This window comes from Croceifilum oryzae, from assembly GCF_030814315.1.
Taxonomy (GTDB): domain Bacteria; phylum Bacillota; class Bacilli; order Thermoactinomycetales; family Thermoactinomycetaceae; genus Baia; species Baia oryzae.
The window spans coordinates 1-57,671 of record NZ_JAUSUV010000012.1 but is presented as its reverse complement, the minus strand read 5'-3'; the positions used below and the strand labels follow the sequence as shown (position 1 = coordinate 57,671).

Here is a 57,671-nt window from a genome sequence, read left to right as displayed (position 1 = left end):
AAGAAGCGGTTCAAGATTTACAGAAGGTAGTACGATCTGTTCAACAAGTAGAATCGCATGTGAGACAACTACAGTACACGGTGGATGGTGTAGATCATAGTGTGGAAATCCGATTTGATGCCCAAACAGAGAAGGCGGAGAGCCAAGTCGAAGAATTGTCTCGAAAAGTAAGAGAAGCGTCCAGAGACCATTTCGTTTCTATTCATGCCAATGTGAGAAAAGCCATATCAGAAGTAAACAGACTGGGGCATAGCATTCGAGAAGTGGGAAGACGAGGCAGAGAAGTAGGAGAGGGAATGGTGGATTTTGCAGATAACACTACGCAAGGTCTTACCGCTCCTATCGGTCTCATCTCTGCATTGGCTTTCAAGGCTTCTGCAGACAGCTCTCATATGATGGCCATTCTAACAGCGAAATTAGGAGGTGTTCGAGGTCAGATCGAGCAGGTGGCTCCTATCGCAAAGCGAGTGTTCCGAGATGGACTCGGCAAAGACGTGGAAGAAGTGGCGATTGTAGCAGGTCATGCAAAGGCAAAGTTCCAGAAACTGAACGAGACACGATTGCAAGACGCTGTCTATCAAGCTCTTGCACTATCGAAGGCACTCGGAATCGATGCCGTTCAATCCATCGATCAAGCGAAGGAGATCATGGATAAGTTTAAGATCACAAGTAATCAAGCCTTTGATTTGATCGCCGCAGGATATACCACAGCAGACCTGAGTGGAAAGAACCTGAATAGTCGATTGCGTGAAACAAAAGGCAGAGCGGAAGAAGTAGCAAAAGCGATTCAAAATTCGCCCTGGGTACAACTTGCCTCAGACTGGCGGAAGCTACAGGAAGCCCTAGAGCCATTAGGCCATGTGTTGGTGAATCTATCTCAAAAGTATCTACCTGCTGTGATTGAGAAGGTTCAATCCTTCTCCGAGTGGTTTAGTAAATTGAGCGATAAACAACAGCTCTTCCTGATAGGTGCTATGGGAATACTAGCCGTTTTGCCGTTAGTTGTCATGGTGTTTGGTTCCTTAGTGATGGTTGTGTCAGCAGTAGCGGAAGTGTTTGCGTTTTTTGCTTCTACAGCAGGTCTTGTTGTATTGGGAGTCGGAGCAATCGCCGCAGGGCTTGTCTGGATGTACAACCGGTTCGAGTGGTTTAAGCAAGCTATTGACGGTATATGGTCAGCTACAGTAGAGATGTTCTCAACGTCAGCTTCCAAGTTTTCATCGTACTTCGAAACGATCCAAGCGAGTCTTGCACGTCTATGGCAAGCATCACAACCCATCATTAAACTGTTTGGCGAGACACTGGTTACAGCCTTAATAGCGATCCTGCCTGTCCTAAATGGGTTGTTTAGCGCACTCGGTCCACTAATCGATCTCATCATCAATGCACTATCAGCCGCCGCTAATATGATTTCAGGCTTGATCCTTCTACTTACGGGTGATTTTGATGGAGCTGTGACACATTTCGAAAATGCTCTACAAGATGTAGGAAGAGTGGTGGAAAACGTCTGCCTAGTCGTTGTCGAATTCTTCTCTGGAATGTGGGAGGGGACTGTAGCCATTCTTCAGCAGTTCGGAGTCGATCTAAATGTCTTCTTCGCCTCCATGGCGCAGGGGATGATGGATGCATGGAATGACTTCGGTGAAGGGTGGTCGACCTTTTGGAACTCCATTACACAAGGGGCTATGGACGCATGGAATGACTTCGGTGAATGGTGGTATAGCTTTTGGCTCTTCATTTCCGAGCCCATTATCCAGTTCTTTTCTAGCCTCTGGGAAGTGATCTCGCCGTATATTATGCCCGTTATAACGTTTATCCAACAGGCGTGGACAGCCTTAGTAACCTTCTTCTCGATTTTATTTGGAGAGACACTTCCAGTATTATTCCAAGTTGGATGGAATCTTATCTCATCCGTCATAAGCCCAATTGTTAGCACGATTGTGAACTGGATTCGGGCAAGCTGGTCTACATTAGTAGGCTTCCTAAACTCCATCTGGCTCTCTCTTGTGTCGGTCGCTTCGGCTGTTTGGTCAGGTGTTTCTTCTGCCATCCGTGTTGCCATATCTCCTATAGTGGGTTGGCTTTCGTCCATATGGAACAGTACTCGGTCTACAGCCTCAAGCGTGTGGAGTTCAACGAGTTCTCTTGCTTCTTCTATATGGTCGGGAACAGTATCAGGTATCCGATCCGTTGTTTCGCCCATAGTAGGTTGGCTCTCTTCCGCATGGAATAGCATCCGCTCGACCGCTTCAAGCGTGTGGGATGGAGTGAGGACAGCGATTATAAACCCGATCCAGAGTGCCTATGAGCGATTGAAATCGATCATAAGCAGTATTGTAAACGCCTTTGCGAGCATGAAGATATCGATTCCAAGACCAAGGATTCCTGACATTAAAGTTCATACCGCTCATGCCAACATTGGTGGAGTTTCTGTCCCGTATCCTGAATTTAAACTGGGCTGGTATGCAAAAGGTGGGCTGTTTGATGGAGCTAGTGTGATCGGGGTTGGTGAAGCAGGCCTAGAGGCAGTTGTTCCTCTTTCAGGACACCGAATGAAACCCTTTGCTGATACCATTGCAAAGCAAATGCCAGAGAGATCGACAGGACAAGGTGACATCATCATTAACATTGAGCAACTAGTCGTTCGAGAAGAAATAGATATCACAAAAATAGCCAAGGTACTCCGAGAAGAAATAGAACGACAAGAAACCATTCAAAATAGAGCAGGAGGGATGTCGTCATTTGGCTATTCGATTTAACAACCAAGACCTTCCACCATTTGTAGTAGTCAAAGACCTTCATCTCCCGATCTTGACAGGTGTGAAACAGACCACCTCCAAGGTGAAAGGACGGGCTGGTTCATGGGATTTTGGAAATGAGCTGGAGGATCGGGTAATCTCAGCAGACATTACCATCGAGGCAGATAGCCTTTCTGATTTGCTCCAGAAAGTGAGAGACTTCGGGGAGTGGCTCTATTACACAGAAGCAAAACCACTTCAACTAGTAGGCGATCCAGATGTCTATTATCTAGCCAAATTAACAGGAGATACCGATTTGAACCTATTGCTGAGTATCGGTCAATGTCGGATCTCCTTTATCTGTACAGACCCGTATGCCTATGGAAAAAAGAAAGAAGTCCTTTTCCAATCGGGACCTGTGGAGGTTGAGAATCAAGGTGGAGTGGATACCTCCCCGTTGATTGAAATGGAGTTCACAGCTCCTACAACCGAGTTTGCCATTATCAATAAAACACAAAGCCTATATTTCGGACAGCCTGTCCATATGGATTCCAGAGATGAAAATGTTCCTACACAAAGGCTCGTGATAGATGATGATGGGAGTTCTATCGCAAAATGGACGTCAGGAATTGCAATGGACGGTGGAATTGTAACAGGTAGCTTTTTGTCCGATGGAGAGCAAATCAAGGTTGCTGACTATGGGAAAGGTGAAGATTGGCATGGACCTGCAAAGATTAAGGTGTTTCCCCAGCCTCTTCAGGATTTTTCTGTAGAAGCCCGTGTGGGATTTACAGCACTCGTTATGGAGGGACATGAAGGACGTGTGGGAAGAATTGAAATTTACTTGCTGGATGTAAACAACAATCGGATCGGGAAGATGGCTCTCTGTAATTTTACGACCGCTATGAGCAAGCCTACCATGGAGGCGAGAGTTGGGACTCTAGATGATGGGCACTATTTTGTGAATCAGGACTTAGAGGGACTCTTCCTTTCACGCTTTTCAGGAAGAATCTCCATTTCCCGAATCGGTCAAATGTGGAATTTCAAGATCGCTAGAGGCGGCTTCATAACATCACAAGTATGGTCTAACCAGTATTTTGATGCCGAGTCCTTGTACCAGACTCAAGTAGCAGGAATCCAAATCCATGTTGGAGCCAGAGGAGAGAATGATCCGTACTCTTCTGCGTACTTTGACCTAGTTCGAGTGTTTGAAGAAAATGTAATCCAAGAAGAAACCCCAAATGTATTCGAAACAGGAGACCAGCTTTTAATTGATTGTGCAAGCGGAGGGATTCTAAAGAACGGCTTTCCTTTTTATAGCTCATTGAAGCCGTCAAGTCAGTTTCTTCGCTTAGAAAAAGGAAAGAATGTCATTACATGTTCCCCGTCTATTGTTCAAAACGGGAAAGTGAGGTTTCAAGAGAGGTGGCTCTAATCAACGACTACCTCTATGTGTTAGATCCATATTATCAAGCAGTCGGACTGTTGAGTAATCAGCTAGAGAACGCCTGTCCCTATTATGATGATGAGCATATCGAGAAGCTAAAGCATGGCTTTCTAACACTCGAATTCACTGTACCAGCAAAGCACCCTAAGTCCATTCTCCTACAGGAAAATGGGTTTATTTTATATCCGGACCTAGACGGAAAAATGGAACTGTTTCAGATCAAGGAGCTGATCGATACCAGCAAGGGTGATCTCTATTGTTTCTGTGAGAACGCAGCTGTTCCGGATCTACTTGCAAATATTGTGCGTCCTGTCGCTCTTCCGAGCCAGACGTTAGAGCAAGCAATGAACTACATCCTTCAAGGAACTGGATGGGAGCTAGGCACGATTGAGTACGTAGGTGTACAAGACTTTGTGTTTAAGGACTATCCGACCTCTCTAGCAGCGCTCCACAAAATTATGGATCAATATGAGGCAGAGATAGAGTTTCGTGCTGACTTTCAAGGGCTACGACTAACAAGAAAATATGTAAACGTCTATCGGAAAAGAGGACAAGCCACAGGGAGGATCTTCTCGTATGGTCGTGATCTGATTGATGTAAAGAGGACGAGGGATACCAAGGAGCTTATTACTGCTCTCATTGGACTTGGCAAAGGGGATAGTGGTGGCGATGGAAATATCCTCACATTTCAAGACTATACTCCTCCTACAAACTCAAAGTATGAAAAAGGTGAGGACTGGGTTGGGAGTGTCGAAGCCTTACAACGGTGGGGAAAAAACGGAAAGCATATCATGGGTGTGTACAAAGATGAATCGGCTACGAATCCAGCTGAACTCTATCAGAACACCGTAAAGGAACTGGAAAGAAGGAGTAGTCCAAAAGTAACCTATCAGATGAGTGTTCTCCTACTAGAAGGACTAGTGGGGCAACAATGCCGACTGGGGGATGAGATACTTGTTAAGGATTACAGCTTTACTCCAGAACTTGCGATCCGAGGCAGGATCACCGAGAAGAAGAGTAGTAAAACAAGTGTTGATCCACAACAGAATCAAGTGATCGTAGGGGATGTTTAATCCCTTCTACGCCGAGTCTCACAAAGAGTGGGATTTTTTTATTGTTCTACCACATGGGGGAGGTGATGAAATGGACAAAGAGAACGCTGGCATCTATATATCTGGCAAAGAGATGTATGAGTCAATACAGGCTATTGGAAGTACATCTCAACAAATTCTTACTCGCATAAGCGTTATGGAAGCTAAGTTGGAGGACTTTGGACAGACGGAAGAGCGAAGTCGTGTAGCGATTAAAAAGTCAGAGGAGGCTTATGACATAGCTTCCAAAATAGAAAGCCAGCAAGTATGGCTTTGGCGGATTGTGACAGGCTCGTTGGTTACAGGAGCTATTACAATACTGCTTTCGTTTATAAGAAAATCAATCTAATGGAGGATAAATATATGGATAACAATCGTTGGAAAAATAGTGGAATGTGGATCAGCCTAACAGGGTTGGTTTTTTTATTTTTGCAGACTATCGGGGTGTACATCAGTCCAGTAAATCAGGGGGCTATTACTACAGTTATCGATTCAATTGTTGGTTTGCTTGTGGTGCTTGGAATTCTAAGTAATCCCACCACTAAAAATCAAGGCTTTTTAGATGATGAGGGAGGTGCAAAGAATGACTAAATTAATCTGTCTGGACGCTGGCCACGGGGGTAAAGATTCAGGAGCTGTAGGTTATGGATTGAGAGAGGCGGATGTTGTATTAAAGCTGGCTGAGTTGGTGAATCAACACTTGGGGGCTTATTCATGTGTTACTACTATGACTCGAAACAAGAATACATCTGCAGGCTATCCGTCTGGTAGAGAAGGACTCCATAAGCGAATTGCCTACGCCAATGCAAAAAATGCAGACTTTTTCCTGTCTCTGCATTGTAATGCAGGAAAGGGATCTGGATTTGAGTCTTATGTAGCCCAACCTGCACCGACTCGTACCAAGCGAATACAAAAGATAATTAATGATAATGTGCTGGACTTCTTAAAGGGCTACGGAGTTAAGGCTCATGGGAATCCAGAGAAAGTTGATATTCAAGCGGCACGGGGTAGAATCGCTGTTGTTAGGGATACGAAGATGAGTGCAGTCCTTCTGGAATGTTTGTTTATCGATAATCCTACAGAGAATAAACTTTTGAAGGATAGCCAGTTTCTTGATGGGTTGGCTAAAGCGATTACCGCAGGTGTTGCATCATCTTTAGGGTTGGAAAAGAGATAGATTTGTAGAAGGGGGCGATGTTCACAAATTCTAGTGAACATCGCCCTTTTTTATTTATTCCAACGCAGTATAAAGTACCAATTTTGAGCAATATTTTTGATAACGTTCTTGAAATGTACTCTGTAATTATGTATGTACTCTAGCTGTAGATGAGTGGTACGGATAGTCCACATCTTTAGTAGTAGCGGTATGGAGCTGTGATAGAAGTGATTCTGCTTACCCCCATTAAACCAATAAATGGATAATATATGCACCTAAACTTGTTATATTTTAAGGTGGTTATTAAAAACGGTATATTATAAATCTTAAAAAATTTAATCTTTGCATTGACAGTTTTTCCTCTTGTATTATACTAGTCGTATATTTCGATTTAATCAGATGTTTCATTCAAACAAAAATAGTTTGATTTTTATAATTAATAAATCGAATGACCTTTGTTTAGGTGAAATCTTGATAAGCGAAATATAAATATATTGTTTAAGGGAGAGTACATCATGAAGAAAATAGTTTCTAGTTTAGTAGCCGTTTCTATGTTAGCAACAGCTGCGATACCAGTATTTGCTTCTGAATCTACACCTGTAAATCAAGCTCAGGTGAATAGTATGGGACAAATCTCTGAAGCTCTCAAGAGTAAAGTTGAACCGTATGTGAAGATTGAGAACAAGCAATTCAAACTAGTCAATGAAGATAAGCTCAGACAGAAAATTTCTAGCAATGATCTGGCGACTGTCAAGCAATCGATCAATCTAGCCAATGAAGGAATAAAGACAGTTCCTATGACAAGAGTAGAAGGTAATGCTATTGTCGCTCCAAGAGGTGGGATATCAGTTCTTTCGATAGAGGGGAAAACTGATTATGAGCTACACTGGTGGGGTTGGCAGGTTTGGCTTAGTCAATCGGTTGTCAGAGGAATAGCTGAGTTAGGCTGGGCAGGCGTTGGTGGTACTGCTGGTTTAATTTTTAAAAGTATCGGTGCTGCATTTGCGGCTGGTTTGATGGCAAAGGCTATCGAAAAATTTGGCGTAGGCAATCTTCCAGCACTTTACGTTGAAGGTACTTGGCTCAGTATTAAAGAGATGACTATTAAAAAACAAACCTAAATTCCTTTTTAGTAAGGATGATTTAATTGAAACGTAAATATGCTCTCCTAATTACAGTTGTATTGTGTATGTCATATCAGGCGTTATTCACGTTCAATGTGTTCAATATTTCAGATCCAGTACTCGAGTTCTGTATATCCCTTTTAGGCATAGGGGGAATCGTTGGTATTATGAATTATGTTGCAGGCAAGTATGAAAAAAAGTAGGAAATATCTTAATTATTAATAAGATATTGAGGTAAGAGGAGGGAGTAAGGTGTTTTAATCAACTTCTTACTCCCTCCTCTTACTGATTTTAGTACCATGCGGTCAGGATGGTTTTATTTGAAACGGAAACGGTATCTAGTCATTGGAGTCTTAGTAGCTATGTCGTTTGATGTAGTAATCGAATGGGAATTCGTTGTTTTCCCTCATCCTTGGATCAAACGCCTTGTTTCTTTGATAGGTTTGGTAGTGATCGTTGCCACAATAAATTACCTTTCGAATAAAAATAAGCAATAAAAGGAGTTTTTAATATGAACAGAAGAATGTTGGGAGCTCTATTAGGCTTTGGTGCGTTAGCGTTTGTATTTTCTTTTAGTGGTGGTGGGATCTTGAGCATTGCGGATACATTTGGCGTTAGTCTCGCGAAGGCCGGTACGATCTTATCGTACGTTGAGGTCGCTGCGACTTGGCCTACGGTAACCGCTATTATTGCTGGGATCGTAGGAGCAGGGTGGGGGGCAGCTGCAGTAGCGATTGTCGTTCAGATGGCCAAAAGACAGCTTGTTAAATACGGACGACATGCTGCTTTAGTTTATTAATTGTTACTAGGGAGGTTATCGGATTTATGTCCGGTGACCTCTTCCATTAATTAGATAAAGGAGATTGATTAAATGGAAAGTGCATATGCAATTAAAAAAGAGCCTTCTGAATTGAAATTGATAGATTTATTATTTAATCCAATCATCTTTTTTTCAAAAATAAAAGATAAACCCAGATTGTTCATGCCATTTTTCTTTGTGTCGTTTGCTTTTATCCTAATGTCTTTCATACTAACTCCTTATATGTTAGGTGCGTTTAAGGATCAACTGCCAAACGTAGACCTTCGATCGAATGATATGAAGAATTTTTTTTATATTACAACATTTTTGTTTGCATTGTTTCAGACAGTTATTTCACTATGTATAGGTGCTTTAATTACACATGGTATATCTATCTTGATGAATGGAACTGGGGAAATGAGGGCAGCGGCCTCTGTGTACTTCTATTCTCAAGTTCCCATGGCTGTAAAAGCACTTATTATAGTGATTGTAAGTTTGACTATGGGAGAAAGATTTCAGACGTTGTTTGAAGCTATTTTTGTGAAATATAAACTGTATGCAACAATGTGTGACCCGTTTTTCGTATGGAGTAGTTTTTTACTTTATATTGGAATTAGACAAGCCCATCGTATACCGTGGTGGAAATCTTTGATTATTGTGTTGATACTCGCTACTGGAAAGCTGATGTTTGTGTAGTGGAGGAGAGATGAGCTATGGTTACAAGTCACTATATCAAAATTTTCTTTTTAATATTTCTCACTGACTTAAGACGACTGTATAATCGTTTCTATTGGGTATTTTACAGATACTCTCATAACCATGAGCTTAACTTCATTACTAAGAGAAGGTTAAATGTGTGTTTAGTTGGTATAGTCGTTTCGATCATATCCATTATTACTTGCATGATTTATTTTCCTATGAAAGCATTTTTGACAGATGGGATATCACCTGATATTTTGAGTTGGATTCGTTATATACTTCTTATCCATATTTTACTGGGCTTTATCGGATGTATAAACAGATATGAGCGTGCGATTCAACCAGAGGATTATGAAATAATCATTGGTAGCCCAGTCCCTGCTTTTCTTTTTGTGGTAAATCGCTTTGTATTACAGAATCTACTGAGCGTACTAAGCTTGTTTTTGTTTCTATTTTTACCACTTTGTATTTCCGCAGCTTTTGCAAGTAAAGTGAGTTGGTGTTCCCTAATTGTTTTCCCCATAGTAGGCATGCTGTACATTTTATTTTATTCATCAATTTGTGGTGTGGTTGGCTATATAGGTTACTACATCATGCATCGTTGGAAATGGACCCAGATCAGTATTTTTTCTAACTCCGTATTCTTTACTATTTTTGGGTTCCTAGCAAGCTTTCCTCTGATGTCTTGGGTTCTGGATCGTACATCGCTGAGCGAAGCTAGAGTGGTTCTCCTAATCAGAGGAATTGCAGAAAGTAACTGGGTTCCTACTAACTTGTTTATAGAAGCGATTCGTACCTTTATCGCAGGCAAGCCTTTTTTTCTAATGGTGTTTGTTCTATGCATAGTGGTGTCGTTTATTACATTTCTTGTATTTTGTAGGCTAAATCGATTTATTTCCGTTAAGCCAATGCTTCAAATAAGAATGAAAAGGGAAAATAGATACCGTTATTTGCATAGCTTGTACCTTCGTTTGTTAAACTCTCTGCCAAACGAGTATCGATTTATACTCGATAAAGATATCAAAAGTTTAACTCGTATTAGTGAAATGTTTCGATATCGGATTATAAAAATCTTATATCTATTTTCTTTAACATCAGGATTATTCATCGGACTAGGGATGAATGGGGTCCAGAATTTTGTAAGTGATACAAGTTTACTTATCACTTTTGTCATTTTATCAAGTATATTAAGTTCTTTAATAGGCACTGGTTTACTAGGAGTCACTTCGATTGACTCGGAAAGCACGAATATCAACTTGTTCCTGCAAAGAGGTTTTGATCCCAAGAAGTTGATTATTTCTAAGGTTTTATTGCAAGTGATAGTTCTACTCTTTTCCAGTACCTTCTTTTTATTAGTCATTTCCCTAGCTCTTTCACTTCCAATGTATGCCATATCTATTGGCTTAAGTATAAATATGATTGTATCTATTGTTTATGGAGCTATTCAGGTCCAGGTAACAGCTGTTTACCCTAGATTTGATTGGGAACATTATTCAGAGATTGGTAGATCACCTCGTTCGGTTACGTTAGAAAATGTACTAACAGGTGTCTATTTTATTTTCATTTTGCAAGGAATTGGTGCGCTTATAACTCTACATTATTTTAACGATATCTCTGCTTTTATGATGTTCTCATGGTCCATAATATGGTGTCTATTAGTCGGAGTATTACTACTAGGTTATATGTATATTTTCCTTGAAAGAAAAGGGACGAGGCATTGGGAGGGATATCGATGAATTTACTTACTGTAAATCAAGTTGGTAAGTCGTATGAAGAGTATAGAGTATTAGATGGAATGTCACTCTCCATTAAAGAGGGAGAAATATATGGGTTGCTAGGGCCAAATGGGGCTGGAAAGTCAACTTTGCTCAAAATTATCTCAGGCTTATTAAGTTTTGACCAAGGAGAGGTTAAGATTGAGGAGACCTCCCTATTAGCTCAACCATTGGAGTACAAAAAATTAATAGGATATGTACCTGATCATCCATTCTTGTACAACTATTTAACAGCTAGAGAATATCTAGCTTTTATTTCAGGATTATGGGGAATTAACGAGAAAGGTTTGATCGAAGGAGTTTTGTCTACTGTCAGATTAGCAGAGAGAGGAGACACTCTCATTACTACTTATTCTCACGGGATGAAACAAAAGCTTTCTATAGCAGCTGCTCTATTAACAAAGCCACGTATTTTAATATTAGATGAACCGTTAACCGGCTTCGATCCGCCAAGCGCAAAATTCATGAAAGATTTTCTAAGGGAGTATGTGAAAGCAGGGAACTCAGTGCTTGTAACCACACATATCTTAGAAGTAGCCCAACATTTCTGTGATCGTGTAGGTATCATAGGAGAGGGGAAATTAGTTCAGGAACTCGACCAATTAGGGGCATTCGATAGCTTTGAGGATTTGGTTATTTCGGTAATGGAGGAGTCAGCATGAAAGCGTTTCTCCTTCGAAATCGTACAGTGATTATTATTTCCGGTATTCTTTACTTTGTTAGTTTTTTGATTGGTCTATTTTATCCGGGAGTAATACCTATATTGCAAGAGGATCATCGACCATTAGGATTCTTAAAATTAGTCCAATATAATATTAGTGCTATCTGCATGATTTCGTTGGGATTTTTCACACTAGGAATTGTTTCAAGTATTCTACTGACCGTAAATGGACTGATATTTGGTTTTGCAATATCGTCAGCTGTGACCAAAGGCATTTCTGTGTGGGATATATGTTTAGCATCCATTCCACACGGAATTTTTGAGATACCTTCCTTACTACTGGCTGGAGCTATTGGATTCAAAAGTGCGGAATGGATGATCACTAAAGTATTTACCTCCCCAAAAAGTAAAGTTGGTTCTGATTGTCTTGTATTATTCGGTGGAGCGATCTTTCTTATGTTAATTGCTGGTCTTATAGAAGGATTTATAACACCTAGACTATGAATCAGATGGAGTGTGGGGAGAGTTAACTATATGAGTAGAAAAAACATAAGGATCATGTATTCCATAATCTTAACTGTTGCATTACCGTTATTTGTGCTTGGTATTAATAGTCCTTATATTCATGAAACGTTTGGAAAGATAATAGTTGTTGTATCAGGAGTATTTTCATTTTCAGCGGTGTTGAAACTTTTCGAAAGTGATAGATAGAGCATGATTTTATCCAATAGGGTGCTGTTGAAAAGAACCTCTATTTTATATAGACGAAGAAAAGGGCTTCGGTTTTTTTACCGTTAGCCCTTTTAGTTAGTCGCGAAAACTAAGTCAAAATTAAAGCTCAAAAAGATGTTAAGACCCGTTCAAATCGATCATCGGTGATACTGTATTCTTACCTGAAGCGAAAGTACGTGTTACTGGCGTACTTGTTGTAGCTAAAGCAAAAACACCTACAACTATAATCAAAGACGAGGTTACGAAAACTCTAAGCGATTTCGTCATAGTGATCAATCCCCTTTTAAAATCGTAGAATTCTGTAATTTAAAAGCTTGGCCTGCGCAATATTGGAACTGCTCTAGATTGACAGGTTCCCAACATTTAGCCAGTTGAGTCCATGCTTGTATCTCAAGCTCGATGTAATGGTATCGATGGGCAATTACCTGTGCCTGTTCATAGTATTTAACAGCACTAGAATGATTACCTAAGCCGATTTCAATATCACCAGATAACAATAGTGCAACAAATAGATTAGGTGCATCATTTTGCGTGATAGATAGTTCTCTGGCTGTAGTAGCAAATGGTTCTGCTTTATCCCACATTTCTTCCTTTAGGTACAGGGTGCCGATACGTAGATTAACAGAGATTAGAGTTCTGGTTTCGATCATGCTATGTTCAAATTCAAGTGCTTTCTTAAAACGAACTTCTGCTTCGCTAAATTTACCAAGTGATGCGAGACAGTCACCTATCCAAAGCCAGAACTCCATAAACATACTAAATGACTCACTCATTCCAGCTAACTCAAGTCCCTTTTGGGCAAATCGCAAAGCTTCTTTTGAATCTCCATATTCCTTCGCATATTCTGCCTTTAACCAATAGTATTTTAGAATGGTAGTGGAGTCTTTTATAAGGTCTAGGAAGGTCTCCAGCTGGTTTAAAGCTAAAATACCTTCTGGATAGAGGTTCAGCTTGCTGCAAAGTATCGACTGATTTAATAGTAAGCTATGAAAATTATGTTGTCTATCACCTCCAGAAACAAAAGCAGAGATCCCTTTCTTTGTTAGGTCGAGTGCCTCGGCCAGCTCATTATTATGATGTTTGCTGTATGCAAGCTCTAGATAACATGCTGCTTCAATGTTATCTTCCTTATTGGTAGCATCAACTAACAAATCAATGGCATGGCGAAAAAACTTTTCTGCTTGATCCCATTGTTTCTTGCTCTTCATACACCTACCGTTGAAATAGTAATACTTAGGGGCAAGATAGTGAAAATCATATATTTCAATTTGCTCTAGTTCATGTAGAGCTTTCTCTGTCTGACCAAGTCTTAAAAACGCTTCCGTTGACTGTAATTGAAAGTCAATTAGGTAGATACTAGCTCTTTCTCGTTCTAAGATCGTTGGGATGTCTTCTGCTGACACACCAAGCTTATCAAAAAGGTGGACTGCTGTTTCCGATTTATGATTCCCTTTACTACGCTCTAAATTACTGATAGTGGATGTTGATGCCTGCAGATCTCCTAAATCAATTAATCGCAAACCCTTTTCGTTTCGTAATTTGCGGATTAGCATACCAATTTCTTTTAGATTAGATTGTATAAGCTTATCTAACTTAGGATCTATTCTATATATCTTCAAGACATGAGCTCCCTTCAAATTGAATTTTTAAAATACTATATAAATAATATAAAATATCACGCATAATAATTCAATAATTATGTATAAATAAAAATTTAATAATGAAGCCAACTTACAATCCCATAAACCAACGACTTTACATCATTAAATAGGTATATATTTGTCGCATTTTGTTGAAAACATGGACTCGTAGTTAACATTTTAATTTCTGAAAATAAAATATTTATGATATGAGCTGTAATCTACAATGTTTGATTAAGATTTTCCTCTAAATCGCGCTATATTTTTTGTCGAACGCTTGTCGCGCCAACTATTTATAGAACTATAGACGATTAATTATTCTTTTTAGTATTATCTAACTAGATTGAAACTTATGCTTTCGTGTATATCAATTATCCCAAGCAGACATTTGTATGGGGCACTCATTGATGCTGACATAAGTGATTTTCAAATTAATCAAAAATACATAATCCATAGGTTTGCTACAACTTAATAGGTATAAAAAATTGCATCTTATGATTGAATATCTACTCTAATCAAAAGGAAATGATGACATGGTGGAATTAGAAGTGACAGGTTCTAAGTTAGACATTGAATTATTTTTGTACGAGCTATATCGCAGCTCTAGTGTGAGGATATTAGAACAGAAGATAGGGATAAAGATTGAAGGGGACATAATTAAGCATTATGCAAAATGTACTATCCGTTATCTTCCAATGAGAAGAATGAATCTGCTTCAAATTATAGATATCTTTAGAGTGATTAAGGAAGAAAGCGAAGCTTATGAGTTTTGGAAGAGGCTAAGGGAAGCACATTTGTAAAGCAAGATGAAGAGAAGAAGGGGGGTGTTAGAGATGTAAGTATCAGAATCTAACTATCTAAGAAGTTCTGCATAGTTTTTTTGTGTACTTAAATTATGAGAAGTAAAGGAGCACAATTGTTATGAGAAAAATACTTTTATCAGCAATATTGGCAACATCAATAATAGGTGCAAGTTCACAAGCCCTAGCATCGGAATTCGAAGCTTCTAATGTTCAACAAAATAAACTTGGTGAAGTTGTTCAGTACAACTTAAAGATTGACAGATCGAAAGCCAAGATAATTGCATATGCATTTCGTAATGGAGGAAAATACCTAGATGGAGTGCTAGAAAAGTTATCATCAAAAGCAGGAAAAGTCGTCAGAAGTAACTCAGATGAAATAGCGGACTTCTTTGAAAAAGCAGATGTGCTAGGAGAAAAGGAAATTACTTCTTTCTTTATAAAACTCGGTCTTCCTTATGTAGATGCTTTGACTTTGGTTAAACTTATCGGGTCTGTAGCATAGCACGATACGTAAAGCCTTTACATGGCTGGAAGATAGTAGTACAGGTATGCCGTATAAATCAGCTCAACGTAGTATTAAAGAGATAAAGCATGCTATGACCACAATAACCACGGTTATTGTGGTCATAGTTTCGGGTATATAGTATAAAGGTGGAATGATCACACGAATCAGGGGGAGCTTATGTATCCAAGCTGGAGTGAGTTATCTCGTTTTGTACCAGTGGTTTTGCTATGGGGTGGTATCATGGACCCGCTCTTTATGGAATTTGTTGTAGGCAAGGATTATTTTAACTTATTTATGATCTTGCAGTGGGCTTGGGTAGTTGTTTTTGGTGTATGGAGTATCAAGCTATTGCAAAAACATCACAACGATAGGAAGTATGTTAGAGATGTTTTTGGCATGACTATCGTAGCCATCTGTTTTTATACTCTCATTTTAAGCTATGAAACTCACTTTTCTTTTCCATCCGTAATACCGTATCTAATTCCAGTTGTACTAGCTCTCATATTCGTTGCTCCTGTTAAATTGTTAAAATATATAGGTAAATCTAAGTAACCAGAAATGAAAAACAAGGGTGCTGTGAAAAAACAGTACCCTTGTTTTTTTAAGTAGTGGCCTGACCAATTTGACCACATTTTATGCTAATCTGCTCAATCGCTTGATACATAAGGTATATATGATGTTTTCTTGACCACATTTGTGGGACGTTTTATTGCTTGACCACATTTTTTTGCTAACATGTCCATTTGACCACACGTTTTAGCCCTATTTGACCACATTTTGACCACGTACTACTTATAAATAGAATGAACTAGATCGAACAGTAGGTACAATAACCCCTTGATTTACCAGATTAAAATAAACTGATTCATACTAGAATTACCTAGATGTAACTGTTACACTAAACTTTGTGTTATGTAATAATGAACTTGTTGCACTACTTGTTTACTTATAATAAACATGATTGAAGGTCATACCATGCAAATTGGCAAGAAAATCAAAAATCTACGATTGAAAAAGGGGCTGACTCAGGAGGAGTTAGGGGAGCGGACGGACTTGTCTAAGGGTTATATCTCCCAATTAGAGCGTGATTTGAGCTCGCCTTCGATTGAAACTTTTTTTGCGATCTTGGAAGTTTTAGGCTGTACACCGAAAGAATTTTTTGATGAGGATGGGCAAGAGCAGAAAGTCGTTTATACATCGGATGATTGGACAAACTTCATTGACGAAGAGAGAGGATATCAGATTCAATGGTTGGTCCCAGAATCCAATGAGAAGGAAATGGAGCCGATCTTACTTCGTCTTGCAGAGATAGGAGAGTTTAAAGAATTCGAGCCTTCTTTAGCGGAGACGTTTGCCTTTGTGATTAGAGGGCAGATCATGGTCCAAGTTGGTAAAAGGCAGTATATTGCCAAAGAGGGAGAGGCGATCTACTATACTGCATCAGACGAACATCAGATTATCAATCACCATAAAGGTGAATCGGAAGTTATTTTGGTTGCTACAGAGTCGTACTTGTAATAGGCAACCTATTTGGGGAGGTCACAATGGCTGATCAGACTATTATTCGTTTTGAAAATGTTACGAAGCAATATGATCAAGATCCTGCTGTATTAAATGATGTCAGTTTTTCCATTGAACGAGGGAGATTTTACACCCTACTAGGACCTTCTGGCTGTGGAAAGACAACCATTTTACGTTTGATTGCGGGGTTTACAGAACCAACTAAAGGTAAGATTTACTTTCATGGAAAAGTGATTAATGATGTGCCTGCAAATAAAAGGCAAGTGAATACGGTATTTCAGGACTATGCGTTATTTCCGCATCTAAATGTATTTGAAAATGTAGCTTTTGGTTTGCGTATTAAGGGATGTAAAAATGATGAGATCAATCGCAAAGTGCTAGAGGCTCTTCGATTTGTGAATTTGGTTGGGTACGAAAATCGTGAGATTAAAGAGATGTCAGGCGGACAGAGACAACGTGTGGCGATTGCACGTGCGATTGTGAATGAACCAGAGGTCATTTTGCTGGATGAACCCCTGTCAGCGTTGGATTTAAAATTACGTACGGAGATGCAATATGAGCTTCGAGAGTTACAACGCCGTCTCGGGATTACGTTTGTCTTTGTAACGCATGATCAAGAAGAGGCACTAGCGATGTCGGATGAGATTTTCGTTTTAAACGAAGGAAATATTCAACAAAGTGGAACGCCTACAGATATCTATGATGAGCCCATTAACCGCTTTGTCGCTGATTTTATTGGTGAGTCGAATATTGTGCCAGGCGTGATGAAGGAAGATTACCTAGTTCAATGTGCTGGCAAAAACTTCGATTGTGTAGATGGTGGATTTAATTCAAATGAGCAAGTGGAGATTGTGATTCGCCCTGAAGATTTACAAATCACTTCACCTGATCAAGGAAAGCTTCGCATTAAAGTTGATTCCCAGTTGTTCCGTGGGGTTCATTATGAAATCTGTGGCTATGACCAAGATGGAAATGAGTGGTTAGTTCATAGCACGAAGAAGGCGAAAGTTGGGGAAGAGATCGGTTTGTATTTTGATTCAGAAGCCATTCATGTAATGCGCTTAGGTGAGACTGAAGAAGAGTTTGATAAGCGTCTCGAAGCGTATAGTGAGGCAAATCATGCAGATTAGAACAAGAAACCTTTACCTCATTCCGTATCTCACGTGGATTTTATTGTTTGTGGTTGCCCCCATCTTGCTGATTGTATATTACTCTTTTTTTAATGTAGATGGACATTTTACGCTTGGGAATTATCAAAAATTCTTTACTCCTGTCTATTTAAAGATGACATTAAGCTCTTTTTGGTATGCGTTGTTGATTACGGGTATTTCGTTACTAATTGCTTATCCTACTGCTTATTGGCTAACAAAGACAAAACATAAACAACTGTGGCTACTTCTCATTATTTTGCCTTCGTGGATCAATCTATTGTTGAAGGCATACGCTTTTTTAGGGATTTTTGGAACATATGGTCCTACGAATAAATTACTAGAGAGCTTAGGAATTGGTACACAACAGATCTTATTTACGGATTTTAGTTTCTTATTTGTTTCAGTCTATATTTTTATTCCGTTTATGATTTTGCCGATTTACAATGCATTGGAAGAGATGAATCATAGCCTGTTGGATGCGGCAAATGACTTAGGAGCTTCACAGTGGACTACTTTTCGCCGAATCATTTTTCCGTTAACGCTAGATGGAGTGAAGTCAGGGTGCCAAGCTGTATTTATCCCTGCTCTCTCTTTGTTTATGATTACTCGATTGGTAGCGGGGAACAGAGTCATCACACTGGGCACAGCTATTGAGCAACATTTCCTCGTCACTCAAGATTGGGGAATGGGAGCGACGATTGCGGTGTTCCTGATTATTGCGATGGCTTTCATTATGATGTTGACGAGAAAACGGAAGTGAGGTGGCAAATATGAAGAAAAAGAATGGCTTGGGCCCTAAATTATACTTAGCAATTGTGTTTGTCATCCTCTATGCTCCGATTTTCTATCTAATGGTGTACTCCTTTAGCAGTGGAGAGAAGATGTACAACTTTGAAGGTTTTACTTTGAAACATTATAAAGAAGTCTTGCAAGACACAAGGCTTTTAATCATTGTTCTTAACACGCTCGTAATTGCGTTGCTATCAGCTGCTCTTTCGACAATACTTGGAATATGTGGTGCTTTAGCTATCTATTACGTACGGAATTTACGGACACAAAACGCTCTCCTTACCTTGAATAACGTATTAATTGTTAGTTCGGATGTGGTGATTGGGGCGTCATTCTTAATCCTCTTTACCATTGTAGGAGTGAAGTTAGGGTTTATATCGGTTCTGCTTTCTCATATTGCATTTAGCGTCCCGATCGTTGTGCTAATGGTTTTGCCAAAGTTAAATGAAATGAGTCCTACGTTGATTGATGCGGCTCGGGATTTAGGGGCGAGCCGCTGGGATATATTGAGCAAAGTGATATTGCCGTTTATTACGCCGGGGATTTTTGCTGGATTTTTCATGGCGTTAACCTATTCGTTGGATGATTTTGCGGTTACGTTCTTTGTTACCGGAAATGGTTTCTCCACCTTGTCTGTGGAGATCTATTCTAGAGCGAGACAAGGGATTTCACTCTCGATTAATGCGCTATCGACTCTTATTTTCTTTGCAACCATGATCATGGTGATTGGATACTATTTCATCGCGAAGCGTAACCAACGTGGTGCAGGAATGGGGGTTGGGAAATGAAGAGATTGACACGTGCTTTTTCTGTTATTTTCTTGATAGCCTTCGGTCTTATGTATTTAACCTACTATCTCAATCAAGCAGAGGGTTACGGTGGGAAGAATACGTTAACAGTTTACAATTGGGGCGATTATATCGATGAAGAGCTCCTTGAAAAATTTGAGGAAGAAACCGGGATTAAAGTAATTTATCAAACGTTTGATTCCAATGAAGCCATGATGACAAAGATCGAGCAAGGCGGTACTACATTTGATGTGGCGGTACCTTCTGAATATGCGATTGCCAAAATGAAAGAAGAAAATTTGCTATTGCCAATCGATCATAAGAAGCTCCCTAATTTGAAACACATCGACCCTCACTTTTTGGATCTTCCATTTGATCCGCAAAATAAATACTCGATTCCGTACTTTTGGGGAACGGTGGGCATTGTTTATAACAAAAAGATGCTAAAGGATAAAGAGATTAAGGGCTGGAATGATCTATGGAATCCAGACTTTAAGAATCAAATTTTACTAGCGGATGGTGCTAGGGAAGTGATGGGCTTCTCGTTGAATAGCCTTCGCTACTCACTAAATGATACGAACGAGTCACACCTGCAAGAGGCAAAAGCCAAGCTTGATAAGCTTACGCCTAACATTAAAGCCATTGTGGGTGATGAGATTAAGATGTTGCTTGTGAACGAAGAAGCAGCACTTGGTGTTGTTTGGTCAGGAGATGCTTCGGAGATTATGGGGGAAAATGAAGATCTCGAATACGTGGTGCCTGAAGAAGGCTCCAATCTCTGGTTCGATAATATGGTGATCCCTAAAACTGCTAAAAATGTAGAGGGTGCTCACAAGTTCATTAACTTCATGCTCGATCCTGAAAACGCAGCAAAGAATACAGAGTATGTCGGCTATTCGACCCCGAATGCCGAAGCTTTAAAGTTGCTTTCTGAAGAAATTTCACAAGATGTGCGCTTCTATCCTCCACCAGAATTAACAAAGAAGCTAGAGGTATATAAAAACCTTGGGAAGAAGATGTTGTCCCACTATAATGAGTTGTTCCTAGAATTTAAGATGCATCGAAAGTAGAAAAAACAATCCCCTCCCATGTGAGACGGGGATTGTTTTTTTATTTCCACGTTCTTTATTTACTTTGTTTCTTCCTTTTTTGCCCATCGAAGATGGCGAAGATCTCATCTGCCAGTTTTGTGTTATCGTTTAAGCCTGCAAACCGTTCTTTTCCAGGTCCGAAGGCATATACAGGAACTTCTTCCCCGGTATGTCCATCTGTCGTCCAGCCTGTGTAGGAGCGAGTATTGAAGATTTTTTCGATCGCTTGATCGATGTCATCAGCCTTTTTATTCTTGGAAGCTTTCTTAACAGATTGGATTTCAGAGGATGTTAGGTCAAGGTCGATATAAGTGGACAATGTTTCTTCTACCGACTTACCCGATGCGATTTGTGCGGCCATATAGTCCGGTGTTTTTTTGGCTGCACGTAGTGATTCAGGATGGAAGTTGTATTCGCCGTTGGCTCCTACCGAGAGTCCACCCGTAGAATGATCTGCTGTGGTCACGACTAAGGTATGCTTGTCTGTTTTGGCAAAATCAATCGCAGCTTGAAATGCTTTTTCGAAATCTTGCATTTCACTCATAGCGCCTACGATGTCATTATCATGACCAGCCCAGTCAATTTGACTTCCTTCTACCATGAGAAAAAAGCCTTTTTCGTTTTGATTAAGACGATCAATAGCAGATTTCGTCATTTCTTGGAGAGAAGGAGTATTGGTATTTCGGTCAATCTTTTTATCCAATCCCCCGGGAGCAAATAAACCAAGTACTTGTTTACTTTGATTTCTCGTTAGATCTTCTCGATTTGTTACATAGCTGTACCCATCTTTTTTGAACTTCTCTACCAAGTTTTGATCTTTACGTACAAAGTTGTTAAGACCTCCGCCTAGCAATACATCTACTTTATGTTTTCCTTGAATGAGTTCGTTGTAGTAATCATCCGCGATGGCATCCATATTTTTTCGACTGATATCATGAGCACCAAAGGCAGCCGGCGTTGCATGTGTAATCTCGGAAGTGGCTACGAGTCCAGTCGATTTTCCCTTCTCTTTGGCCTCCTCTAATACCGTTTTCACTTCCGATTGATCGTTATCTACTGCAATTGCGTTGTTATATGTTTTCACACCTGCTGACATGGCAGTTGCAGCCGAAGCAGAATCTGTAATATTTTCATGTTCGTCTTCTGGATATGTAGTTTGCATGCCGACTAAATATGGGTCAAAGGCAGTAGACTCTTTCACCTTTGTTTTCGGATCATCTTTGAAGTAGCGATAAGCAGTCATATACGAAGGACCCATACCATCGCCAATTAAGACGATTACATTTCGAATCTCGTCCCCGTCTTTTTTCTTTGCCTCAGCACCGGGCATTAATCCAATATAGGTTGTTGTTGCGATTGCTAAGATGGAAGCAATGGCGATTCCTTTAATTGCTTTCAAGTGAGATCCCCCTCTTATGTGAAACTTCATAAATATCATAAAAAAACACTGTTGACTTTAGTAGGGGAATATGTGAAGAGAACGTTATATCTTGTTTAATATTTGTCATATTTGTCATATTTGTTCTGAAAAACGTGATGAAGATTGTATATAAACAAAGAGTCAGAGGGGATTGATGAGTACAATCCTCTCTGACTCTTGATTGTTTTCAAAGGCCAACCAGTGACGCTGAAACACCAGTTTGAACCTAGAAAACCGGAAAAACATAGGCCGTATGGTTGGGATTAGTAAGAAGAAAAAGGTAAAATGGTTTTGTTTAAGAACAAATGTATACAATATCGTTATAAAAAAATCGAACGAGTAGAATGTACTACGATTTTCGGATAAATGCAATACTTAATTGAACATTAATAGTACCGATTAGGAGCAATGTATAATCTACTAGACAGCTGATAAACGCAAATAACCTAGTAAATAATAGAAAAAAGGGGAGAACCAATATGATTTTCGGAATCGGAACAGACATAGTCGAGATCGACAGAATCGCTAAAGTCCATTCAGATCGCTTTACGAAGCGAATTTTAAGCCATGCAGAACAAATCCATCTATCATCTCTTTCAAAACGAACGATTGAATACATAGCAGGTCGTTTTGCGGCGAAGGAAGCCATTTCGAAAGCTCTAGGCACAGGAATTGGATCACAACTAGGCTTTCATGATATCTCGATCGTAAAAGATGAACTAGGAGCCCCGAGGGTACAACTTGCGGAACATGTGATGGAATCTTTTTTTGGGGATCGCCATGCTAGGATTCTTCTTTCTATTTCCCATAGCCGGCGATATGCAGTCGCAACAGCCGTAATTGAATTGGATTGATTGGTATAACCATATTAGACGATTCATATAATGGTAGTGCGGTTAGGACAAAGATGACGAACTATCTGCCTTAATACTACAGAGATTGCGGATTCTGTCAGGAAATAGTATCAGACTAACCGACATATTTCCCGGGAAATCGGAGGGGGAAATGGGATATGCGTCAAAAATCATGGTTTCTCGCGTTCGCTCTAATACTGTCCCTTTTTTTGTCGGCTTGTGAAAAGTCTTCTGAAGATGTCGTTTCGGATCTTCGGAAGCAGCCCGAAAAGATTGATTCTTATACGGGGCATGGGAAATTAACTCTACAATCAGGGAAAAAGAATCAAGAAGTGGATGTGGAGGTTTGGTACAAAAGTCCGAATCTCTATCGGGTTCAATTGAAAAATGAGACAAGCGATGTTACACAGGTCCTACTCAAAAACGAAAAAGGTGTATACGTCTTAACGCCTCATTTAAAGAAGAGTTATCGCTTTCAGAGTGATTGGCCTGCTACAAGTGGACAGATATATCTTTACCAAACCATCTTATCGAGTATAGTGGAGGACAGTTCGAGAAAGGTGGAGACTGGCGAGAAGGGCTATCAATTCGAAGTGTCTACAACCAAGTATATGAACAAAACGTGGGTGAAGCAGAAGATTTGGCTTACTTCGGATTACAAACCAGAAAAAGTAGAAGTCTATGATGAGAAAGATCAGTCTGTCGTAAAGATGGTTTTCGATCGATTTGAATACGGCACAAAGTTTGATAAAGATGTTTTTGATTCGGAGCGGAATTTAACCCAAGCACCTGTACCATCAAAGGAGACTTTGGGTCGTATGCACTCTGAATTGAGCACCATTACACCAGGAGTCATTCCGCAGGGAACGACGTTAGCAGATGAACAAACAATTCAAGGTGCAAACGGGTCCATTGTGGTGCAAAGGTTCCAAGGGGCAAAACCATTTACGATCTCGCAACGAAAAGCGATGCCAGACCAACTTGAAAAAGCATCTTATGGAAAACCTGTGCAAGTTCAGAGCTCTCTAGGCATGCTGTTGGAATTTTCTACTCAAAAAAGCCTTACCTGGGTAGATTCTGAGAGACAAGTCGAATATGAGATGGTATCAAGTATGGATACATCAGAGATGATCGAAATAGCTACCTCTCTTACCAATCAAAGTCAGAAATAATCCTTTCCAATATGAGTGATCGGACAGCTTTCGTGTGATTTGGTATAATGGCAACATAACAAATCACTTGGAAGTGAGACTTCATGAACAACATACAAACAAAATCGATACAATCTTTTTATCGCGACACTTATATTGAAGTTAATCTAGATGCGATACATCATAACATTCAAGAGTATCGGCGCTGGATTGGAGATCAGGTAAATCTATTAGTAACAGTAAAAGCGAACGCGTACGGTCATGGGATGGTGCCGATTGCGAAAGCAGCAATGGAGGCGGGTGTAGACCGTCTCGGGGTTGCTTTTGTGGATGAAGGAATTCAACTACGACAAGCTGGAATTACGATACCAATCTTGGTCTTAGGATATACACCACCTCATGCAATCGAAGCAGCTATTCAGCATGATTTAACTATTACGGTCTATTCAAGCTATCTACTCGAGCAAGTCCAAGAGGAAGCAAAGAAGCAGAATAAAAAAGCAACTATTCATATTAAGATAGATACAGGGATGGGTAGATTAGGTATTCAGACATCGGAAGTTATCCCCTTCCTGCACCAAGCGATGCGGTATTCAAGCATTTATGTGGAAGGGCTTTATACACATTTCTCAACGGCTGACGAGGAAGAGCGTAGCTATTTTAATAAACAGATTGAGGGCTTTGAGCTAGTGAGAGAAGATGTGAAACAAGCTGGCTTTGAGATTCCGATCTATCATTCTTCCAACAGTGCAGCAACGATGGTAGAAAAAAATCAGCATCATCAAATGGTTCGTGTGGGCGTAGGCTTATATGGAATGTATCCATCTGATGAATTAAGTCATTCTGATTTAAAGTTAATCCCTGCTCTACGCCTTGTTACCAAAGTAGCCCATCTTAAGAAAGTCTCAGCCGATAAAGGTATTAGTTATGGGAAGACTTATACAACACAAGGAGACGAGTGGCTAGCTACATTACCAATTGGTTATGCAGATGGCTACTCGCGTTCTCTTTCGAACAAAGGCTTTGTACTATTAAATGGAGTACGTGTGCCTGTAGTGGGAACGGTTTGTATGGATCAGTTAGTCGTACGTGTAGATGAGGCAATGCCGGTGCATGTTGGAGATGAGGCTGTGGTATACGGGTCACAGGGTACAGAGGAAATCTGTGTGGATGAAGTGGCAAAATGGTTAGGCACGATCAACTATGAAGTGACTTGTATGCTTCAGAAGAGAATCCCGCGTATTTATACCTACCAAGGGAAAGTGATTGAGGTAGTGAACAGCCTTATGCAATAATTACCAGTATGTTTCAAAAAAGAGGTGTTTGTGGTACTTTTTAAGCATAAACCTTCTATAAGCGGCAGGAATTTTCTTGGATGAAGCGAATAAATTACTCTGTGTGTCAGGGAGTACTTTCTTATGCGACTTTGCATGCGTATTTAGAGAAAGTATAATTTTGCAATAGAATCAACATAATGATAGTATTGATAGGGAGAATCGCTAACGGTGATGATTGGTTGGGGGTGCGCAAGTTGTCTAGTACCAAGAGAATTATGATCAGCCTACCCAAAAATCTTCTACAAGAAGTAGATGGAATGGTCGAACGAGATAACTCCAATCGCAGTGAGTTTATTCGGCAAGCGATGAAGTTGTATCTTCAAGAGCGGAAAAAGCGACTTATTCGGGAGATGATGCAAAGGGGATACATGGAGATGGCGCGGATTAACTTAAACATCTCGCACGAAGCCTTTGAAGCAGAAGAAGAAGCTGAGGATACTTTGGATCGATTAGTTAGTGGGGTGTAGTCGGTTTGATAGTAAAACGTGGCGATGTCTACTTTGCTGATCTTTCCCCTGTGGTCGGATCTGAACAGGGAGGGGTTCGTCCTGTTTTGGTCATACAAAACGATATCGGTAACCGATTTAGCCCCACTGTGATTGTCGCCGCGATTACTGCACAAATCCAAAAGGCCAAACTACCTACCCATGTAGAAATTGATGCAAAGGTGTACGGATTTGATCGGGATTCCGTTATTTTGCTTGAGCAGATACGGACGATTGATAAACAGCGACTTACTGATAAGATTACTCATTTAGATGATGAGATGATGTATCGAGTAAATGAAGCTCTGCAAATTAGTTTAGGAGTTATTGATTTCTAGATTTTGATAGATTAGGCTGATTTTCCTTTGGGATGATGGCATGAGAACGGCATTGATCTTGCACGTTCTCTTTTTTTATGCCTATTTCTGGTGTATGATATTATAAACGAACCATTTCGATGAGGAGATCAGATCCAAGGGGATAAATTTATGAGAGAAAAATTACAAACAGATTTCGAACGGCTCCTTGCTTCGTATTTACATGATCCGAAAGAAGAAAATCTTTATGGAGTTCAACAACTAAATAAGTGGATCATGGATCAAAAGATCCCGCCTGATGAGGTGCTTAACCACTATATAGAAACATTGAAGAAGTTAATTCCAGATTTGCATTCAGATGTAAAGACATCTTTTGACCTGCTATTAGAAGTGATGGTTGGTTATGGTGTTCAATATCGAGTTGATAAAAATATTGCTACTCGTCACCAAGAATTAGAAGATGAAATTGAAGTAGCTGTACATCTCCAAAGAACGCTATTACCCGAGTCTCCACCCCCTCTTGAAGGTGTCGATCTAGGAGTTGCTAGCTATGCATCTAAAACAATGAGCGGAGATTACTATAACTTTGTTCAGTATGGTGATGGAGTACTCGGGATTGCGATTGCGGATATCATTGGCAAAGGAATTCCTGCGGCACTTTGTATGTCGATGATTAAGTACTCGATGGATGATATGGATTATTACCAGCCAAAACCATCTGAGATTTTACAAGAACTGAACACAGTAGTAGAAAGAAATATTTTGCCTAACATGTTTATCACGATGGTATACGGGGTATATGATTCTTTAAATCATTCATTCCGATACGCTACCGCAGGCCATGAACCAGGCTTCATCTATCGGGCAGATACTGGTCAATTTGAGGATATGGACACCCAAGGATTGGTTCTAGGAGTTACTTCGCATGTGGAGTATCCCGAGTTTCAGCTACATTTGGCTGAAGGTGATGTCATTATCTTGTTGACCGACGGAGTAACGGAAACTCGCTTTGATGGAGAATTTATTGAGCGCTCTGATTTCTGTGAGCTAGCTAAAAAATATCTTCATCTGCCTGCCCAAGAGATTGCGGAGAAAGTATATAAACGTATTTATGAGCTTTCAGGTTATCAAATGTTAGATGATCAGACGATTATGGTCATCAAACGAGAGGGCAAAAACAAATTGTAAATTCAAAGCATGGTTTGGAGGTTGAGTCTATGAATATAACAATCCGTGAGCACAGTGAACGTGAACATACAATTGATTTAGCAGTATTTGGAGAGATAGATGTGTACACAGCTCCTCAACTACGCGAAAAACTACTGACTCTTTGTCAGGGAGGTAGTCACATTCATCTCGATCTAGCTGGAGTCGATTACATTGACAGCACAGGGTTAGGTGTACTAATCGGTGCATACAAAGCGCAAAAATCTTCAGGTGGGAAATTGATCATCTCTGGAATGAATTCCCGACTCGCGCGCCTGTTTCGTATTACTGGGCTTCAAGAAATTATGGAATTTGGACCAGATAACCAGGAGGATGGGAAATCATGAGGGAGCAGCCGTTAGATTTGGTAAACTTGACGATTCCAGCGAAGCCAGATTACGTGGCAATTGCTCGATTGGCTGTTTCGGGAATAGCCAATCGGATGGGTTTTTCTTATGACGATATTGAAGATCTAAAACTCGCTGTGTCGGAGGCTTGTACCAACTCTGTCGAACATGCCTACTCTGGTGAAAACGGTGAGATTGGGTTATCCTGTAACATATTTGAAAATCGGTTAGAAATAGAAGTAGTAGACCAAGGTCATAGCTTTGATGCCAGTGAAGTAGAATCTCGTACAGGTCCTATTCAATTTGAGATATCAATGAGCTTAGTACGTGAACGCGGACTCGGGTTATATCTAATGCGTAGTCTGATGGATCAAGTTGACATTGATGGCGATGATGGCGTTACTGTACGTATGACCAAATACATTCGAAAAAATGAGGTGGGTTCTCATGTCGAGTCGCCCGCGTCCTACCCCACTCGATGACGAAACGATAAAATCTTTAATTGAGCGGTATCAGCAGAATGGGGATTCTGAAGCACAGGAACGTTTAGTTGGGCACTATAAAAGTTTAGTTGACACATTGGCATATAAATTTTCTAGAGGGATGGAACCATTTGAGGATCTAGCGCAAGTAGGGATGATTGGTTTGCTTGCTGCCTTGAAGCGGTTTGATCCTGACTTTGGACGTAGTTTTGAAGGGTTTGCCGTTCCTACCATCGTGGGGGAAATTAAGAGGCATATTCGTGATAAGACTTGGAGTGTTCATGTTCCGCGTCGAATCAAGGAATTAGGTCCACGAATCAAACGAGCTGTCGAAGAGTTGACGACAAAATTCCAGCGCTCTCCACAAGTGTCGGAGATTGCGGATTATTTGGATGTTACTCCAGAAGAAGTGCTCGAAACGATGGAGATGGGACGGAGTTACCAGGCGGTTTCTGTCGATAGTCCGATTGAAGCTAGTTCGGACGGTAGCCAAGTGACATTGCTTGACTTAGTCGGAAATGAAGACCGGGGTTATGATCAGGTTGATCAGAAGATGTTGTTACAAAAGGCATTCCACGTTTTAAACGAGCGTGAAAAGGAAATTTTGCAACTCACTTTCTTTGAAAACTTGAGTCAGAAACAGGTTGGGGATCAGCTAGGAATTTCCCAAATGCATGTTTCGCGATTACAACGCCGGGCTCTTACGAAATTACGACAAGCTATTCGTATGGAACCTTCTGAAGTAATGTAGAATTTAAAAGCACACAGTATTCTATTTGAATGGAATATTCTGTGTGTTTTTCTTATGGTAAAATGTCTATATTCCAAAATTTTTATAGCAGAAGAAAGTGTGGTGTGTTGTTTGGATCAGGTTCAGATGTGGAAGCAGATTGCGACAGAGTTAGAGATTGAGTCTCATCAAGTAAAGGTAACGGTAGGATTGCTAGAAGAGGGGAATACCGTTCCATTTATTGCTCGTTATCGAAAAGAGATGACAGGAAGCTTAGATGAGGAGTTAATTCGTGCTGTAGAGGAGCGTTTTCGCTATCTAACCCAGATGAATCAACGACGTAAAGAGATTTTACGGACGATTGAAGAACAAGGAAAGTTAACGGAAGAATTACAAGCTAAGATTGAAACTGTTACCAAGCTACAAGAGTTAGAAGACTTATATCTACCCTACAGACCGAAGCGTAAAACACGTGCATCGGTGGCAAGAGAGCGTGGTTTAGAGCCGTTAACACGGATTTTGGCATCGACTAGGGATCTACATAAAATAGAGCAAGAAGCAATAACATTTGTAAATCCAGAGCAGGGAATAGAGTCCGCTGATGAAGCGATTCAAGGGGCAATGGATATCTTAGCAGAAGAACTTTCAGAGGATGCTGAGATTCGTAAGTGGGTTCGGGAGTATACCTGGAACCACGGAGTGCTTACCTCTAAAGGGAAGGATTCAGAAGCTCGCTCGGTTTATGAGATGTACTATGAGTATACAGAGCCTGTACGCAGTATGCCTTCCCACCGTATTCTAGCTGTGAATCGGGGTGAGAGGGAGGAGTTTTTAAAAGTAAAAATTTCAGTGGAAGAGGAGTGGATTTTTGCTCATCTACGAAAGTGGTTCTCTATCCCTATTCATACGTACCTAGAGGCAGTCGTTCAAGATGCATATAAGCGTTTGATTGCCCCTTCGATTGAGCGTGAAGCTCATGCGAGGATGACCGAACAAGCGGAAGAGCAAGCGATTCACATTTTTTCCGAGAATTTACGCCACTTGTTACTTCAGCCGCCAATTGCAGGAAAGATCGTACTAGGAGTGGACCCAGCATTTCGAACCGGTTGTAAGCTAGCGGTTATTGACGAGACGGGGAAAGTACTACATATTGACGTGATCTATCCAACGGCTCCCCATAACGATCTAGAAGGAGCGAAGAAAGCCGTTTTAGCTTTAATCAAGAAATACCAGATTAATATGATTGCGATTGGAAATGGTACTGCTTCTCGGGAGACGGAGCAGTTTATTGTAGATGTGCTAAAAGAAGTAAAACAAAAACTGTACTACTTGATTGTGAATGAGGCGGGTGCTAGTGTCTATTCAGCCTCCAAAGTTGCAAAAGACGAATTCCCAGATCTGGATGCCGCTCGTCGTTCGGCCGTTTCCATTGCTCGTCGTGTTCAAGATCCATTGGCAGAGTTGGTGAAAATTGATCCGAAATCGGTAGGAGTAGGTCAATATCAACATGATGTATCTCAAAAGCAGCTTACGGAAAGCCTGACTCATGTAGTCGAATCAGCAGTAAACTATGTAGGCGTAAATGTGAATACTGCTTCCGCTTCCCTCCTTCAATATGTATCGGGTGTGAGTGGAGCGGTAGCGAAAAATATTGTTAAAAAGCGTGAGGAATTAGGTCGTTTTTCTTCGAGACGAGATTTACAGTCTGTTCCGCGCTTAGGTGCGAAAACATATGAACAATGTATTGGTTTTTTACGCGTGACCGATGGTGGGAATCCTCTTGATAAAACACCAATTCATCCGGAGTCTTATCATATTACCGAAGCCTTGTTGTCGAAACTACAGATAGAACCTGTGGAGATTGGTTCCGATCATGTCAAGCAGAGGTTAAGTGCGGTTGATGTAGAAACGATGGCAGGGGAACTAGATTGCGGAGTACCAACGCTTCAGGATATCTTAGAAGCCCTCATGCGACCAGGTCGGGACCCTCGTGATGAGATGCCTACACCCCTTCTTCGTTCAGATGTACTGAAAGTAGAAGATCTTCAGATCGGCATGAAATTGCAAGGAACAGTTCGCAATGTAGTGGACTTTGGAGCTTTCGTGGATATTGGCTTAAAAAATGATGGGCTTGTCCACGTTTCAAAACTAAGCGATCGCTTTGTACGAAACCCAATGGATGTTGTGACAGTGGGGGATATTGTAGATGTATGGGTGTTGCAGATTGATCAGGATCGTGAGCGGGTAGGTCTTACGATGGTGGAATCAGCCTTGCCGAAACAGGTGGGTTAAATACGAAGAAAACCAACTGGGCAGATGTTTCTAAATATCTTTGCCCAGTTGTGTCTGTGAGGATGGCTTTTTATCTTTTTCCTTCTCCTTCTTTGTATAGCTAAACCAGCATTTATTCAAAAAGAGAATTTGTTTGCGGTCATGTTGCCTAAAAGCATTCATCAGCTGTTTAGTCAGCCATTTTGGCACAGGTTCATCCTCCCTTGAGAAAATTCTTGGTGCTTATACCTATGTCAAGAGAGATCCAAGTGTGCAGAAATTGATAAAATAAGTTTATTCTCCAATCATATTTGTATGTCAAAAAAGAAGCAGAGGTAAATCATATGTCATTACAGTCTTGGTTTGAAAAAGGGATATCTTTCGAGGAATATGTGGCAGCCATGAAAGCAAATAAAGCAGGCCTCCTCACTGTTTATCAAGGGTTTTCATTAACTAGTGAAGATAAGGACTTTTTTTTGAAGCTGGCGGACCAAAAGCTACGTGTGATTGGTTTGACGGCAGACTGGTGTGGGGATGCTATGCTTAACGTTCCTATCATAGAGCATATCGCTGAATCATGTCAGTCTCCGCTCCGTCTGCTCAATCGAGATGAGAATTTAGAATTGATGGACCAATATTTAACGAATGGAACCGCTCGAGCCATTCCGATTTTTATTTGGATTGACCAAGAGGGGAATGAGAAAGCGGTCTGGGGTCCAAGAGCGGACGAGGTTCAAGCTGTTATCACAGACCTTCGAGCTAGTCTCCCTGAAAAAGAAGATCCTACGTTTGCTACTAAACAGGCAGAGGTGTATCGGCAATTTCGCGCACGTTTGGTAACGGATGAAGATTTGTGGTTGTCTGTTAAAAATAGTGTACAAGCGTGTTTATCTAAACTAAATGCATAAATCATAGGAGGACGTAATATGAGTAAGTTGCGAGTAGGTTTTGTAGGTCTTGGAATTATGGGGCGTGCGATGGCACGCAATATTCATCAAGCTGGCTTCCCGGTTACGGTTTGGAATCGTACTCGCTCGAAGATGGAAGAAGCAACAGCATGGGGTGCAAAGCTTGCTGATTCCCCTAAGCAAGTGGCAGAACAAAGTGATGTGGTTATCACGATTGTGGGAGATACACCTGATGTAAAGGCTGTATTAACAGGTGAAGAAGGTGTGTTTCAAGGTGCTGGGAATGGGGTAGTAGTAATCGATATGAGTACCATTGCTGCTGAAGCGGAGCGTGAATTAGCATCGCAGGCTAAAGCATTGGGGATTGATTACTTAGATGCACCCGTAAGCGGCGGAGACATCGGAGCGCAAAACGGTACTCTCTCCATTATGGTTGGGGGAGAGGCGAAGGTTCTTGATAAGGTTAGGTCTATTCTGGAAGCAATGGGGCAACGAATTGTTCATTGTGGAGAGGTTGGCGCGGGACAAACTGTGAAGGCTTGTAACCAAATTCTATGTGGCCTAAATTTGCTTGCTGTGGTAGAGGCACTTAGCTATGCCAAAAAAGCAGGGGTAGATGTGGAGAAAATGATTGAGGTTACAACACAAGGAGCAGGTGGTTCTTGGGCTTTAGCAAACTACGCCCCTCGTATCATCCAAGGAGATTTAGATCCAGGCTTTTCGGTAGAGTTTATCCAAAAGGACCTACGGATTGTCCTTCAAGAAGCAGAGCAGATGCAACTTCCACTGATGGGTACGGCTCTTGTACAACAGTTACTTCGCTCGTTGCAAGCACATGGTGGGAATCCAGACGGTTCGCATGCTCTCATTCAAGTGATGGAACAACTAGGGAATGTGGAGATTGTACCAAATAAGTAAATTTTGTTAACAAACCTATTGCTCTAGAAAACATCTAAGAATATACTAAATTTAAATGATTATAGGGAGGATTACTCTGTGAATCAAGGTTTCTCAAATAATGTGACAAGTTCACAACGATTTACACAACGTATGATGCCAGCTGTTTTTGGATGGATGTTTGCTGGTTTATTGATGACTGCCATTATCGCAGGTGTATTACTGCAAAATAGTGATGCCATTACGATGCTCAGAACACCGATTATTTTTTATGCGGTTGTTGCGGCTGAGATTATTACGGTTATCTTTTTATCTAAACGAATTGGAAAAATGTCTGCTACGGCTGCTTCCTTCTGTTTCTTTCTCTATGCAGCGCTTAATGGTTTAACAATCGCGGCTTTTATGTCACGATTTGAAGTTAGCACGATTGCATCTGCATTCGGAATTGCAGCAGCTATGTTTGGAGTCTTTGCCATTTTTGGTGCTGTAACCAAAAAAGACCTGACCAAACTAGGTTCTTTATTGTTCATGTTGTTGATTGGAATTATTATCGCTACTTTCGCAAACATCTTGTTTATCAAGAGTGGAGCAATGGGTCTCATTATCTCTTATGTCGCTGTTTTGATTTTCTGTGGACTAACTGCATATGATATGCAAAAGATCAAAGAGATGGGTGCGTACTCATCACAGTTTGGTGAAGAAGGTGCAACCAAAATTGCGATTTACGGTGCATTAATGTTGTATATGGATTTTGTCATGATTTTCTGGCATTTGCTTAATATTCTCGGAAGCGACGACTAATTCGATCGTTGCTCTAAACGAAAACCCCTTCGCAAATCACATGCGAAGGGGTTTTTTATGGTGCTATGGAGGTGATTGATTGTACTTGTTGATAATCTTCTGGTGAGATAATAGTAGGGAGCTTGTGAATCTCGGTGATTAAAAGGGTGGTTACCTCAGGTAAATAGTTTTGATCCGTATCTTCTAGACTCACGCCTGTTAAATGTTTGAGAGAGGTTAATACCACTTCGGTTGCCTGTAATGGAATCTTCTCAGTACGGAGATAGATGTCAGCTGATCGCAAAACTTTTAGCAACCAGAAAGGGGTGTTGGATTTATGTAACCATTGTTCCCATAATTGTGATAACACGATAGGTCGATGTTTCCCCATATCAGAGAAAGTTTGATATGCATCCCAAGCATATGAATTTATCTTCTCTTGATACTGTTGATAGTACCATGCTGTTCTCTGAATAGATTTCCATATGGGGTCGTGATAGCGGTGTGTTGTGTTGTCCCAACTCATCTCTAACTCATGCCAATCATTCGGATCATGTGATTTAGTATGGACTTCGATCAACCGAATTTTATCGGTAGGGATCTCCCAACGATGTTTTGTGAGCCATAGATTTCGGACCATGGAAAACATAGGCGCGATATGATTGGGATCAGCATACGATGAAAATGCAATAATGGTAGCTTCTTTTCCAATCTGCAGATCATCGTGGCGTCCTATATGAAGTTCGATATCTACCGTAGATACGGGATGATTTGCCGCAAGCATTTTTGTGTAAGAAGGAGTAGAGAGATAGGGGAGAGAGAATTGATACGCTCCTGCTTGCAATGGCTTCATGAAGGTTCCTCCTGCTTAAAAGAGAGATACTCTGTAAGTTAGTTTTTGTTCCTATCTTAACAAAAGAAGATAGAGTCGTGCTATAAGAAAAAAGTAGTTTTTGAATTCCTGACAAAAGAAGACGAGAAACCCTTCTAAATCTTAGGGCTCTCGTCATTCTAAGAAGATATTCTTATATACACAATGCTTACTTACTAGCGAATCGCTGTTTCTTCGCTTTCCTAAAGTAAAGTAACTCGTAAACGACTGGAATAATAATGAGTGTTAGTACAGTTGCGATTGTTAAACCTCCGATAACAACTACTGCTAGTCCTTTTGATACCAAGCTTCCCATTGCTTCCTTTGCGAAGAGTAGAGGAATCATTGCAAAGATGGTGGCAATAGCTGTCATCAGAATGGGGCGCATGCGAGTACTACCAGCTTCTAATAACGCGTCACGAATCCCCATATGCTTTTCATTTTGTTTCACTCGGTCAATTAATACGATGGCATTTGTAACCACGATCCCAATTAACATCAAGGCACCGATCATAGCACCAACATCAATTGACATTTGGGCAACAAATAATCCACCCACTGCACCGATTGTGGCTAGTGGCAAAGTAACTAGAATGGCTAGTGGTGCTCGTAACGTTTTAAATGTCATGACCATGATGAGATATACAACACCAATGGAGACGAGCATGACGTTAAAGAGCTCAGTAAATTGTTCGGTCTGGGTTTCACTTGCTCCGCCAGTGGTAAAGGTGACGTCCTTAGGTAGCTTAAGATCTTTGATTTTCGTTTGGATTTCTGCGTTTATTTCATTGAGTCTTTTTGAATCCACTTTTACACCGATACGTACATATTCGTGCCCGTCTTTACTTAATTTAGAGGTAGGCTCTTCTAGTACATTAATTTTAGCAATCGAATCAAGTGGTACGATGCCTGATGGAGCTGTTACTTTTAGCTCCTCCAAGTCACTCTTGCTCTTTAGGGAGGTAGATAGATCAACCAATACATCTGTCTCTTTTTGGTCTACTTTTATCTTCCCTACTGGGAACGGATTGAGGATTGCATGAACCTGGGCAGCTATTTGGGCTGGATTCGCTTTATTCGGATCCACCTTAATTTCATAAGTTGGTTTCAGCTCACCCAAATTACTATTAGCGCTTTCGACTCCTTTTATTTTTTTAACAGTGTCCATAACTAAATCGGAGGCACTTATCAATTTTTTCGAATCGCCACCTGTTAAGTCTAAGTCGATGATGGAGCTACTTGCGGCACTCATGGAAACGAGGGTTGTACGAATCTCAGCATCCTTATATTTTGTCTTTTGCTCTTCCACTTTCTTCAAAATGAGCTTCGAATCAGACCCATCTTTCATGGTGATAAGAAAATCTGCCTGATTCTGCGACTTTACTTGTCCCCATTTTGCATCTTCCGGATTTGATCCAAGAAATAGAGCTACTTGATCGACTCCAGGTTGTTCTCGGGCCCATTTCTCCATTTCAAAGGCTCGTTTTTTCACTGTGTCAAATGGGACTGTTTTGGGATGGGTCATTGTTACAGATATATCATTATCTGATGCTTCTTGTGTTCCCTTGGGTAAGAAAGCATATAACATAAGAGAGCCAATAAATACAACGAAAGCGAGTAATAGCGGAATCCATTTGTGATTAAGGAACCAGCTCATCATCTTCTTATAGAAGAGGTGTTGTTGTTTCGCTGTGTGTTGCTTTTTATGTCGTAAGAGCCCTGTGCTCATAAGAGGAACAACGATTAAAGCGACAAGTAAAGAAGCAAGTAGAGAGTAGGTAACAGTTAATGCAAATGGTAGTAAAAGCTCTTTCATGGATTGTACAAGTCCCATAGGGAGAAATACTACAATGGTTGTCAACGTAGAGGAAGTAATAGCGGGTGCGACTTCCTTCGTGGCGCTAATAATCATTTGCTTACTTAATTCTTCTTTTTCGGCGCGACGGTAAATATTTTCAATCACCACGATCGAATCATCTACTAGCCTACCGACTGCAACAGCGATGGCACTCAAGGTAATGATGTTAAGAGTAACCCCTGAAAGATCTAACAAGTAGAGAGTGAGCCCAATCGAGAGAGGGATACTGACGATTGAGATTAAAGTAATTTTGATGTTTCGTAGGAATAAAAGGATTACAATCGTCGCACATAATGCGCCTAATAGTACTTCTTTCATCATACTGTTGACGGAATTAAGGATGAAGTTGGAGAAATCGATTAAAGTAGTGATCTGTAGCTCAGATTTATACTTTTTGTTTACTTTATCTATTACTCCTTTTAACTCTTTTCCAGTTTCAACAGCATTTGCACTTGGATCCTTGTACATGGAGAGTGCAATGGCTTCTTTTCCATTGACACGAGTGATGAATTTTGTATTTTTATCCTGAGAAGAGACTTTGACAGTGGCGATATCTTTGATTTTTAAGCGATCAGAGATTTTAAGATTTTCTAATGCATTGGCCCCATCCACATCTCCAATAACTTTTATGCTAGCTGTCTTCCCATTCATATCCTCACTGCCTAAGGCAACAGCTACATTTTTCCCTTCAAGGATGCCTGTTAAGGATTGGATCGGTATTTGATGAGTTTTTAGCTTTTCTTTATCTACTTCGATCACAACTTGGGGATGCATTTTTCCGTAGATTGTTACACTAGATACTCCAGATGTTTTTTGGAATTGTGGAATAATGTCATTTTCCACTTTGTCTAGTTTCTCGCGTGTGATTTCACTAGGAAAAGATACGCCTACTTGCCATAAAGGAATCGCATCTGTATTTAACTGGGAAACGATTGGTTTGGAGTACCCTTGAGGTAAAGTTAATGAATTGACAGCTTCTTGCATTTCTTGCTTTGCTGTCTTGATGTCTACATTGTGATCGAGCGTAATATCAATTTTGGAGAATCCATCTGATGAAGTAGAAAATACATTCTTCTTTCCTTTAATGGTATCCATCGATTTTTCAATTGGCTCTGTTATTTGATTTGCAATCGATTTAGAATCTGCACCTTGCCCCATGACGACAATCGAGATAGAAGGTTGATTGACAGATGGCAAGAATTCTTTTGGTAGTGTGAAGTAGCTAATTCCTCCTAGAGTTAGGATCAGAATGACCAATACAATCACGGTCGCTTTATTTCGAAATGCCCACTTTGTAAACCATGTCATGAAAGGTTAACTCCTTTTAGATGCGAATTTGATAAACCATTTTCCCTATGTAAACTATGTTATTGATTCAGTCATGCATTGCCTAGTGAGCATAGTCATATGACTTTTAGCACTAAACAACGATTAAGTGTATGCTACTATTTATAGATAAGGATTATATGAGGCGTGGTGTTGCAAGTATGAAAGATGAGTTTCGAAGGTGGCACTGGTTTGATTGGATTATTGTGAGTCTATATTTTGTAATAATCGTAGGACTCTTACTTTATGACATGTCCACGACAGTGCCGAGCAAATTACCTATCATTGGATTTTCTTGGTTTTTGCTAGTTTTTTTCCTTTCGTTTTGGTTTTGGAACACGAAAGGGGTTTATCTGAAGCTTGCGAAGAGGGTAGAGATTTTCCATATCGTAATCTTGTTTATATTGGTAGCGACTATCGATCAGAATTTTATCTACTTAATCATGTTTCATAGTCTTCAATTAGGTTATATGAATCATCGCAAAGGAATTGGCTGGACATTTCTGTTATTGGTCAGCTTTATACTGGGTTCCGCATTTCTGCATGAGTATGTGTGGAGTGAGTTTTGGATGATTAGTGTGACTGCACTTATTAACCTTGGATCGGGATATAGTTTTAATCGGATTGTTTTTTCTGATCAAAGACAGAAAGAGTTACTCGAAGAAAATAAAAAGCAATTTCAAACGATCCAAGAACAAAATAACCTTCTAGTTACCTATGCAGATCAAGTAGAAAGAATGGCCATTATAGAAGAGCGTAATCGGATGGCGAAAGAGCTTCATGATACGATTGGGCATACATTTACCTCTGTGATTATGGGAATGGATGCGATCTCCTATCTCATGAGTGTAGATCCGGAAAAAGCGCAGGTGAAATTAGATCATTTGCGAGATGTGATGCGAAATGGTTTGGAAGACGTTAGAGCCAATATACATAAAATGGCTGAAAATGATGGTGCTACTTTGTCTGTACAATTGATTCGCTTAATAAATGAATTTGCGAAGAGCACTGGAATCAGCATTTATCTGCAGACGAAGGGAGAGGAATATAGCGTTTCTACCCCAATTAGTTGGACATTTATCCGTTGTTTGCAGGAGTCTTTAACCAATTCAATTCGTCATGGTAGAGCTACTATCATTGAAGTTGAACTAACTTTTCAACTACATTCCCTTCAATTAGCAGTTACGGACAATGGTGATGGAGTAGAAGAGGTGAAGTTTGGATTCGGCCTTACCTCTATGAAGGAAAGGCTTGCTACATTGGGCGGCAAGATGAATTTGAATTCAAGGGCAGATAAAGGGATGATTTTAACTTGTTCGATTCCAGTTAGGAGGGAAGAGTGTGGAGAAAGTAAAGCTTTTGTTAGTAGATGATCAGGAGTTGATTCGTGAAAGCCTTCATATCATTTTAGATTTGGAGGATGATTTCGAAGTGGTAGGACTTGCTGAAAACGGACAAGATGCGGTTGAGTTTTGCAAGCAAGTGGTACCAGATGTTGTGCTTATGGACATCCATATGCCTGTATTGGATGGTGTAAGGGCTACACAAGCAATCAAAAAGAATTGGCCACATGTTCGTGTGATCATATTGACTACGTTTCAAGAGATTCAATATGTAATAGATGCGTTAACAGTAGGAGCAGAAGGGTATCTATTAAAAGCGATTCATCCGAGGGATTTGATAATGGGGATTCGATTGGTCTATAGAGGAGGAACGCTGATTTCGCAAGAGATGGCTAAATTTTTAATGTCAGATACACATCCGAATGAATCTCAAGATACTGATGCAGGATCACATGTATCAAGCGATAATGTGAAAAAAAAGGTGTGTAGATATGATTTAACGGAAAGAGAGCTGCAAGTTTTAAGGTATTTATCAGATGGTTTAAGTAACAAAGAAATAGCAAAGAAACTGTACTTGTCGGAAGGAACAGTAAAGAATTACATTTCTAATATCTATTCAAAGTTAGATGTCAAAAATAGACTACATGCGGCCAAGAAGGCTCATTCGGAGAGGATTCTATAGCCTGAAAAAAGGCGAAAAGAAAATTGAAATTAAGTGCTTGACTACAGATATATGATCGTGCTAAATTATAGAGGTCGCTAAAACGAAGCACATAAAACATCTTGTTGAGACAAATAATTTTTAAAAAAGTGTTGCAGTGATAAGATTTTTGTGATAGAATAGTAAGAGTCGCCGAAGAGTGATGAGGCGATAGGGATTAGGACAATATTCCTCAATAGCTCAATGGTAGAGCGCCCGACTGTTAATCGGTAGGTTGTAGGTTCGAGTCCTACTTGAGGAGCCAATTCGGGGAGATACTCAAGAGGCCGAAGAGGAAGCATTGCTAATGCTTTAGGACGTAATTACGCGTCGCGAGGGTTCGAATCCCTCTCTCTCCGCCAGACATTTTTTGGCCCGTTGGTGAAGCGGTTCAACACACCAGCCTTTCACGCTGGCATGCAGGGGTTCGAATCCCCTACGGGTCACCATTTTTGGACGCTTAGCTCAGCTGGGAGAGCACCTGCCTTACAAGCAGGGGGTCGGCGGTTCGATCCCGTCAGCGTCCACCAGTATTACACTTTTTTAATGCGGAGCTGTGGTGTAGAGGCCTAACATGCCTGCCTGTCACGCAGGAGATCGCGGGTTCGAATCCCGTCAGCTCCGCCATATTTAAAGTCTACTTTTTGGCGGTCGTGGCGAAGTGGTTAACGCACCGGATTGTGATTCCGGCATTCGAGGGTTCAATTCCCTCCGGTCGCCCCATGTTTTTTAATGGGAAGTAGCCAAGCGGTAAGGCAACGGACTTTGACTCCGTCATGCGAAGGTTCGATCCCTTCCTTCCCAGCCATTGTATTGTTAGACATCTTAGTGAGAGCCATTAGCTCAGTTGGTAGAGCATCTGACTTTTAATCAGAGGGTCGAAGGTTCGAGCCCTTCATGGCTCACCATGATTTTCGTATATGCGGGTGTGGCGGAATTGGCAGACGCACCAGATTTAGGTTCTGGCGCTTCACGGCGTGGGGGTTCAAGTCCCTCCACCCGCACCATATACTTTTACAATTAAATGAAGTGAGTACGCGGTCGTGGTGGAATTGGCAGACACGCTATCTTGAGGGGGTAGTGTCCTATGGACGTGCGAGTTCGAGTCTCGCCGACCGCACCATCTACAGACCATCTTAATATGCGGGTGTAGTTCAATGGTAGAACATCAGCCTTCCAAGCTGATTGCGAGGGTTCGATTCCCTTCACCCGCTCCAACTCAGAAGTTCGTGGCTTATGCTACGGGCTTTTTTATTTGTCTGGAACATGATGTTTGCGTTTCGATCGTAGGTCTAGGATAATGAGTTCAGATAGATGAGTAGGTGAGATGAATGAAAAAACAGATATGGCATACTGCATCTGGAGAAGAGACGCAGCTTCTTGCAGAGAAAATTGCTTCTTATGTGCAAGAAGGGGATGTTTTTGCTTTAGAAGGCGGACTTGGAGCCGGGAAAACGACTTTTTGTCAGGGATTAGCTAAAGGTTTAGAAGTAGCTCGGTATGTAGATAGTCCTACATTTACCGTTGTAAAAGAGTATCAAGGGCGTTTGCCACTTTATCATATGGATGTATACCGTTTAGATGGTGTTGAGAGTGATCTAGGTCTGGAAGAATATTTTTATGGTGATGGGATTTGTGTCATTGAGTGGGCATCGATTATTCAGGAAATTTTGCCGGATGATACGATTTCGTTCTCATTTGAGGTGCAAGAAGACGGGACAAGGAGTATTTCGTTTCCGATTAATGGTGAACGCGCAAAGCGTTTGGCAAAGGATGTGTCATGGGGTTGAAAATCTTAGCAATCGATACCTCCACTTTAGTTCTTGGTGTCGCAGTAGTAGAAGAAGGAAAAGTATTGGGAGAGGTAACCAACAATCTACATAAAACTCATTCGGAGCGTCTGATGCCGACAGTAGCTGGATTATTGAAAGACCTCTCTATTGAACTACAGGAAATCACGGCGATTAGCGTTACATCGGGACCGGGATCTTACACGGGGATTCGGATTGGGGTTACGACGGCGAAAACATTGGCCTGGACTCATGATGTACCACTGTTTGCAGAGTCCAGTTTAACCGTACTGGCGATGAACGGAAAGCGGTTTCCGGGCTTAGTGGTTCCTATGATCGATGCACGCCGAAACCGTGTGTATACAGGGGTCTACCGTTCGAATACTTTGGGAGTTAGCGAAGTACTAGGACAACAAGTATTAGAGATAACAGACCTACTAGAGCAATGTAATCGATTGAAAGAGCCAATCTTGTTCTTAGGGGATGATGTGAGCAAATTTCGAGGTATCATTGAAGAAACTCTAGGAGAAAACGCTCATTTTGGGAGTCCAGCCGAAAACCTCCCTCGTGCTTCTGAATTGGGTGAAATGAGCTTGCAACGAATCATGCGTGGAGAAGAGCCACTTAGTCAACAATTTACATTAAATTATCTTCAAGTAACAGAAGCAGAAGCAAATTGGTTAAAAAAGCAAAAACAGGGGACAGGAAACGATGTCAATTGAGCAGGAGACCCAGATCCAATTTCGTTCAATGGTAGTAGGCGATATCCCTCAGGTGCTGGAAGTAGAGCAAGATGCTTTTCCATATCCATGGACCGCACAAGCTTTTCAAGAAGAATTGACTACGAATCCATTTGCGCGGTATCTTGTGTTAGAAGTGGAGGGAGCTGTGGCAGGATATTGCGGGATGTGGGTGATTATCGATGAAGCTCACATTACGAATATTGCCGTTCACTCAACTTACCGTGGGAAGGGATTTGGAGAGTTGTTGCTACGATATGCAATGGAGTTTTCTACGCTATATGGAGCGGAGAAAATGACGTTAGAAGTACGAGCCTCTAACCAAATTGCTCAGCAGTTATATAAAAAGCTAGACTTTGAGGTAACAGGGTCACGACCGGGTTACTATTCCGATAATAAAGAAGATGCTTTGATAATGTGGGTGACATACAAATGAATCATAAAAATAGCCTAGTTTTAGGGATTGAGACGAGTTGTGATGAAACGTCTGTGGCTGTTGTGAAAAACGGGACCAAGGTCCTATCAAACGTCATTTCTTCACAGATGGATGTACATCGCCGATTCGGAGGGGTTGTACCTGAGGTAGCTTCCAGACGGCACGTGGAGAGAATGACGGTCATTATTGAACAGGCACTAGCCGAAGCAAATGTAACCAAAGACAGACTAGATGCGATTGCTGTAACACAAGGTCCAGGATTAGTGGGGGCCTTATTAATTGGTGTAGCGAGTGCGAAGGCATTGGCATATGCGTTGAATTTGCCTCTTGTACCGGTTCATCATATTGCAGGACATATTTATGCTAATCATCTAGTGACACCCTTGGAGTTTCCGTTAGTAGCGCTTGTAGTGTCGGGTGGACATACGGAATTAATTTACATGGAGAGCCATCTTCATTTTGCGAGACTTGGGCAAACACGCGACGATGCGGCGGGAGAAGCTTTTGATAAGGTAGCTAGATTTATGGGCTTACCGTACCCAGGGGGACCGCAAATCGATCGTTTATCGGCACAAGGGAAGGCGATTTATGATCTCCCTCGTGCATGGTTAGAGCCAGATTCATTGGACTTTAGCTTTAGTGGTCTGAAATCGTCTGTGATGCAATTGATGCAGAAGGCGGAGCGAAAAGGGGAAACGATTGGTCAAGCAGATCTAGCAGCTAGTTTTCAGGCGGCTGTTTTAGATGTGCTGGTAGAAAAAGCTTTCCGTGCTGTAAAACAGAAAGGTGTAAAGCAATTACTTCTTGCAGGTGGAGTCTCTGCTAATAGCGGGCTACGTGTTCGGCTCATGAAGCGAGCGGAGGAGGAAGGGATTACATTGCGAATCCCGCCGCTTGAGCTTTGCACAGATAATGCGGCTATGATCGCTGCGGCTGGCACTTATTTATACCATGAGGGGAAATTTGCAGATTTAACCCTTAATGCCAATCCAGGACTGCCGTTAATAGAATAGATTTGATTTCATAAAAACAGCGTACAAGCTAGGATGTACGCTGTTTTTGTATATATGTGGATAAGTGAATAACCTGTGGATAACTTTGTGGATAACTAAGTCTGATCAGCTAATTCAGCCCATTCATCGGTTTTAACAAGGAGTTGTTCCTCTAAGGATTGCAACTCTCTCTGAAGAGAACTACTTCTCTGTGGATCAGAAAAAACTTCTTCCATGCACATTTCTGCTTGGATCTCAGCAATTCTTGATTCCAGTGTCGTAATGGTTTTCTCTAGTTCTTGTAATTCACGTTGATGCTGTTTCAGACGCCGTTGCTCTTCTTTGCTTTGTTTGCGATGTTGGTAGGCGTCTCCTTTTGGTATGGGTTCTTCGTTTTTGGGTGTAAGAGTCTCTTCAAATTGTTCGAGTGCTTTTTTTTCTAGATACCAATCGTAGTCGCCATCATAGCCAGTGATTCCATCAGGTGCTAATTCCCATACCCGATTGGATAATCGTTGGATGAAATAGCGGTCATGAGAGACAAAGAGAATCGTTCCGGGATATTCTTCGAGTGCTGATTCGAGGCGCTCTTTGGTTGCCAGGTCTAAGTGGTTCGTCGGTTCATCCATTAGAAGAAAATTGGCTTGATTAAGCAATAATTTCACCAGAGAGAGTCTAGCGCGTTCGCCGCCACTTAGGTCTTTAACAAGCTTGTATACATCGTCTCCCTGAAATAAAAATTGACCAAGATGGGAACGGATCACGGTTTGATCGAGTGTGGGATAATCGTCCCATATTTCATCTAACACGGTTTTATCATAGGTAAGCAGTTTTTGTTCTTGGTCATAGTAGTCCACTTCCACATTAGTACCAAACTGAAGATCTCCGGTTAAAGGAGGTAGTTTGTTTGCGATTGTTTTCAGCAAGGTGGACTTTCCTGTCCCATTTGGTCCAAGTAAGGCAATACGTTCTCCTCGACTTACACGAAACGACAGGTCTTGAATGAGAGGTTGTTCATACCCAACAGAGAGATTTTTTGCTAAGAGGACTTCTTTTCCGCTGGTAACAGAGGTTTCAAACCGGATTGATGCTTGCTTGAGAGCGGATTCAGGTGTATCAAGTCGTTCTATTTTTTCTAATGTTTTTCTACGACTTTGTGCCCGCTTCGTTGTAGTAGCTCGAGCAATATTTTTCTGAACAAACTCTTCTAGCTTTTTGATCTCTTTTTGTTGCTGTTCATACAGTTTTTCATGTGATAAGGCTCGTTCTTCCTTTTGAATCACGTATTGTGAGTAGTTGCCAACGTAACGGGTAGCCTTACTCCGTTCGATTTCATAGATCACCTGTACGAGTTGGTCTAGGAAAAAGCGGTCGTGGGAGACAATTAGAAGTGCTCCTGGATAATTTTTTAGCGCCTGCTCTAGCCATTCTGTAGCTTGGAGGTCAAGGTAGTTGGTTGGCTCGTCTAAAATCAATAAATCAGGCTCCTCCAATAGCATCTTGGCTAAGGCAACCCGTGTTTTTTGTCCACCACTAATTTCACTGATCTTCGTTTGATGAACATCTAGATGACCTAAGCCCAACCCATGTAAGGCACCACGCATTCTTGCCTCGTATGAGTAACCGCCAACTTGTTCAAATTCTTCTTGATAACTTGCATATTGGCGTAGGTAGCGTTGGTACTGATCTTCGTTTGAATAGGTTTCTTCTTTGCTTATCTCAGCTTCTAATGTGCGAATTTTTTGTTCGATAGCGAGTATGGGAGTGAATACTTGTAACACTTCATCCCAGATAGACCGCTGAGATTGAAGCCCTGTTTGTTGTGCTAGATAGCCAATTTGCGCTTTTCTTCCGACGATCATTTCACCTTGGTCGGGGAGTAGTTGGCCGATCATGATTTTTAATAAAGTTGATTTGCCAGCTCCATTGGCACCGATCAACCCTACTTTTTCTTGCGGGTTAATCTGCAATTGAATATCTTGTAGGACTTCGTTTTCACCAAATGATTTATATATGTTCTTTGCTTGTACTAACATGATCTCCACCTCATCTTTCCTTAGTGTAATAGAGGAGAAAACGAAGGGCAAACCGATTTCGGGATTTTTCGTGTACAATGTGGGTAAGAGCAAGAGAGTAGGAGGGAAATATTGTTGGACTCTTATTCCAATAAACTAACATTACGAGCTGAACTATTAAAAAAAAGAATGTATCGTTCTGAAGAGGAATCTAGGCACATGGCACAGCAGATTTGTGCACGGATCGTACACTGGATTGGTTATATGAATAGCGATATGATTGCGGTATATGCTTCATTCCGAAATGAAGTAGATATGGAACAGGTTGTCGAAAATGCGTGGGAAGACGGAAAGAGAGTGGTTTTTCCTAAGTCATACCCTGAGACGAAGGATATGAAATTTTTTGAAGTACGACATGGTAGTGAGCTAAGGAAAGGCGCTTATGGGATTATGGAACCTGCCGAAGAATTCGATCGTGAGGTTGATCCGCAAACGATTCAACTAGCTTTGGTCCCGGGTGTTGGGTTTGACCAAGATGGATATCGCCTCGGATATGGAGCGGGTTATTACGATCGATTCTTTGCGAAATTCCCTCATATTATACGAGTGGGGATTTCGGATAGCGAACATTTATTAGAAACGGTATATCCAGAGTCCCATGATTGTAAAATGAATTATGTCTGTACTTTTACAAAACTGTTTTCACTTTGATGTATCAGAATTTGGTATAGTTAAAATAAGATGTTATAAATATACAGGATCAGTAACGAAATGAGCCGGGAGGGGTCTTATGTCAGATCAAAAAATTCCGCAGGTGACGGCGAAACGGTTACCGCTCTATTATCGGTATCTTGAAAAGCTACATGCCATCGGAAAACAACGGATCTCTTCTGCTGATCTCAGCGAAGCTTTGCAGATTGATCCAGCTACGATTCGTCGTGATTTTTCTTATCTAGGGGAATTAGGTAAGAAGGGATATGGATATAATGTCACATATCTATTACAATTTTTACGAGATTTTCTAAAACAAGATGAAGTAACCAATGTAGTATTAGTAGGAGTAGGAAATCTAGGGACTGCCTTATTGAGATATAATTTTTATCGAAGCCATAATACCAAGATTGTTGCTGGATTTGATGAAGATGATGCGAAAATTGGCAAGGACATCGATGGGATCACTGTCTTTGGAATGGATCGGTTATCCGAGATCATCTCCTTGCACCATGTAGAAGTTGCAATTCTAACAGTTCCTGTCAATGTGGCTCAGGCAACCACCGATTATCTGGTTAAAAAAGGTGTAAGGGGGATTTTGAATTTTACCCCTGCACGAATTACGGCACCTCCGCCCGTTCGCATACACCACATCGATTTAACCTCTGAATTGCAGACATTAATCTACTTCTTGAAGAAATATCCAGTTGATGAAGAGGCTGAAGAAAGCTTGGAAGAGGTAGTAAATAAACGAAGCTAATTGCCTTCGCGGTCATAGTTAGAAGGGAATCTATATGAACGAAGAAACACAACCACTTACCGAACATTTGACAGAGTTACGGCGGCGGGTTATCTGGGTTTTGCTCACATTTCTCGTATCGCTTATCGTAAGTTTTATATACGCTACAGATCTATTTGAATTTATTAAAAATGATGCGATTGGTTCGAATGTGAAGCTCTATGTATTTAATCCGAGTGATGCATTAATGGTGTATGTACAGATTGCTATGATCTGTTCGATGGTTTTTACCTTACCTGTGATTTTGTATCACATATGGCAGTTTGTGAAGCCTGGATTACGTTCACATGAACAAAAAAATGCAGGTCTTTATATACCTGCGTCCTTTTTCTTGTTTTTGGGCGGACTTGCATTTGGATATTACGTTGTCTTTCCAATGTTATATCAATTCATGGCTAACTTAGCCGAACAAATGCATGTCACGGAGCAGTATGGAGTTTACCAATACTTCGATTTTATGGTGAGTGTCATTGTCCCACTGGCATTGTTGTTTGAACTACCTGTGGTCGTTTTGTTTTTAACGAGACTGAAGCTTATTACTCCGAGCCTACTGCACAAAATTCGCCGTGTTGCGTATTTTGCTATGGTGGTGATCTCTACCTTAATTGCTCCGCCATACATTACTACTAATCTTATCATTGCGATCCCGCTGATTGTTCTGTATGAAATAAGTGTTCTCATTTCGATATGGCAATATAAACGTATAGAAGCGGAAGAGAAAAGTTGGGAAGGCGAAGATATTCAAGATGATCATAGTGAGAGCAGTTCCTGATTCAAGGAATTTGCTCTTATTTTTTTCATCAGAAATGCTTGCAAAATTGGTTCAAACTTACTATCATTAGAAGTGTTATTAGCACTCGCTTAGGGTGAGTGCTAATTAAGAAAAGGATTTATTTTGAAGGAGGTTATTTGCCCATGATTAAGCCATTAGGTGATCGTGTCGTGTTAGAAGCAGTAGCTCGTGAGGAAAAAACAGTAAGTGGTCTTGTTCTTCCTGAGTCTGCAAAAGAGAAGCCACAAGAGGGCCTCATCGTAGCAGTAGGTTCTGGTCGCGTTGATGAAAAAGGAAATCGTTTCCCACTAGAAGTTGGAGTAGGCAATACGGTTATTTTCTCCAAGTACGCTGGTACTGAAGTGAAGTACGGTGAAAAAGAATACTTGATCCTTCGTGAAAGTGATATTCTTGCAATCGTTGATTAATAGATTATATAAGTAACACTACTAACTCTTTATTTACATAACGAAAGGGGATAAAAAAGAATGGCAAAAGACATTCAGTTTAGTGAAGACGCTCGCCGTGCAATGCTACGTGGTGTAGATGCATTGGCTGACGCAGTGAAAGTAACCCTTGGACCCAAAGGTCGTAACGTGGTGCTCGAAAGAAAATTTGGTTCCCCACTCATCACCAATGACGGTGTAACCATCGCAAAAGAAATCGAACTAGAAGACCCAATCGAAAACTTGGGTGCACAACTTGTAAAAGAAGTAGCAACCAAAACCAACGATGTAGCAGGTGATGGTACTACAACTGCAACGGTACTAGCTCAAGCCATCATTCGTGAAGGTTTGAAAAACGTTACCTCCGGTGCAAACCCAATGATCGTTCGTAAAGGGATTGACAAAGCGGTTCGCAAGGCGGTAGAAGAAATCGGTCGTATTTCTCAACCAATCGAAGGAAAAGAATCCATTGCACAAGTAGCTGCTATTTCTGCAAATGATGATGAAGTAGGTCAATTGATCGCAGAAGCAATGGAGCGTGTGGGCAAAGACGGCGTCATTACCGTTGAGGAATCCAAAGGCTTTAACACAGAGCTTGAAGTTGTAGAAGGTATGCAATTTGACCGTGGGTATATTTCCCCATACATGGTTACAGATGCAGACAAAATGGAAGCGGTATTGGAAGAGCCAGTTATCTTGATTACAGATAAGAAAATCAGCTCTGTTCAAGATATCCTACCAATCCTTGAAAAAGTAGCGCAACAAGGTCGTCAACTACTCATTATTGCTGAAGATGTAGAAGGCGAAGCATTGGCAATGCTCGTAGTAAACAAACTACGCGGAACGTTCACTGCAGTAGCTGTAAAAGCTCCTGGCTTCGGTGACCGTCGTAAAGCAATGCTACAAGACATCGCTGCATTGACAGGTGCTCAAGTAGTAACAGAAGAGATCGGTTTAGATCTTAAATCAGTAGGCCCTGAAGTTTTAGGTCGTGCACGTCAAGTACGTGTTAACAAAGAAGACACCATTATCGTAGATGGTTCTGGTGATCAAGGTGAAATCAAAGCACGTGTTGGTCAAATTCGTCAACAAATCGAAGACACCTCTTCTGAGTTTGACAAAGAAAAACTTCAAGAGCGTCTTGCGAAACTAGCAGGTGGTGTTGCTGTAATTAAAGTGGGTGCAGCAACAGAAACCGAGCTTAAAGAGAAAAAACTTCGTATTGAAGATGCATTGAACGCAACTCGTGCAGCAGTGGAAGAAGGGATCGTAGCAGGTGGTGGTACTGCGCTTGTAAATGCGATTCGTGCTGTAGAAGAGCTTGAAGCTTCCTATGTAGTTGGCGATGAGAAAACAGGGGTAAGTATCATCAAACGCGCTCTCGAAGAACCAATTCGTCAAATCGCTGACAATGCAGGTCTGGAAGGTTCTGTGATCGTAGAACGCCTTAAACGCGAAGAAGTAGGCATTGGTTTCAATGCACTTACTGGCGATTGGGTAAACATGATCCAAGCGGGTGTAGTAGATCCTGCTAAAGTAACGCGCTCTGCACTACAAAATGCAGCGTCCGTAGCAGCTGTTGTACTTACAACAGAAGCGGTGGTAGTAGATAAACCAGAAGAAAACAAAGGTCCAGACATGGCAGCCGGCATGGGTGGCATGGGTGGCATGGGCGGCATGATGTAATTTTGCCTCTCAGAGGAGCCTTAGTTTTACAAAAGAAACCCCTCCTGAAAATGATTCAGGAGGGGTTTCTTTTTTGTTGCGTTTTGCATGAAATGAAAAAGACTAACTCTCGTTTACAGAGTTAGTCTTTGTATCATAGTGGTTAGTTATTGATATAACGCTCAAACACATGTCCGAAATCTTTTGGATGGAATTGTTTGATGGTATCTTGAAGCCAAGTAAACGACAATTGATTAATCTGCTTAAACTGGTCCACGATGTCGCTTTCTGTGCTACGAATGGTGCTAACGGTGCTGGAAGCTACTTCTAGACTCTGTTTGGCATGGTTCAAGGAGATGTCGTTGTCATAAGAGATCTCAGCAATTTTATGCAATGCTTTGTAGAGGTCTTTTACTTCCTCGATATGCTTTTTGTGAACGTCAATCGAGTAGTGTGCGTTCCCCATAGTGAACTTAATCTCTACGTCGAGATCGACCGTTCCAGCTGTTTCTAAAGAGACATTGGAAGTTTTATAAGCATAATAGTCATACCGACGAAGAGTGCGCTTTTTGCTTACCGCACTGGTACCATCAAGATGAATAAGAGCTTTGTTTGTAAAGCAATATTCGTCCGACTTTGACTTGATTAGGAAATAAATCTTCTCCCCATCTTCATGCATGACATAATCATCGGCGTCCACTTTGTCGTAGTCTTTTGGTTTGATAACAGTACCTACATCACTAATCCCCAACATATCAGCAGCTATTTTCCCGAACATATTTACTCAACCTCTCCATGAATAGTTTATTCTGAGCTTCTCTTCCCCCATTCGGATCACAATAAACTAAAACCAATATAGATTGGATGTGGTCGAACACCCCTACATTTTCGCGGATTTTTCACCTGTGCAACATTGCTGAATTGGCTCACGAAACCTATCTGCAGTCAACAACGTTTCTCTAGACTAAGACGGTTTTCATTCATTAAGATGAAAAAGGATCTAAAGGAGAGGATGAGGGAAATGAAAGAAGCGCAGAAGGGGGCATGGTTAAGTATTGGATCTTATCTACTACTGGCCATAGCGAAATTGGTGTCTGGATTTTGGGCTCATTCTGAAGCGGTGTCTGCTGATGGATTGAATAATGTGACGGATATTTTGCTGTCGATTGCAATCTTGATTGGATTGAAAGTCTCACTTCAACCAGCTGATGAGGATCATCATTATGGCCATAAAAAAGCAGAAACAGTAGCTACCCTTGTTGCAGCATCTTTCATGGTATTGGTGGGATTGGAAGTATGGATTCGTGCTGTTACGACGATCGGGAACCCAGAAACCATCGCGATCCATCCTGTTGCTTTGTGGATTTCACTCCTCTCCGCGCTCGTGATGCTAATGGTTTCATTCTATAATTCGAGATTAAGCAAGAAGACTGGTAGCGGAGCGTTAGCCGCTGCCGCAAAGGATAACCGATCCGACGCATGGGTAAGTATTGGGGCCGTGATAGGAATTGTTGGAACGTGGATTGGCTATCCTTGGCTAGATGCAGTTTCTGCGGTTGTGATTGGATTTCTCATTATTCGAACAGGTTGGGAAGTAGCGAAACCAGCCATTCTCTGCTTGATGGATGGAGTAGATCAATCGTCACTTCAAGGGATGCTGGACGAAGTGAGCCGCATTGATCAAGTGCAAAAGGTGATCCATTTCCGTGCTAGGTCGCATGGATCTTGTTATCATATAGAAGTGACGATTGGAGTAGATCCCCATCTCTCTGTTTTGAAAAGCCATGAAGTAACAGAAAAAGTCGAAGAACAACTTTTACAGAATAAACAAATCGAACATGTACATGTTCATGTAGAACCTTCCTAATATATAAAACGTGTCTCAATGTCTTCATGTACATTTTATGTCGATTGCCACGTTTTGTACATGTAGAGCCTTCCTAATGTACAAAACGTGTCGCAATGTCTCATGTACATCGTATGTCGATTGCCACGTTTTGTAAAGTTAGCACCTGTGGAATGTATAGATATTCATTCAGATATAAAAGATAGTTCTGCGACACATTATCATGTATGACGATATAAAATTTAGGAGAATCTATGGAAGCAGAAGACGGAATATGGGAAATTTCCGATTTTGTTACCCTTATTGACCATTACTGGAACCCTTGGTAAGATAAGTCGAGGTAGACTTAACGTATCGTATATTTTCAGGAATATGGCCTGATAGTCTCTACCCAGCTACCGTAAATAGCTGGACTACGTGTTATGAGGTCACCGGGATGCTCTTTTTTATTTTTTTATAAAATCATTCGATTATCACATGATTAATCGGAGGATTTTATAAAAAATACGGGGGACCGGGGTACTTATATCGCGTAGGCGATAGGGGTGCCCTGGTTTTTGTTATATACATATATTTTTCGATTAGTAGAGAGGGATGGAAAAGATGGACAAATCCATCGAACGTGTAGTTGTACTCGATTTTGGAGGTCAATACAATCAATTAATTGCTCGACGAATTCGTGATTTGGGAGTATATAGTGAGCTTGTTTCACACAAAATCACGGCTGAAGAATTAAAAGAGATGGCTCCCAAGGGGATTGTTTTCTCTGGCGGTCCCAATAGTGTATATGAGGATAATGCGCCTAAGTGTGATCCTGCTATCTTTGAACTAGGAATTCCGATCTTTGGGATTTGTTATGGGATGCAGATGATTAGTAGCCACTTTGGAGCAAACGTAGATCGTGCACATAAGCGCGAGTATGGTAAAGCAGAAATTGAAGTGGTGTCAGATAGTGCTTTATATCGTGAATTGGAAGCGAAGCAAACGGTATGGATGAGTCATAGTGATGTGGTACTTACGCCACCGACAGGATTTATAGTCGACGCTAAAACTGAATCTGCACCTGTTGCGGCCATGAGTGATGCTGCGAGGAAAGTGTATGCTGTTCAGTTCCATCCCGAAGTACGCCACTCCATTTATGGAACCGAGATGATCCGTAACTTCTTATTTGAAGTTTGTGGCTGTGCAGGGAACTGGTCGATGGAAACATTTATTGAGGATACGATTCGTGATATTCGTGAGACGGTTGGAGATAAAAAAGTATTGTGCGCTCTAAGTGGCGGTGTTGACTCTTCCGTAGTGGCGGCGTTGATTCATCGAGCGATTGGAGATCAACTAACCTGTATGTTTGTGGATCATGGTCTTTTGCGAAAAGGTGAAGCAGAGGGCGTAATGAAAACATTTGGTGAGCAATTCCGTATGAACTTGGTGAAAATCGATGCAAGAGAGCGATTCTTATCTAAGCTCAAAGGAGTAACCGATCCAGAGGAGAAACGGAAAATTATCGGAAATGAATTTATCCGTGTCTTTGAGGAAGAATCGGCGAAGATTGGGTTACATGAGTTCTTAGGGCAAGGTACCCTCTATACCGATATCGTTGAATCGGGTACAGATACAGCTCATACGATTAAGTCACACCATAACGTAGGTGGTCTTCCGGAAGACATGACGATGAAATTGATTGAGCCATTAGACACACTCTTTAAAGACGAAGTTCGTAAAGTTGGAGAAGAGTTAGGGCTCTCGGCGGAGATTGTTTGGAGACAGCCATTCCCGGGTCCAGGTCTTGGGATTCGTGTGATTGGCGAAGTAACAGAAGCAAAGCTGACGATTGTTAGGGAATCTGATGAAATTTTGCGTAATGAAATTGCGAAAGCTGGCTTAGATCGTGAAGTTTGGCAGTATTTCACCGCTCTTCCTGATTTCCGTAGTGTAGGTGTTATGGGGGATGTTCGTACTTATGCATACACGGTTGGAATCCGCGCTGTTACTTCGATTGATGGGATGACTGCTGACTGGGCTAGGATCCCTTATGATGTCCTAGAGAAAATCAGCACTCGCATTGTAAACGAAGTGGATGGGGTTAACCGTGTTGTCTATGATATTACCTCTAAGCCGCCATCTACCATCGAGTGGGAATAGCGTGAAGAGACTTCGTTGACAACTAGAGAGTGAACGAGGTTCAACAAGAGCAGGAGGAAGAAACATGGAAGCGGCGAAAGTCAAACGTTCATTTATCGCCCGATATTTTCAATTTGATAAATATGGGACGAATGTACGTACAGAAGTTTTAGCAGGGATTACTACCTTCTTTGCGATGGCTTATATCTTATTAGTAAATCCGGACATGTTATCCAAAACAGGGATGGACTTTGGAGCAGTGTTTGTAGCCACAGCGGTTGCATCTGCACTGGGCACACTTTTGATGGGGATTATTGCGAACTACCCCTTGGCGTTGGCACCAGGTATGGGATTAAACGCATATTTTACGTTTACCATTTGTCTAGGGATGAAGATTCCGTGGCAGACGGCTTTGGGTGCGGTGTTTATCTCAGGAGTTGTGTTTCTGTTATTAACCGTAACAAAGGTACGAGAGATGATTATTAACTCTATACCACCAAGCCTAAAGTTTGCGGTATCAGCTGGGATTGGGTTATTTGTTTCTTTTATTGGATTAAAAGAGTCTGGAATTGTTGTAGCCAATCCAGCTACCTTTGTAGGTTTAAGTCCTAAGCTGGCAAGTGACCCCATGATCTTGCTTACCCTATTTGGTTTAATTGTCACGATTATCTTGATGGTTCGCAATGTGAAGGGTGCTATTTTTATAGGGATGATGTCTACTGCAATCGTAGGAATTATAACTAATCAAGTGAAGGTACCGACTTCCTTTTTCTCATTACCCCCAAGTATTGAGCCTACTTTCTTGAAGATGGATATCGCAGCGGCGATGGATGTGGGGATTTTCACTATTATCTTTGCATTCTTGTTCGTTGACCTCTTTGATAACGCAGGTACTCTTGTAGGAGTGGCGAATCAAGCTGGATTCTTAAAAGATAATAAGCTTCCTCGTGCGGGACGTGCACTTACTACTGATTCGATAGCGGCTATGGCAGGAGCATCTTTAGGTACTTCGACCGTTACCTCTTATATTGAATCAAGTGCAGGAGTTGCAACAGGTGGTCGAACTGGTTTTACTTCTGTTGTTACCGCTTTTTGCTTCCTAGCATCTTTGTTCTTCTTTCCGATCGTAAAAGTATTGGCCTCTGTTCCAGCGATTACGGCTCCAGCGCTCATTATCGTAGGTGTGCTCATGGCTTCCTCCTTAAAAGACATTAACTGGAAAGAGCTGAGTGAGTCCATTCCTGCATTTTTTACGATTATCATGATGCCCTTAACTTTTAGTATTGCTACAGGAATTGCGTTAGGCTTTGTCCTGTATCCTATTACGAAACTCGTTTCAGGTGAAGGAAAAAAAGTCCATTGGATTATGTATGTGTTAGCGGTTGTGTTCGTTGTGCGTTTTATTTACTTAAATGAATAGTGTTGAGATAGTAGATGTGGGTAGAAGAAAAGGGTTCTGTCGTGTGACAGGGCCCTTTTTTATGTATAATGATCTTTAATTTTTATGTTGATAAGGAGGATTGTCGAATATGTTTTATATGAAAATTAATGAAGATATGATACTCAAGCAGTTAGATCCGCAAGAAGAAGAAATTTTATTTCGATTAGTAGATCGAAATCGTGCTCATTTACGTAATTGGTTGCCGTGGGTGGATGGTACAAAGTCTATTGAAGATACACGTAGCTTTCTTTCATTCTGTGAAAATGAATATAAGCGTGCCAAATTGATTAATGCGGGCATTTGGTATCAGAACGAGTTGGTAGGGTGTATTGGTTATAATGAAATAAATCAACATAATCGTTTTGCCAAGATTGGGTATTGGTTGAGCGAGGATATGCAAGGAAAGGGAGTTATGAGGCTTGCATGTACAGAGATCGTTCGGTATGGATTTCAAGAGATGGACCTCAATCGGATCGAGATTCGTGTGGCTAAAAGTAACAAAAGAAGTAAAGCTATTCCACAAAAATTAGGCTTTGTTCAAGAAGGGATGATCCGTCAAACAGAGTGGCTATATGATCACTATGTAGACCATCTTGTTTTTGGATTGTTGCGAGAAGAGTATGAGGAAAATGAAAAGCTAGTATTGAAATAAGACAAATAGTAGATTCTATCTCGTAAGGGGGAGTCTGGATGAGTCGATTAAGGCGGATGGTTGTTATATGGACTAGTGTAGCTATCGTTTCTTGGGGAGCCTGGACATATATAGGGGCGGAAGAGTCGAGTGCCACTACATATATCCTTGCGGATACTCTTGGTTCTTCAGACGATATAGCAGGGATTCGCCAATTACTTCATAAAAGAGAACAAGTCTTACAAGAAGGCGCGTGGATAGATTGGACAGATTGGATTGCCGACTCCTCGCAAAGCTACTTTCAGGAACAGAAGAGATGGTTTGATGACGCATTTCATTATCTAGATCGAGGTAGCTATCGATTACGGCTTAATAAAGTTGAAACGACGACTTTAGGAACTGTTGTTCATATAAAACAGAGCTATACCCATCATGGAAAACAGATGGAGAACCAGTATCTACTCGTTGTTAAATATGATCCACAGAAAAGGCACTGGGTGGAAGTGGAACAGCCATTTTATCAAAAGAAAACCACATGGGGTACGTTGAAAGTAGATCGTCCTGATCTACTCAGCAAGGAACATGTCTATCAGGATGCCATCGAAAAGGGGAAGAGTTACTTTCAACAAAAGCTTGGTTGGACTCCAAAGTCGATTGAAATCAAGGTCTTTCAACGCGCGGATCACTTGGCTCAATCTGTGAAACCTTCACTTCCTAGTTGGGTCGGGGGATGGAATGAGGCGAATCAGGCCATTAAGTTGGTTTCCGAGCCTACGTCTTCAGAATGGGAAAAATCAGGGATTGTTCATGAGTTAACTCATCAAGTCATTAGTGACTTAACCCATGACAACGCCGCTTACTGGTTTCAAGAAGGTGCGGCTATGTATTATGAGGAGTTATTGTTTCCTACACCACAGATACAGATGAAGTCAGGAGAGCTATGGAGCCGTGCGCAACTTGAGATGATGAATTTAGAAAATCTATCTCATCAAGACGCTGTTCGTTTCTATGTGTCATGTCGTGAGCAATATCGCCATTTATTGAAGGATATTGGAGAGAGGGGGATGAGGGATTTCTTTGTAGAAATAAGGAAATATAACCGAATGGACGTAGATAGTAGTGAGAAGATACAAGCGTGTAATCAGCGTACCAATCAATCATTAAAAAAGGTGTTTAGCTTTTTTAAAAAAAGGTATTGACCAGGCCGTTTAGACCGTGTTATATTAATCAACGTCGCTGATGAAGCGCAAGGAAATACACACAAAAAAAGCTTAGATGATTTGAAAAAACAATAAAAAGTTGTTGACACTGAATCTGAGTTTATGGTAAAATAAATTTTGTCGCTGAAAGACAACGGCGAGATTTTAACAAAAGAAATGTGTTCCTTGAAAACTAAAGAGTGAATGAACCAAGACCTGTTAATTACTTTAAATTGAGCTTAGCTCAAACTTTCAATGGAGAGTTTGATCCTGG

The 57,671-nt window shown here is 41.0% G+C and carries 57 protein-coding genes, 11 tRNA genes and 1 riboswitch (1 of these 69 running past the window's edge); of the genes, 61 read left to right on the top strand and 7 right to left on the bottom strand.

Annotated elements, in window-relative coordinates:
• From J2Z48_RS13050 to J2Z48_RS12990, 13 genes are all read left to right on the top strand, one after another.
• Nucleotides 1-2,759 carry the 3' portion of a hypothetical protein gene (locus J2Z48_RS13050; RefSeq protein ID WP_307254186.1) on the top strand. It extends 166 nt beyond the left edge of the window, so the window shows 2,759 of its 2,925 coding nt (coding positions 167-2,925); the start codon falls outside the window, past its left edge; the stop codon is at nt 2,757-2,759.
• Nucleotides 2,743-4,173: a distal tail protein Dit gene (locus tag J2Z48_RS13045; RefSeq protein ID WP_307254184.1), complete on the top strand. Its 1,431-nt coding sequence runs from the start codon at nt 2,743-2,745 to the stop codon at nt 4,171-4,173. Before J2Z48_RS13050 ends, J2Z48_RS13045 begins: the two co-directional genes overlap by 17 nt.
• Entirely contained in the window at nt 4,164-5,258 is a 1,095-nt protein-coding gene (locus J2Z48_RS13040; RefSeq protein WP_307254182.1) for a phage tail spike protein, read from the top strand. The genes J2Z48_RS13045 and J2Z48_RS13040 overlap by 10 nt, the downstream gene beginning before the upstream one ends.
• 70 nt (nt 5,259-5,328) lie before the next feature.
• Nucleotides 5,329-5,625, top strand: coding sequence for a hemolysin XhlA family protein (locus J2Z48_RS13035; protein WP_307254180.1), 297 nt, complete (start codon nt 5,329-5,331; stop codon nt 5,623-5,625).
• Between the two features lie 14 nt (nt 5,626-5,639).
• The gene (locus tag J2Z48_RS13030; protein ID WP_307254178.1) at nt 5,640-5,867 is read left to right on the top strand and encodes a phage holin; all 228 of its coding nucleotides are present in this window, start codon (nt 5,640-5,642) and stop codon (nt 5,865-5,867) included.
• Nucleotides 5,860-6,453, top strand: coding sequence for an N-acetylmuramoyl-L-alanine amidase (locus J2Z48_RS13025; RefSeq protein WP_307254175.1), 594 nt, complete (start codon nt 5,860-5,862; stop codon nt 6,451-6,453). The genes J2Z48_RS13030 and J2Z48_RS13025 overlap by 8 nt, the downstream gene beginning before the upstream one ends.
• A gap of 494 nt (nt 6,454-6,947) precedes the next feature.
• Nucleotides 6,948-7,553, top strand: a complete 606-nt coding sequence (locus tag J2Z48_RS13020) for a hypothetical protein (protein WP_307254173.1) — start codon at nt 6,948-6,950, stop codon at nt 7,551-7,553.
• Between the two features lie 323 nt (nt 7,554-7,876).
• The gene (locus J2Z48_RS13015) at nt 7,877-8,053 is read left to right on the top strand and encodes a hypothetical protein (protein WP_307254172.1); all 177 of its coding nucleotides are present in this window, start codon (nt 7,877-7,879) and stop codon (nt 8,051-8,053) included.
• Nucleotides 8,054-8,067: 14 nt separating this feature from the next.
• On the top strand, nt 8,068-8,355 hold the full coding sequence (locus J2Z48_RS13010) for an uberolysin/carnocyclin family circular bacteriocin (RefSeq protein ID WP_307254170.1): 288 nt from the start codon (nt 8,068-8,070) through the stop codon (nt 8,353-8,355).
• Nucleotides 8,356-8,427: 72 nt separating this feature from the next.
• Nucleotides 8,428-9,051 (top strand): YIP1 family protein, encoded by a 624-nt coding sequence (locus J2Z48_RS13005; RefSeq protein WP_307254169.1) that lies wholly within the window; start codon nt 8,428-8,430, stop codon nt 9,049-9,051.
• A gap of 221 nt (nt 9,052-9,272) precedes the next feature.
• Nucleotides 9,273-10,790, top strand: a complete 1,518-nt coding sequence (locus J2Z48_RS13000; RefSeq protein ID WP_307254166.1) for a hypothetical protein — start codon at nt 9,273-9,275, stop codon at nt 10,788-10,790.
• A complete protein-coding gene (locus J2Z48_RS12995) occupies nt 10,787-11,491 on the top strand; it encodes an ABC transporter ATP-binding protein (RefSeq protein ID WP_307254164.1) in 705 nt (234 codons plus the stop codon). Before J2Z48_RS13000 ends, J2Z48_RS12995 begins: the two co-directional genes overlap by 4 nt.
• Nucleotides 11,488-11,994: a stage II sporulation protein M gene (locus tag J2Z48_RS12990; RefSeq protein ID WP_307254163.1), complete on the top strand. Its 507-nt coding sequence runs from the start codon at nt 11,488-11,490 to the stop codon at nt 11,992-11,994. The genes J2Z48_RS12995 and J2Z48_RS12990 overlap by 4 nt, the downstream gene beginning before the upstream one ends.
• A 500-nt stretch (nt 11,995-12,494) precedes the next feature.
• On the opposite strand, the gene J2Z48_RS12985 is transcribed toward J2Z48_RS12990, so the two are convergent.
• A complete protein-coding gene (locus J2Z48_RS12985; RefSeq protein ID WP_307254161.1) occupies nt 12,495-13,841 on the bottom strand; it encodes a helix-turn-helix transcriptional regulator in 1,347 nt (448 codons plus the stop codon).
• Between the two features lie 554 nt (nt 13,842-14,395).
• On the opposite strand from J2Z48_RS12985, the gene J2Z48_RS12980 reads away from it, so the two are divergent.
• From J2Z48_RS12980 to J2Z48_RS12945, 8 genes are all read left to right on the top strand, one after another.
• The gene (locus tag J2Z48_RS12980) at nt 14,396-14,662 is read left to right on the top strand and encodes a hypothetical protein (RefSeq protein WP_307254159.1); all 267 of its coding nucleotides are present in this window, start codon (nt 14,396-14,398) and stop codon (nt 14,660-14,662) included.
• A gap of 121 nt (nt 14,663-14,783) precedes the next feature.
• Nucleotides 14,784-15,167: a YqxI family protein gene (locus J2Z48_RS12975; protein WP_307254157.1), complete on the top strand. Its 384-nt coding sequence runs from the start codon at nt 14,784-14,786 to the stop codon at nt 15,165-15,167.
• 180 nt (nt 15,168-15,347) lie between these two features.
• A complete protein-coding gene (locus J2Z48_RS12970) occupies nt 15,348-15,722 on the top strand; it encodes a hypothetical protein (RefSeq protein ID WP_307254155.1) in 375 nt (124 codons plus the stop codon).
• Nucleotides 15,723-16,145: 423 nt separating this feature from the next.
• Nucleotides 16,146-16,688, top strand: coding sequence for a helix-turn-helix domain-containing protein (locus tag J2Z48_RS12965; protein WP_307254154.1), 543 nt, complete (start codon nt 16,146-16,148; stop codon nt 16,686-16,688).
• A 26-nt stretch (nt 16,689-16,714) separates the two neighbouring features.
• Nucleotides 16,715-17,821, top strand: a complete 1,107-nt coding sequence (locus tag J2Z48_RS12960) for an ABC transporter ATP-binding protein (protein WP_307254152.1) — start codon at nt 16,715-16,717, stop codon at nt 17,819-17,821.
• On the top strand, nt 17,811-18,602 hold the full coding sequence (locus J2Z48_RS12955; protein WP_307254148.1) for an ABC transporter permease: 792 nt from the start codon (nt 17,811-17,813) through the stop codon (nt 18,600-18,602). The genes J2Z48_RS12960 and J2Z48_RS12955 overlap by 11 nt, the downstream gene beginning before the upstream one ends.
• Before the next feature lie 10 nt (nt 18,603-18,612).
• The gene (locus tag J2Z48_RS12950) at nt 18,613-19,419 is read left to right on the top strand and encodes an ABC transporter permease (protein WP_307254144.1); all 807 of its coding nucleotides are present in this window, start codon (nt 18,613-18,615) and stop codon (nt 19,417-19,419) included.
• Nucleotides 19,416-20,489 (top strand): ABC transporter substrate-binding protein, encoded by a 1,074-nt coding sequence (locus J2Z48_RS12945; RefSeq protein WP_307254143.1) that lies wholly within the window; start codon nt 19,416-19,418, stop codon nt 20,487-20,489. The genes J2Z48_RS12950 and J2Z48_RS12945 overlap by 4 nt, the downstream gene beginning before the upstream one ends.
• A gap of 55 nt (nt 20,490-20,544) precedes the next feature.
• Here the strand turns inward: J2Z48_RS12945 and J2Z48_RS12940 are convergent, their stop codons facing one another.
• On the bottom strand, nt 20,545-21,909 hold the full coding sequence (locus tag J2Z48_RS12940; RefSeq protein WP_370872932.1) for an alkaline phosphatase: 1,365 nt from the start codon (nt 21,907-21,909) through the stop codon (nt 20,545-20,547).
• Nucleotides 21,910-22,409: 500 nt separating this feature from the next.
• Here J2Z48_RS12940 and acpS point away from each other — a divergent pair, with 500 nt between their 5' ends.
• The 10 genes from acpS to J2Z48_RS12890 all read left to right on the top strand — a co-directional run bounded on the left by acpS (nt 22,410) and on the right by J2Z48_RS12890 (nt 31,131).
• Nucleotides 22,410-22,784 carry a holo-ACP synthase gene (gene acpS, locus J2Z48_RS12935; protein WP_307254142.1) on the top strand — a complete coding sequence of 125 codons (375 nt, stop codon included), beginning with the start codon at nt 22,410-22,412 and terminating at the stop codon, nt 22,782-22,784.
• A 158-nt stretch (nt 22,785-22,942) separates the two neighbouring features.
• On the top strand, nt 22,943-23,956 hold the full coding sequence (locus tag J2Z48_RS12930) for a LolA family protein (protein ID WP_307254140.1): 1,014 nt from the start codon (nt 22,943-22,945) through the stop codon (nt 23,954-23,956).
• An 83-nt stretch (nt 23,957-24,039) separates the two neighbouring features.
• Nucleotides 24,040-25,230: an alanine racemase gene (gene alr / locus J2Z48_RS12925; protein ID WP_307254137.1), complete on the top strand. Its 1,191-nt coding sequence runs from the start codon at nt 24,040-24,042 to the stop codon at nt 25,228-25,230.
• A gap of 257 nt (nt 25,231-25,487) precedes the next feature.
• Nucleotides 25,488-25,739 (top strand): CopG family ribbon-helix-helix protein, encoded by a 252-nt coding sequence (locus J2Z48_RS12920; protein ID WP_072336101.1) that lies wholly within the window; start codon nt 25,488-25,490, stop codon nt 25,737-25,739.
• Nucleotides 25,740-25,744: 5 nt separating this feature from the next.
• The gene (locus tag J2Z48_RS12915) at nt 25,745-26,095 is read left to right on the top strand and encodes a type II toxin-antitoxin system PemK/MazF family toxin (protein WP_072336098.1); all 351 of its coding nucleotides are present in this window, start codon (nt 25,745-25,747) and stop codon (nt 26,093-26,095) included.
• Between the two features lie 150 nt (nt 26,096-26,245).
• Complete coding sequence (locus J2Z48_RS12910) at nt 26,246-27,262, top strand: SpoIIE family protein phosphatase (protein WP_307254133.1); 1,017 nt, start codon at nt 26,246-26,248, stop codon at nt 27,260-27,262.
• A gap of 29 nt (nt 27,263-27,291) precedes the next feature.
• Nucleotides 27,292-27,627, top strand: coding sequence for an STAS domain-containing protein (locus J2Z48_RS12905; protein ID WP_307254131.1), 336 nt, complete (start codon nt 27,292-27,294; stop codon nt 27,625-27,627).
• Nucleotides 27,624-28,109: an anti-sigma B factor RsbW gene (gene rsbW, locus J2Z48_RS12900; protein WP_307254129.1), complete on the top strand. Its 486-nt coding sequence runs from the start codon at nt 27,624-27,626 to the stop codon at nt 28,107-28,109. Before J2Z48_RS12905 ends, rsbW begins: the two co-directional genes overlap by 4 nt.
• Nucleotides 28,075-28,860 (top strand): RNA polymerase sigma factor SigB, encoded by a 786-nt coding sequence (gene sigB, locus J2Z48_RS12895; RefSeq protein ID WP_307254127.1) that lies wholly within the window; start codon nt 28,075-28,077, stop codon nt 28,858-28,860. The genes rsbW and sigB overlap by 35 nt, the downstream gene beginning before the upstream one ends.
• Nucleotides 28,861-28,971: 111 nt before the next feature.
• Nucleotides 28,972-31,131: a Tex family protein gene (locus J2Z48_RS12890; protein WP_307254125.1), complete on the top strand. Its 2,160-nt coding sequence runs from the start codon at nt 28,972-28,974 to the stop codon at nt 31,129-31,131.
• Nucleotides 31,132-31,161: 30 nt separating this feature from the next.
• Here the strand turns inward: J2Z48_RS12890 and cmpA are convergent, their stop codons facing one another.
• Entirely contained in the window at nt 31,162-31,320 is a 159-nt protein-coding gene (gene cmpA / locus J2Z48_RS12885; protein WP_307254124.1) for a cortex morphogenetic protein CmpA, read from the bottom strand.
• 134 nt (nt 31,321-31,454) lie between these two features.
• Between cmpA and J2Z48_RS12880 the strand changes: the two genes are divergently transcribed.
• The 3 genes from J2Z48_RS12880 to J2Z48_RS12870 all read left to right on the top strand — a co-directional run bounded on the left by J2Z48_RS12880 (nt 31,455) and on the right by J2Z48_RS12870 (nt 33,716).
• Nucleotides 31,455-32,018 carry a thioredoxin family protein gene (locus J2Z48_RS12880; RefSeq protein ID WP_307254122.1) on the top strand — a complete coding sequence of 188 codons (564 nt, stop codon included), beginning with the start codon at nt 31,455-31,457 and terminating at the stop codon, nt 32,016-32,018.
• 18 nt (nt 32,019-32,036) lie between these two features.
• Entirely contained in the window at nt 32,037-32,936 is a 900-nt protein-coding gene (locus tag J2Z48_RS12875; RefSeq protein ID WP_307254119.1) for an NAD(P)-dependent oxidoreductase, read from the top strand.
• A gap of 78 nt (nt 32,937-33,014) precedes the next feature.
• Nucleotides 33,015-33,716 carry a Bax inhibitor-1/YccA family protein gene (locus tag J2Z48_RS12870; protein WP_307254118.1) on the top strand — a complete coding sequence of 234 codons (702 nt, stop codon included), beginning with the start codon at nt 33,015-33,017 and terminating at the stop codon, nt 33,714-33,716.
• Nucleotides 33,717-33,771: 55 nt separating this feature from the next.
• Here J2Z48_RS12870 and J2Z48_RS12865 read toward each other — a convergent pair whose 3' ends face one another.
• Entirely contained in the window at nt 33,772-34,548 is a 777-nt protein-coding gene (locus tag J2Z48_RS12865; protein WP_307254115.1) for a hypothetical protein, read from the bottom strand.
• Between the two features lie 187 nt (nt 34,549-34,735).
• On the bottom strand, nt 34,736-37,732 hold the full coding sequence (locus J2Z48_RS12860) for an efflux RND transporter permease subunit (protein WP_307254112.1): 2,997 nt from the start codon (nt 37,730-37,732) through the stop codon (nt 34,736-34,738).
• A gap of 179 nt (nt 37,733-37,911) precedes the next feature.
• Between J2Z48_RS12860 and J2Z48_RS12855 the strand changes: the two genes are divergently transcribed.
• From J2Z48_RS12855 to tsaD, 17 genes are all read left to right on the top strand, one after another.
• Nucleotides 37,912-39,123, top strand: coding sequence for a sensor histidine kinase (locus J2Z48_RS12855; RefSeq protein WP_307254110.1), 1,212 nt, complete (start codon nt 37,912-37,914; stop codon nt 39,121-39,123).
• A complete protein-coding gene (locus J2Z48_RS12850; protein ID WP_307254108.1) occupies nt 39,092-39,775 on the top strand; it encodes a response regulator transcription factor in 684 nt (227 codons plus the stop codon). Before J2Z48_RS12855 ends, J2Z48_RS12850 begins: the two co-directional genes overlap by 32 nt.
• A gap of 208 nt (nt 39,776-39,983) precedes the next feature.
• Nucleotides 39,984-40,058: transfer RNA gene (locus tag J2Z48_RS12845), tRNA-Asn, on the top strand.
• Nucleotides 40,059-40,062: 4 nt separating this feature from the next.
• Nucleotides 40,063-40,155 (top strand) — tRNA-Ser (locus J2Z48_RS12840).
• Between the two features lie 10 nt (nt 40,156-40,165).
• Nucleotides 40,166-40,242 (top strand) — tRNA-Glu (locus tag J2Z48_RS12835).
• A 5-nt stretch (nt 40,243-40,247) separates the two neighbouring features.
• Nucleotides 40,248-40,323 (top strand) — tRNA-Val (locus J2Z48_RS12830).
• Between the two features lie 20 nt (nt 40,324-40,343).
• Nucleotides 40,344-40,420: transfer RNA gene (locus J2Z48_RS12825), tRNA-Asp, on the top strand.
• Nucleotides 40,421-40,440: 20 nt separating this feature from the next.
• Nucleotides 40,441-40,516: transfer RNA gene (locus J2Z48_RS12820), tRNA-His, on the top strand.
• A gap of 10 nt (nt 40,517-40,526) precedes the next feature.
• Nucleotides 40,527-40,601: transfer RNA gene (locus tag J2Z48_RS12815), tRNA-Gln, on the top strand.
• Between the two features lie 24 nt (nt 40,602-40,625).
• A tRNA-Lys gene (locus J2Z48_RS12810) sits at nt 40,626-40,701 on the top strand.
• Nucleotides 40,702-40,715: 14 nt separating this feature from the next.
• Nucleotides 40,716-40,800: transfer RNA gene (locus J2Z48_RS12805), tRNA-Leu, on the top strand.
• Nucleotides 40,801-40,830: 30 nt separating this feature from the next.
• Nucleotides 40,831-40,916 (top strand) — tRNA-Leu (locus tag J2Z48_RS12800).
• A gap of 20 nt (nt 40,917-40,936) precedes the next feature.
• Nucleotides 40,937-41,010: transfer RNA gene (locus J2Z48_RS12795), tRNA-Gly, on the top strand.
• Nucleotides 41,011-41,124: 114 nt separating this feature from the next.
• A complete protein-coding gene (gene tsaE, locus J2Z48_RS12790) occupies nt 41,125-41,583 on the top strand; it encodes a tRNA (adenosine(37)-N6)-threonylcarbamoyltransferase complex ATPase subunit type 1 TsaE (protein ID WP_307254107.1) in 459 nt (152 codons plus the stop codon).
• Nucleotides 41,574-42,305: a tRNA (adenosine(37)-N6)-threonylcarbamoyltransferase complex dimerization subunit type 1 TsaB gene (tsaB, locus tag J2Z48_RS12785; RefSeq protein ID WP_307254105.1), complete on the top strand. Its 732-nt coding sequence runs from the start codon at nt 41,574-41,576 to the stop codon at nt 42,303-42,305. Before tsaE ends, tsaB begins: the two co-directional genes overlap by 10 nt.
• A complete protein-coding gene (gene rimI / locus J2Z48_RS12780) occupies nt 42,295-42,759 on the top strand; it encodes a ribosomal protein S18-alanine N-acetyltransferase (protein WP_307254104.1) in 465 nt (154 codons plus the stop codon). Before tsaB ends, rimI begins: the two co-directional genes overlap by 11 nt.
• Nucleotides 42,756-43,772 carry a tRNA (adenosine(37)-N6)-threonylcarbamoyltransferase complex transferase subunit TsaD gene (gene tsaD / locus J2Z48_RS12775; RefSeq protein WP_307254103.1) on the top strand — a complete coding sequence of 339 codons (1,017 nt, stop codon included), beginning with the start codon at nt 42,756-42,758 and terminating at the stop codon, nt 43,770-43,772. Before rimI ends, tsaD begins: the two co-directional genes overlap by 4 nt.
• A 95-nt stretch (nt 43,773-43,867) precedes the next feature.
• On the opposite strand, the gene J2Z48_RS12770 is transcribed toward tsaD, so the two are convergent.
• A complete protein-coding gene (locus J2Z48_RS12770; protein ID WP_442342011.1) occupies nt 43,868-45,787 on the bottom strand; it encodes an ABC-F family ATP-binding cassette domain-containing protein in 1,920 nt (639 codons plus the stop codon).
• A gap of 114 nt (nt 45,788-45,901) precedes the next feature.
• On the opposite strand from J2Z48_RS12770, the gene J2Z48_RS12765 reads away from it, so the two are divergent.
• The 5 genes from J2Z48_RS12765 to groL all read left to right on the top strand — a co-directional run bounded on the left by J2Z48_RS12765 (nt 45,902) and on the right by groL (nt 50,180).
• Nucleotides 45,902-46,477, top strand: a complete 576-nt coding sequence (locus tag J2Z48_RS12765) for a 5-formyltetrahydrofolate cyclo-ligase (RefSeq protein ID WP_307254102.1) — start codon at nt 45,902-45,904, stop codon at nt 46,475-46,477.
• Between the two features lie 79 nt (nt 46,478-46,556).
• Complete coding sequence (locus tag J2Z48_RS12760; protein WP_307254101.1) at nt 46,557-47,237, top strand: redox-sensing transcriptional repressor Rex; 681 nt, start codon at nt 46,557-46,559, stop codon at nt 47,235-47,237.
• 34 nt (nt 47,238-47,271) lie between these two features.
• On the top strand, nt 47,272-48,048 hold the full coding sequence (tatC, locus tag J2Z48_RS12755; RefSeq protein ID WP_307254099.1) for a twin-arginine translocase subunit TatC: 777 nt from the start codon (nt 47,272-47,274) through the stop codon (nt 48,046-48,048).
• Between the two features lie 143 nt (nt 48,049-48,191).
• Entirely contained in the window at nt 48,192-48,476 is a 285-nt protein-coding gene (groES, locus tag J2Z48_RS12750) for a co-chaperone GroES (protein ID WP_131849426.1), read from the top strand.
• A 60-nt stretch (nt 48,477-48,536) separates the two neighbouring features.
• A complete protein-coding gene (groL, locus tag J2Z48_RS12745; RefSeq protein WP_307254097.1) occupies nt 48,537-50,180 on the top strand; it encodes a chaperonin GroEL in 1,644 nt (547 codons plus the stop codon).
• 142 nt (nt 50,181-50,322) lie between these two features.
• Here the strand turns inward: groL and J2Z48_RS12740 are convergent, their stop codons facing one another.
• Complete coding sequence (locus J2Z48_RS12740; RefSeq protein ID WP_307254095.1) at nt 50,323-50,937, bottom strand: PH domain-containing protein; 615 nt, start codon at nt 50,935-50,937, stop codon at nt 50,323-50,325.
• A 243-nt stretch (nt 50,938-51,180) separates the two neighbouring features.
• Here J2Z48_RS12740 and J2Z48_RS12735 point away from each other — a divergent pair, with 243 nt between their 5' ends.
• The 5 genes from J2Z48_RS12735 to J2Z48_RS12715 all read left to right on the top strand — a co-directional run bounded on the left by J2Z48_RS12735 (nt 51,181) and on the right by J2Z48_RS12715 (nt 57,397).
• Complete coding sequence (locus tag J2Z48_RS12735; RefSeq protein WP_307254093.1) at nt 51,181-52,026, top strand: cation diffusion facilitator family transporter; 846 nt, start codon at nt 51,181-51,183, stop codon at nt 52,024-52,026.
• Between the two features lie 313 nt (nt 52,027-52,339).
• Nucleotides 52,340-52,441, top strand: a riboswitch (purine riboswitch).
• A gap of 167 nt (nt 52,442-52,608) precedes the next feature.
• The gene (guaA, locus tag J2Z48_RS12730) at nt 52,609-54,147 is read left to right on the top strand and encodes a glutamine-hydrolyzing GMP synthase (RefSeq protein ID WP_307254092.1); all 1,539 of its coding nucleotides are present in this window, start codon (nt 52,609-52,611) and stop codon (nt 54,145-54,147) included.
• A 94-nt stretch (nt 54,148-54,241) separates the two neighbouring features.
• Nucleotides 54,242-55,546 carry an NCS2 family permease gene (locus J2Z48_RS12725; protein WP_307254246.1) on the top strand — a complete coding sequence of 435 codons (1,305 nt, stop codon included), beginning with the start codon at nt 54,242-54,244 and terminating at the stop codon, nt 55,544-55,546.
• Between the two features lie 109 nt (nt 55,547-55,655).
• Nucleotides 55,656-56,219, top strand: coding sequence for a GNAT family N-acetyltransferase (locus J2Z48_RS12720; RefSeq protein ID WP_307254090.1), 564 nt, complete (start codon nt 55,656-55,658; stop codon nt 56,217-56,219).
• Between the two features lie 38 nt (nt 56,220-56,257).
• On the top strand, nt 56,258-57,397 hold the full coding sequence (locus J2Z48_RS12715; RefSeq protein ID WP_307254089.1) for a peptidase MA family metallohydrolase: 1,140 nt from the start codon (nt 56,258-56,260) through the stop codon (nt 57,395-57,397).
• Nucleotides 57,398-57,671: the final 274 nt, after the last annotated feature.

Bases quoted from the DNA above. Each gene is read 5' to 3' on its own strand.
- J2Z48_RS13035 (WP_307254180.1), top strand. From the start codon at position 5,329: ATGGACAAAGAGAACGCTGGCATCTATATATCTGGCAAAGAGATGTAT.
- J2Z48_RS13030 (WP_307254178.1), top strand. From the start codon at position 5,640: ATGGATAACAATCGTTGGAAAAATAGTGGAATGTGGATCAGCCTAACA.
- J2Z48_RS13025 (WP_307254175.1), top strand. From the start codon at position 5,860: ATGACTAAATTAATCTGTCTGGACGCTGGCCACGGGGGTAAAGATTCA.
- J2Z48_RS13020 (WP_307254173.1), top strand. From the start codon at position 6,948: ATGAAGAAAATAGTTTCTAGTTTAGTAGCCGTTTCTATGTTAGCAACA.
- J2Z48_RS13010 (WP_307254170.1), top strand. From the start codon at position 8,068: ATGAACAGAAGAATGTTGGGAGCTCTATTAGGCTTTGGTGCGTTAGCG.
- J2Z48_RS13005 (WP_307254169.1), top strand. From the start codon at position 8,428: ATGGAAAGTGCATATGCAATTAAAAAAGAGCCTTCTGAATTGAAATTG.
- J2Z48_RS13000 (WP_307254166.1), top strand. From the start codon at position 9,273: ATGAAAGCATTTTTGACAGATGGGATATCACCTGATATTTTGAGTTGG.
- J2Z48_RS12995 (WP_307254164.1), top strand. From the start codon at position 10,787: ATGAATTTACTTACTGTAAATCAAGTTGGTAAGTCGTATGAAGAGTAT.
- J2Z48_RS12990 (WP_307254163.1), top strand. From the start codon at position 11,488: ATGAAAGCGTTTCTCCTTCGAAATCGTACAGTGATTATTATTTCCGGT.
- J2Z48_RS12980 (WP_307254159.1), top strand. From the start codon at position 14,396: ATGGTGGAATTAGAAGTGACAGGTTCTAAGTTAGACATTGAATTATTT.
- J2Z48_RS12975 (WP_307254157.1), top strand. From the start codon at position 14,784: ATGAGAAAAATACTTTTATCAGCAATATTGGCAACATCAATAATAGGT.
- J2Z48_RS12970 (WP_307254155.1), top strand. From the start codon at position 15,348: ATGTATCCAAGCTGGAGTGAGTTATCTCGTTTTGTACCAGTGGTTTTG.
- J2Z48_RS12965 (WP_307254154.1), top strand. From the start codon at position 16,146: ATGCAAATTGGCAAGAAAATCAAAAATCTACGATTGAAAAAGGGGCTG.
- J2Z48_RS12960 (WP_307254152.1), top strand. From the start codon at position 16,715: ATGGCTGATCAGACTATTATTCGTTTTGAAAATGTTACGAAGCAATAT.
- J2Z48_RS12955 (WP_307254148.1), top strand. From the start codon at position 17,811: ATGCAGATTAGAACAAGAAACCTTTACCTCATTCCGTATCTCACGTGG.
- J2Z48_RS12950 (WP_307254144.1), top strand. From the start codon at position 18,613: ATGAAGAAAAAGAATGGCTTGGGCCCTAAATTATACTTAGCAATTGTG.
- J2Z48_RS12945 (WP_307254143.1), top strand. From the start codon at position 19,416: ATGAAGAGATTGACACGTGCTTTTTCTGTTATTTTCTTGATAGCCTTC.
- acpS (WP_307254142.1), top strand. From the start codon at position 22,410: ATGATTTTCGGAATCGGAACAGACATAGTCGAGATCGACAGAATCGCT.
- J2Z48_RS12930 (WP_307254140.1), top strand. From the start codon at position 22,943: ATGCGTCAAAAATCATGGTTTCTCGCGTTCGCTCTAATACTGTCCCTT.
- alr (WP_307254137.1), top strand. From the start codon at position 24,040: ATGAACAACATACAAACAAAATCGATACAATCTTTTTATCGCGACACT.
- J2Z48_RS12920 (WP_072336101.1), top strand. From the start codon at position 25,488: ATGATCAGCCTACCCAAAAATCTTCTACAAGAAGTAGATGGAATGGTC.
- J2Z48_RS12910 (WP_307254133.1), top strand. From the start codon at position 26,246: ATGAGAGAAAAATTACAAACAGATTTCGAACGGCTCCTTGCTTCGTAT.
- J2Z48_RS12905 (WP_307254131.1), top strand. From the start codon at position 27,292: ATGAATATAACAATCCGTGAGCACAGTGAACGTGAACATACAATTGAT.
- rsbW (WP_307254129.1), top strand. From the start codon at position 27,624: ATGAGGGAGCAGCCGTTAGATTTGGTAAACTTGACGATTCCAGCGAAG.
- sigB (WP_307254127.1), top strand. From the start codon at position 28,075: ATGTCGAGTCGCCCGCGTCCTACCCCACTCGATGACGAAACGATAAAA.
- J2Z48_RS12880 (WP_307254122.1), top strand. From the start codon at position 31,455: ATGTCATTACAGTCTTGGTTTGAAAAAGGGATATCTTTCGAGGAATAT.
- J2Z48_RS12875 (WP_307254119.1), top strand. From the start codon at position 32,037: ATGAGTAAGTTGCGAGTAGGTTTTGTAGGTCTTGGAATTATGGGGCGT.
- J2Z48_RS12865 (WP_307254115.1), bottom strand. From the start codon at position 34,548: ATGAAGCCATTGCAAGCAGGAGCGTATCAATTCTCTCTCCCCTATCTC.
- J2Z48_RS12860 (WP_307254112.1), bottom strand. From the start codon at position 37,732: ATGACATGGTTTACAAAGTGGGCATTTCGAAATAAAGCGACCGTGATT.
- J2Z48_RS12855 (WP_307254110.1), top strand. From the start codon at position 37,912: ATGAAAGATGAGTTTCGAAGGTGGCACTGGTTTGATTGGATTATTGTG.
- tsaE (WP_307254107.1), top strand. From the start codon at position 41,125: ATGAAAAAACAGATATGGCATACTGCATCTGGAGAAGAGACGCAGCTT.
- tsaB (WP_307254105.1), top strand. From the start codon at position 41,574: ATGGGGTTGAAAATCTTAGCAATCGATACCTCCACTTTAGTTCTTGGT.
- rimI (WP_307254104.1), top strand. From the start codon at position 42,295: ATGTCAATTGAGCAGGAGACCCAGATCCAATTTCGTTCAATGGTAGTA.
- tsaD (WP_307254103.1), top strand. From the start codon at position 42,756: ATGAATCATAAAAATAGCCTAGTTTTAGGGATTGAGACGAGTTGTGAT.
- J2Z48_RS12770 (WP_442342011.1), bottom strand. From the start codon at position 45,787: ATGTTAGTACAAGCAAAGAACATATATAAATCATTTGGTGAAAACGAA.
- J2Z48_RS12760 (WP_307254101.1), top strand. From the start codon at position 46,557: ATGTCAGATCAAAAAATTCCGCAGGTGACGGCGAAACGGTTACCGCTC.
- tatC (WP_307254099.1), top strand. From the start codon at position 47,272: ATGAACGAAGAAACACAACCACTTACCGAACATTTGACAGAGTTACGG.
- groES (WP_131849426.1), top strand. From the start codon at position 48,192: ATGATTAAGCCATTAGGTGATCGTGTCGTGTTAGAAGCAGTAGCTCGT.
- groL (WP_307254097.1), top strand. From the start codon at position 48,537: ATGGCAAAAGACATTCAGTTTAGTGAAGACGCTCGCCGTGCAATGCTA.
- J2Z48_RS12740 (WP_307254095.1), bottom strand. From the start codon at position 50,937: ATGTTCGGGAAAATAGCTGCTGATATGTTGGGGATTAGTGATGTAGGT.
- J2Z48_RS12735 (WP_307254093.1), top strand. From the start codon at position 51,181: ATGAAAGAAGCGCAGAAGGGGGCATGGTTAAGTATTGGATCTTATCTA.
- guaA (WP_307254092.1), top strand. From the start codon at position 52,609: ATGGACAAATCCATCGAACGTGTAGTTGTACTCGATTTTGGAGGTCAA.
- J2Z48_RS12720 (WP_307254090.1), top strand. From the start codon at position 55,656: ATGTTTTATATGAAAATTAATGAAGATATGATACTCAAGCAGTTAGAT.
- J2Z48_RS12715 (WP_307254089.1), top strand. From the start codon at position 56,258: ATGAGTCGATTAAGGCGGATGGTTGTTATATGGACTAGTGTAGCTATC.